At 71.1% G+C, this 53,860-nt stretch carries 58 protein-coding genes and 2 pseudogenes (2 of these 60 cut by a window edge); 22 read left to right on the top strand and 38 right to left on the bottom strand.

Going from position 1 to position 53,860, the window contains the following annotated elements:
* From C8E87_RS40530 to C8E87_RS40520, 3 genes are all read right to left on the bottom strand, one after another.
* Positions 1 to 42: the start of a hypothetical protein gene (locus C8E87_RS40530; RefSeq protein WP_133878636.1), read on the bottom strand. The gene continues 396 nt to the left of window position 1, outside the view; only the first 42 of its 438 coding nucleotides appear in the window; it begins with the start codon at positions 40 to 42; its stop codon lies off the left edge, out of view.
* A 125-nt stretch (positions 43 to 167) separates the two neighbouring features.
* Complete coding sequence (locus C8E87_RS40525) at positions 168 to 2,012, bottom strand: elongation factor G (RefSeq protein WP_133878635.1); 1,845 nt, start codon at positions 2,010 to 2,012, stop codon at positions 168 to 170.
* Between the two features lie 159 nt (positions 2,013 to 2,171).
* Entirely contained in the window at positions 2,172 to 3,296 is a 1,125-nt protein-coding gene (locus C8E87_RS40520; protein ID WP_133878634.1) for a hypothetical protein, read from the bottom strand.
* A gap of 133 nt (positions 3,297 to 3,429) precedes the next feature.
* Here C8E87_RS40520 and C8E87_RS40515 point away from each other — a divergent pair, with 133 nt between their 5' ends.
* Both C8E87_RS40515 and gap read left to right on the top strand, forming a co-directional pair.
* A complete protein-coding gene (locus C8E87_RS40515) occupies positions 3,430 to 4,380 on the top strand; it encodes a GlxA family transcriptional regulator (protein WP_203720983.1) in 951 nt (316 codons plus the stop codon).
* Positions 4,381 to 4,444: 64 nt separating this feature from the next.
* Complete coding sequence (gene gap, locus C8E87_RS40510; RefSeq protein WP_133878633.1) at positions 4,445 to 5,440, top strand: type I glyceraldehyde-3-phosphate dehydrogenase; 996 nt, start codon at positions 4,445 to 4,447, stop codon at positions 5,438 to 5,440.
* A 163-nt stretch (positions 5,441 to 5,603) separates the two neighbouring features.
* On the opposite strand, the gene C8E87_RS40505 is transcribed toward gap, so the two are convergent.
* Entirely contained in the window at positions 5,604 to 6,164 is a 561-nt protein-coding gene (locus C8E87_RS40505) for a pyridoxamine 5'-phosphate oxidase family protein (protein ID WP_133878632.1), read from the bottom strand.
* Between the two features lie 104 nt (positions 6,165 to 6,268).
* Here C8E87_RS40505 and C8E87_RS40500 point away from each other — a divergent pair, with 104 nt between their 5' ends.
* On the top strand, positions 6,269 to 7,504 hold the full coding sequence (locus C8E87_RS40500; RefSeq protein ID WP_133878631.1) for an MFS transporter: 1,236 nt from the start codon (positions 6,269 to 6,271) through the stop codon (positions 7,502 to 7,504).
* A gap of 201 nt (positions 7,505 to 7,705) precedes the next feature.
* Here the strand turns inward: C8E87_RS40500 and C8E87_RS40495 are convergent, their stop codons facing one another.
* A complete protein-coding gene (locus C8E87_RS40495) occupies positions 7,706 to 8,638 on the bottom strand; it encodes an aldo/keto reductase (protein WP_133878630.1) in 933 nt (310 codons plus the stop codon).
* A 372-nt stretch (positions 8,639 to 9,010) separates the two neighbouring features.
* Between C8E87_RS40495 and C8E87_RS40490 the strand changes: the two genes are divergently transcribed.
* A complete protein-coding gene (locus C8E87_RS40490; RefSeq protein WP_133878629.1) occupies positions 9,011 to 9,694 on the top strand; it encodes a response regulator transcription factor in 684 nt (227 codons plus the stop codon).
* Positions 9,691 to 11,028, top strand: a complete 1,338-nt coding sequence (locus C8E87_RS40485; RefSeq protein WP_133878628.1) for a sensor histidine kinase — start codon at positions 9,691 to 9,693, stop codon at positions 11,026 to 11,028. The genes C8E87_RS40490 and C8E87_RS40485 overlap by 4 nt, the downstream gene beginning before the upstream one ends.
* Here the strand turns inward: C8E87_RS40485 and C8E87_RS40480 are convergent.
* A complete protein-coding gene (locus C8E87_RS40480; RefSeq protein WP_133878627.1) occupies positions 10,972 to 11,334 on the bottom strand; it encodes an STAS domain-containing protein in 363 nt (120 codons plus the stop codon). The genes C8E87_RS40485 and C8E87_RS40480 overlap by 57 nt on opposite strands.
* Positions 11,331 to 11,627 carry a GlsB/YeaQ/YmgE family stress response membrane protein gene (locus C8E87_RS40475; protein ID WP_133878626.1) on the bottom strand — a complete coding sequence of 99 codons (297 nt, stop codon included), beginning with the start codon at positions 11,625 to 11,627 and terminating at the stop codon, positions 11,331 to 11,333. The genes C8E87_RS40480 and C8E87_RS40475 overlap by 4 nt, the downstream gene beginning before the upstream one ends.
* Before the next feature lie 135 nt (positions 11,628 to 11,762).
* On the opposite strand from C8E87_RS40475, the gene C8E87_RS40470 reads away from it, so the two are divergent.
* Together C8E87_RS40470 and C8E87_RS40465 are read left to right on the top strand one after the other, a co-directional pair.
* Complete coding sequence (locus tag C8E87_RS40470) at positions 11,763 to 12,320, top strand: GerMN domain-containing protein (protein ID WP_133878625.1); 558 nt, start codon at positions 11,763 to 11,765, stop codon at positions 12,318 to 12,320.
* A gap of 109 nt (positions 12,321 to 12,429) precedes the next feature.
* Entirely contained in the window at positions 12,430 to 14,076 is a 1,647-nt protein-coding gene (locus tag C8E87_RS40465; protein ID WP_133878624.1) for an aminotransferase class V-fold PLP-dependent enzyme, read from the top strand.
* Positions 14,077 to 14,150: 74 nt separating this feature from the next.
* On the opposite strand, the gene C8E87_RS40460 is transcribed toward C8E87_RS40465, so the two are convergent.
* Together C8E87_RS40460 and C8E87_RS40455 are read right to left on the bottom strand one after the other, a co-directional pair.
* The gene (locus C8E87_RS40460) at positions 14,151 to 14,558 is read right to left on the bottom strand and encodes an SHOCT domain-containing protein (protein ID WP_133878623.1); all 408 of its coding nucleotides are present in this window, start codon (positions 14,556 to 14,558) and stop codon (positions 14,151 to 14,153) included.
* Positions 14,559 to 14,679: 121 nt separating this feature from the next.
* Positions 14,680 to 16,521 carry a glycoside hydrolase family 15 protein gene (locus C8E87_RS40455; protein ID WP_133878622.1) on the bottom strand — a complete coding sequence of 614 codons (1,842 nt, stop codon included), beginning with the start codon at positions 16,519 to 16,521 and terminating at the stop codon, positions 14,680 to 14,682.
* Between the two features lie 203 nt (positions 16,522 to 16,724).
* On the opposite strand from C8E87_RS40455, the gene C8E87_RS40450 reads away from it, so the two are divergent.
* Together C8E87_RS40450 and C8E87_RS40445 are read left to right on the top strand one after the other, a co-directional pair.
* A complete protein-coding gene (locus C8E87_RS40450) occupies positions 16,725 to 17,984 on the top strand; it encodes a cation:proton antiporter (RefSeq protein WP_166661438.1) in 1,260 nt (419 codons plus the stop codon).
* 153 nt (positions 17,985 to 18,137) lie between these two features.
* Positions 18,138 to 19,037, top strand: a complete 900-nt coding sequence (locus tag C8E87_RS40445; RefSeq protein WP_133878620.1) for a dioxygenase family protein — start codon at positions 18,138 to 18,140, stop codon at positions 19,035 to 19,037.
* A 3-nt stretch (positions 19,038 to 19,040) separates the two neighbouring features.
* Here the strand turns inward: C8E87_RS40445 and C8E87_RS40440 are convergent, their stop codons facing one another.
* Together C8E87_RS40440 and C8E87_RS40435 are read right to left on the bottom strand one after the other, a co-directional pair.
* Positions 19,041 to 19,604 carry a hemerythrin domain-containing protein gene (locus tag C8E87_RS40440; RefSeq protein WP_133878619.1) on the bottom strand — a complete coding sequence of 188 codons (564 nt, stop codon included), beginning with the start codon at positions 19,602 to 19,604 and terminating at the stop codon, positions 19,041 to 19,043.
* A 59-nt stretch (positions 19,605 to 19,663) separates the two neighbouring features.
* Positions 19,664 to 21,028 carry a glutamine synthetase family protein gene (locus C8E87_RS40435; protein WP_239080667.1) on the bottom strand — a complete coding sequence of 455 codons (1,365 nt, stop codon included), beginning with the start codon at positions 21,026 to 21,028 and terminating at the stop codon, positions 19,664 to 19,666.
* Here C8E87_RS40435 and C8E87_RS40430 point away from each other — a divergent pair.
* The 6 genes and pseudogenes from C8E87_RS40430 to C8E87_RS40405 all read left to right on the top strand — a co-directional run bounded on the left by C8E87_RS40430 (position 21,027) and on the right by C8E87_RS40405 (position 26,756).
* Complete coding sequence (locus tag C8E87_RS40430) at positions 21,027 to 21,533, top strand: MarR family winged helix-turn-helix transcriptional regulator (protein WP_133878618.1); 507 nt, start codon at positions 21,027 to 21,029, stop codon at positions 21,531 to 21,533. The two genes, C8E87_RS40435 and C8E87_RS40430, sit on opposite strands and share 2 nt — an antisense overlap.
* 80 nt (positions 21,534 to 21,613) lie before the next feature.
* Positions 21,614 to 21,853, top strand: a complete 240-nt coding sequence (locus C8E87_RS40425) for a hypothetical protein (protein WP_133878617.1) — start codon at positions 21,614 to 21,616, stop codon at positions 21,851 to 21,853.
* Between the two features lie 110 nt (positions 21,854 to 21,963).
* Complete coding sequence (locus C8E87_RS40420) at positions 21,964 to 22,308, top strand: ankyrin repeat domain-containing protein (protein WP_133879253.1); 345 nt, start codon at positions 21,964 to 21,966, stop codon at positions 22,306 to 22,308.
* A gap of 400 nt (positions 22,309 to 22,708) precedes the next feature.
* On the top strand, positions 22,709 to 24,346 hold the full coding sequence (locus tag C8E87_RS40415) for a flavin-containing monooxygenase (protein WP_133878616.1): 1,638 nt from the start codon (positions 22,709 to 22,711) through the stop codon (positions 24,344 to 24,346).
* A 27-nt stretch (positions 24,347 to 24,373) separates the two neighbouring features.
* Positions 24,374 to 25,324, top strand: coding sequence for an alpha/beta hydrolase (locus C8E87_RS40410; RefSeq protein WP_133878615.1), 951 nt, complete (start codon positions 24,374 to 24,376; stop codon positions 25,322 to 25,324).
* A 240-nt stretch (positions 25,325 to 25,564) separates the two neighbouring features.
* A pseudogene (locus tag C8E87_RS40405) lies at positions 25,565 to 26,756 on the top strand (cysteine desulfurase-like protein).
* Between the two features lie 4 nt (positions 26,757 to 26,760).
* Here C8E87_RS40405 and C8E87_RS40400 read toward each other — a convergent pair.
* Entirely contained in the window at positions 26,761 to 27,540 is a 780-nt protein-coding gene (locus tag C8E87_RS40400) for a maleylpyruvate isomerase family mycothiol-dependent enzyme (RefSeq protein WP_133878614.1), read from the bottom strand.
* Between the two features lie 345 nt (positions 27,541 to 27,885).
* Entirely contained in the window at positions 27,886 to 28,731 is an 846-nt protein-coding gene (locus C8E87_RS40395) for a helix-turn-helix transcriptional regulator (RefSeq protein WP_133878613.1), read from the bottom strand.
* Between the two features lie 88 nt (positions 28,732 to 28,819).
* Between C8E87_RS40395 and C8E87_RS40390 the strand changes: the two genes are divergently transcribed.
* Complete coding sequence (locus C8E87_RS40390) at positions 28,820 to 29,581, top strand: SDR family NAD(P)-dependent oxidoreductase (RefSeq protein WP_133878612.1); 762 nt, start codon at positions 28,820 to 28,822, stop codon at positions 29,579 to 29,581.
* A gap of 278 nt (positions 29,582 to 29,859) precedes the next feature.
* Here C8E87_RS40390 and C8E87_RS40385 read toward each other — a convergent pair whose 3' ends face one another.
* Entirely contained in the window at positions 29,860 to 30,492 is a 633-nt protein-coding gene (locus C8E87_RS40385; RefSeq protein WP_133878611.1) for an FMN-dependent NADH-azoreductase, read from the bottom strand.
* 92 nt (positions 30,493 to 30,584) lie between these two features.
* On the opposite strand from C8E87_RS40385, the gene C8E87_RS40380 reads away from it, so the two are divergent.
* Entirely contained in the window at positions 30,585 to 31,019 is a 435-nt protein-coding gene (locus C8E87_RS40380; RefSeq protein WP_133878610.1) for a MarR family winged helix-turn-helix transcriptional regulator, read from the top strand.
* A gap of 84 nt (positions 31,020 to 31,103) precedes the next feature.
* On the opposite strand, the gene C8E87_RS40375 is transcribed toward C8E87_RS40380, so the two are convergent.
* The 17 genes from C8E87_RS40375 to C8E87_RS40300 form a co-directional block, all read right to left on the bottom strand.
* A complete protein-coding gene (locus C8E87_RS40375) occupies positions 31,104 to 31,571 on the bottom strand; it encodes a flavin reductase family protein (RefSeq protein ID WP_133878609.1) in 468 nt (155 codons plus the stop codon).
* 28 nt (positions 31,572 to 31,599) lie between these two features.
* Complete coding sequence (locus C8E87_RS40370) at positions 31,600 to 32,514, bottom strand: AEC family transporter (RefSeq protein ID WP_133878608.1); 915 nt, start codon at positions 32,512 to 32,514, stop codon at positions 31,600 to 31,602.
* Positions 32,515 to 32,605: 91 nt separating this feature from the next.
* Positions 32,606 to 33,085: a glutathione peroxidase gene (locus C8E87_RS40365; RefSeq protein WP_133878607.1), complete on the bottom strand. Its 480-nt coding sequence runs from the start codon at positions 33,083 to 33,085 to the stop codon at positions 32,606 to 32,608.
* Between the two features lie 117 nt (positions 33,086 to 33,202).
* A complete protein-coding gene (locus C8E87_RS40360; protein WP_133878606.1) occupies positions 33,203 to 33,382 on the bottom strand; it encodes a hypothetical protein in 180 nt (59 codons plus the stop codon).
* Between the two features lie 335 nt (positions 33,383 to 33,717).
* Positions 33,718 to 35,268 (bottom strand): pectate lyase family protein, encoded by a 1,551-nt coding sequence (locus C8E87_RS40355; RefSeq protein ID WP_133878605.1) that lies wholly within the window; start codon positions 35,266 to 35,268, stop codon positions 33,718 to 33,720.
* A gap of 332 nt (positions 35,269 to 35,600) precedes the next feature.
* Positions 35,601 to 35,732 carry a hypothetical protein gene (locus tag C8E87_RS46575; RefSeq protein WP_279536959.1) on the bottom strand — a complete coding sequence of 44 codons (132 nt, stop codon included), beginning with the start codon at positions 35,730 to 35,732 and terminating at the stop codon, positions 35,601 to 35,603.
* Positions 35,733 to 35,941: 209 nt separating this feature from the next.
* Positions 35,942 to 36,394, bottom strand: a complete 453-nt coding sequence (locus C8E87_RS40350) for a BON domain-containing protein (protein ID WP_133878604.1) — start codon at positions 36,392 to 36,394, stop codon at positions 35,942 to 35,944.
* 13 nt (positions 36,395 to 36,407) lie between these two features.
* A complete protein-coding gene (mnhG, locus tag C8E87_RS40345) occupies positions 36,408 to 36,749 on the bottom strand; it encodes a monovalent cation/H(+) antiporter subunit G (RefSeq protein ID WP_133878603.1) in 342 nt (113 codons plus the stop codon).
* Positions 36,746 to 37,120, bottom strand: coding sequence for an MrpF/PhaF family protein (locus C8E87_RS40340; protein WP_133878602.1), 375 nt, complete (start codon positions 37,118 to 37,120; stop codon positions 36,746 to 36,748). The genes mnhG and C8E87_RS40340 overlap by 4 nt, the downstream gene beginning before the upstream one ends.
* Positions 37,117 to 37,653 (bottom strand): Na+/H+ antiporter subunit E, encoded by a 537-nt coding sequence (locus tag C8E87_RS40335; RefSeq protein WP_133878601.1) that lies wholly within the window; start codon positions 37,651 to 37,653, stop codon positions 37,117 to 37,119. Before C8E87_RS40335 ends, C8E87_RS40340 begins: the two co-directional genes overlap by 4 nt.
* Positions 37,650 to 39,152 carry a Na+/H+ antiporter subunit D gene (locus C8E87_RS40330; protein WP_133878600.1) on the bottom strand — a complete coding sequence of 501 codons (1,503 nt, stop codon included), beginning with the start codon at positions 39,150 to 39,152 and terminating at the stop codon, positions 37,650 to 37,652. The genes C8E87_RS40335 and C8E87_RS40330 overlap by 4 nt, the downstream gene beginning before the upstream one ends.
* Complete coding sequence (locus C8E87_RS40325) at positions 39,149 to 39,553, bottom strand: Na(+)/H(+) antiporter subunit C (RefSeq protein WP_133879252.1); 405 nt, start codon at positions 39,551 to 39,553, stop codon at positions 39,149 to 39,151. The genes C8E87_RS40330 and C8E87_RS40325 overlap by 4 nt, the downstream gene beginning before the upstream one ends.
* Positions 39,553 to 42,363, bottom strand: a complete 2,811-nt coding sequence (locus C8E87_RS40320) for a Na+/H+ antiporter subunit A (RefSeq protein WP_133878599.1) — start codon at positions 42,361 to 42,363, stop codon at positions 39,553 to 39,555. The genes C8E87_RS40325 and C8E87_RS40320 overlap by 1 nt, the downstream gene beginning before the upstream one ends.
* Positions 42,363 to 43,007, bottom strand: a complete 645-nt coding sequence (locus C8E87_RS40315) for a response regulator (RefSeq protein ID WP_133878598.1) — start codon at positions 43,005 to 43,007, stop codon at positions 42,363 to 42,365. The genes C8E87_RS40320 and C8E87_RS40315 overlap by 1 nt, the downstream gene beginning before the upstream one ends.
* Positions 43,004 to 43,939, bottom strand: a complete 936-nt coding sequence (locus C8E87_RS40310) for a sensor histidine kinase (RefSeq protein WP_133878597.1) — start codon at positions 43,937 to 43,939, stop codon at positions 43,004 to 43,006. The genes C8E87_RS40315 and C8E87_RS40310 overlap by 4 nt, the downstream gene beginning before the upstream one ends.
* 102 nt (positions 43,940 to 44,041) lie before the next feature.
* Positions 44,042 to 45,019, bottom strand: a complete 978-nt coding sequence (locus tag C8E87_RS40305; protein WP_133878596.1) for an AraC family transcriptional regulator — start codon at positions 45,017 to 45,019, stop codon at positions 44,042 to 44,044.
* Positions 45,020 to 45,090: 71 nt separating this feature from the next.
* Positions 45,091 to 45,474 (bottom strand): SPW repeat domain-containing protein, encoded by a 384-nt coding sequence (locus C8E87_RS40300; protein WP_133878595.1) that lies wholly within the window; start codon positions 45,472 to 45,474, stop codon positions 45,091 to 45,093.
* A gap of 421 nt (positions 45,475 to 45,895) precedes the next feature.
* Here C8E87_RS40300 and C8E87_RS40295 point away from each other — a divergent pair, with 421 nt between their 5' ends.
* Positions 45,896 to 46,573 carry a hypothetical protein gene (locus tag C8E87_RS40295; protein ID WP_133878594.1) on the top strand — a complete coding sequence of 226 codons (678 nt, stop codon included), beginning with the start codon at positions 45,896 to 45,898 and terminating at the stop codon, positions 46,571 to 46,573.
* A 286-nt stretch (positions 46,574 to 46,859) separates the two neighbouring features.
* Here the strand turns inward: C8E87_RS40295 and C8E87_RS40290 are convergent, their stop codons facing one another.
* Positions 46,860 to 47,759, bottom strand: a complete 900-nt coding sequence (locus C8E87_RS40290; RefSeq protein ID WP_133878593.1) for a hypothetical protein — start codon at positions 47,757 to 47,759, stop codon at positions 46,860 to 46,862.
* Positions 47,760 to 47,834: 75 nt separating this feature from the next.
* Positions 47,835 to 48,023, bottom strand: coding sequence for a hypothetical protein (locus C8E87_RS40285; RefSeq protein WP_133878592.1), 189 nt, complete (start codon positions 48,021 to 48,023; stop codon positions 47,835 to 47,837).
* A gap of 189 nt (positions 48,024 to 48,212) precedes the next feature.
* On the opposite strand from C8E87_RS40285, the gene C8E87_RS40280 reads away from it, so the two are divergent.
* The 3 genes from C8E87_RS40280 to C8E87_RS40270 all read left to right on the top strand — a co-directional run bounded on the left by C8E87_RS40280 (position 48,213) and on the right by C8E87_RS40270 (position 50,164).
* On the top strand, positions 48,213 to 48,983 hold the full coding sequence (locus C8E87_RS40280; RefSeq protein ID WP_133878591.1) for an LLM class F420-dependent oxidoreductase: 771 nt from the start codon (positions 48,213 to 48,215) through the stop codon (positions 48,981 to 48,983).
* An 85-nt stretch (positions 48,984 to 49,068) separates the two neighbouring features.
* Positions 49,069 to 49,248, top strand: a complete 180-nt coding sequence (locus tag C8E87_RS40275) for a hypothetical protein (RefSeq protein ID WP_133878590.1) — start codon at positions 49,069 to 49,071, stop codon at positions 49,246 to 49,248.
* Positions 49,249 to 49,423: 175 nt separating this feature from the next.
* Entirely contained in the window at positions 49,424 to 50,164 is a 741-nt protein-coding gene (locus tag C8E87_RS40270) for a hypothetical protein (RefSeq protein WP_133878589.1), read from the top strand.
* A 15-nt stretch (positions 50,165 to 50,179) separates the two neighbouring features.
* On the opposite strand, the gene C8E87_RS40265 is transcribed toward C8E87_RS40270, so the two are convergent.
* Entirely contained in the window at positions 50,180 to 50,542 is a 363-nt protein-coding gene (locus tag C8E87_RS40265) for a helix-turn-helix transcriptional regulator (protein WP_133878588.1), read from the bottom strand.
* Positions 50,543 to 52,265: 1,723 nt separating this feature from the next.
* Positions 52,266 to 52,670, bottom strand: a pseudogene (locus C8E87_RS46740) (ATP-binding protein); the annotation flags it as partial.
* Positions 52,671 to 52,810: 140 nt separating this feature from the next.
* Here C8E87_RS46740 and C8E87_RS40250 point away from each other — a divergent pair.
* Positions 52,811 to 53,005 (top strand): hypothetical protein, encoded by a 195-nt coding sequence (locus C8E87_RS40250; RefSeq protein ID WP_133878586.1) that lies wholly within the window; start codon positions 52,811 to 52,813, stop codon positions 53,003 to 53,005.
* Here the strand turns inward: C8E87_RS40250 and C8E87_RS40245 are convergent.
* The 3 genes in view from C8E87_RS40245 to C8E87_RS40240 are tightly spaced (at most 19 nt apart) and all read right to left on the bottom strand, a layout consistent with a single transcriptional unit that may run on beyond the window.
* A complete protein-coding gene (locus tag C8E87_RS40245) occupies positions 52,998 to 53,594 on the bottom strand; it encodes a hypothetical protein (protein WP_203720981.1) in 597 nt (198 codons plus the stop codon). The two genes, C8E87_RS40250 and C8E87_RS40245, sit on opposite strands and share 8 nt — an antisense overlap.
* Entirely contained in the window at positions 53,510 to 53,824 is a 315-nt protein-coding gene (locus C8E87_RS44815) for a serine hydrolase domain-containing protein (protein ID WP_203720980.1), read from the bottom strand. The genes C8E87_RS40245 and C8E87_RS44815 overlap by 85 nt, the downstream gene beginning before the upstream one ends.
* A 19-nt stretch (positions 53,825 to 53,843) precedes the next feature.
* Positions 53,844 to 53,860 carry the final stretch of a peroxidase family protein gene (locus C8E87_RS40240; protein WP_133878585.1) on the bottom strand. The gene runs 2,767 nt beyond the window's last position, so the window shows 17 of its 2,784 coding nt (coding positions 2,768-2,784); its start codon lies off the right edge, out of view; it ends in the stop codon at positions 53,844 to 53,846.

Here is a 53,860-nt window from a genome sequence, read left to right as displayed (position 1 = left end):
GCCGCCCGGGCGCCCCGCCGATGATCTCGTCCCGTTGGCCACCGAGGCCAGGTTAGCCCCGCCCCGAGGAACCGGGCATGTCGCCCCGCCCACGAGCTCGGGTGTGCCGGCTCGGTCGACGAGGGCGGGGTGTCGCCCCGGGCCGGATGGGCCCGGGGCGACGTCGTTCAGGCGGCGGGCCGGTAACCGGCCGGCCGGGTCGAGAAGGTCGCCCGTCCCCGCGTACGGCTGCGCAGGTCGGTCGCGTAGCCGAAGAGCTCGGCCAGCGGCACCACCGCGGTCACCGACTGCGACGTCGAGCCCGTGACCTGCCCGCGGCGGGCCGCGAGGTCGCCCAGCACGGCCCCCAGCGCGTCGGACGGCGCGCTGACCGTCACGTCGGCCACCGGTTCCAGCCGGGCCATCGTGCACGCGGCCAGCGCCGCCCGCAGCCCCGACCGCCCGGCCGTGCGGAACGCCATTTCCGACGAGTCCTTCACGTGCGTGGACCCGTCGACCAGCGTGACCCGCAGCCCGACGACCGGGTCGCCGCCGAGCGGGCCCTCGGCGAGCGCGTCCCGGCAGCCCGCCTCGACCGCCCGCACGTACTCCGCCGGCACCCGCCCGCCGGTCACCGCCGACGCGAACTCGAAATCGGTGCCCTCCAACGGCGCCACGTCCAGCACCACGTGCGCGAACTGCCCGGCCCCGCCGTCCTGCTTGACGTGCCGGTGCACGAACCCGCGCACCCCGCCGGCCACGGTTTCCCGGTACGCCACCCGGGGCCGCCCGACGTTCACGGCCACCCCGGCCTCGCGCAGCCTGGTCACGGCCACCTCCAGTTGCAGCTCGCCCTGCCCCGAGAGCAGGGTCTGCCCGTCGATGTTGCTGACCCGTACGGAGAACTCCTCGGCCAGCACGGCGAGCGCTCCGGGCAGCCGTTGCGCGTCTGCCCGCGTACGGGCCTCGACCGCCACCGACACCAGGGGAGTGGCCGCCGCCGGGGCCTCCAGCAGCACCGGATGCTCGCGGGTGGACAGCGTCGTCCCCGCCCGCGCGCTCTTCAGGCCGGCCAGCGCGACGATGTCACCGGCCACCGCCCGGTCCACGTCGGTGACCCGGTCGGCCTGCACCCGCAGGATCCGTCCCGCGCGTTCGGTCCGCTGCCGGGCCGCGTCCCACACCGTGTCCCCCTTGGCGAGCACGCCGTCGTAGACCCGTACGAAGGTCAGCCGCCCCTGCTTCGCCGCCTGCACCTTGAAGACCAGCGCCGACAGCGGCGCGGCCGGGTCGCCCGTGGGCGCCGGCAGGTAGTCGACCACGGCGTCGAGCAGCGGTTCCACTCCGACGTCGCGGTAGGCCGCACCGCCCAGCACCACCACCGCCTGACCGCTGAGCGTGAGCTCCCGCATCGCCGTCCGCAGGGTGGTGTCCGACATGTCGCCCAGTTCTTCGAGGGCCGCCGGGTGCAGCTCGGCCACCGCCTCCTCCAGCCGCCGCCGGGCCGCCCGCACGTCCTCACGATCGGGGCGCGGGCCGACCAGGTCGATCACGCCGCCGTCGACGGGTAGCTGCGCCACCAGCGCGGTCACACCGAGCCGCTCCCGCAACGAGCGTACGGAGGCCTCGAAGTCCGCCCCGGGACGGTCCAGCTTGTTGATGAACGCCAGTCGCGGCACGCCGTAACGGTCGGCCTGCCGCCACACGGCCTCGCTCTGCGGCTCGACCCCGGCAACGCCGTCGAATACGACAACCGCGCCGTCGAGCACCCGCAGCGACCTTTCGACCTCGTCGGTGAAGTCGACGTGTCCCGGGGTGTCGATCAGATTGAGTTGCTCGCCGCGCCAGGTACAGCTGACCGCGGCCGCGAAGATGGTGATGCCACGTTCCCGCTCCTGCGGATCGAAATCGGTGACCGTCGTTCCGTGATGCACCTCGCCGCGTTTGTAGGTGGCGCCGGTGAGGAACAGAATGCGTTCGGTCAGGGTGGTCTTGCCCGCGTCGACGTGCGCGAGAATGCCGATGTTACGCATTGTTGAAAGTGTCTTTCCTTGACGTGCTTACGGTGGACAGCGCCGTGTTGCCGCTCTTTCAGGCACGTCCAGCCCCGGTGGCGCAGCCGAGGCTGGGCACACCGGACACGAGGAGGAGAGCGGTGCGGTGACGCATCACTGGCCTCCCCTCGGAAAAGATCAACTGCATTTCACCGTACGGGGACTCGTCTGCGCTGTCGAAGCATTTAGGCGCTGCCGTTTCCAGGTCACGCCCAGCAGGGCCGCCGTCACGAGGGATATGCACACATCGGAGAGCAGCGCCATCGCCGGCGTCGAAGACGCGTAGGTGGGCACCGCATAGGCGGTCGCGGCCGACACGACGAGTCCGGCGAACCATCCGGCCGGCGCGTGCCGCTGCCCCCACCCGTCCCGTCGTGACCACCGTACGATCGATGCCACCACCAGCCCGGTCACTGTGGCCTGGATCGCCGGGCCGGCCCAGCCCGCCACCCATTCACCGCTCAAGTGGGGGAGGGCGGCCGCGCCGAAGACGACCAGCGGGTGGGGCGCCCGCCGGACCGTCCTGCCGCGCCGCCGAATCCGCGGCTGGTCGCCTGCTGTCGCGTGCTGTGGGGCCTGCGCCGGCCGATCGTCTGTGGTGGCGTGCTGTGGGGCCTGCGCCGGCCGATCGCCTGTCGTGGCGTGTTGTGGCGGCCGGTTCTGAGTCGTGCGTGGACGTCGGCGGAACAGGGCTGCCGTGATCAGGGCGAGCGCGACCAGCACGGTGAACAGCACCTGCACGGGCGAGGCGAGGAAGTGCCCGTTGCTGTAGGAGTCGCGGAAGATGAGGAGGCTGCCCAGCACATAGACGACGGCGATCACGGCCGTCCCCCGGCGCCCCAGCCACGGCCCCTGGCGGCGCGAGCAAGCCTCCACGATCGCGATGGGCGCGGCGATGCTGAGGGCGACATGCCCGCCGACGTACGAGAAAGCCTGTTGCGCGCTGAAATCGAGACCCGGCACCCAGGTCGCGCGCGCGGAGGCGGCGTCGGCGGCGAACTCGGTGTTGTCGAGGAAGGCCGGGTTGAACAACGACTGGTCGACCAGCCCGGCCTGCACGAACCCGAACGCCGCCGCCATCAGCGCGATCGACGGCCACCCGCCACCGGTGCGGCGGGCCACCTCGCGGATGAGCACGGCGGCGCCCCCGTACTGGGGTGCCAGGATGACGATGACGAAGGGCCAGTCGACGACCGTGAAGCCGCCCCAGACACACTCGGCGGTCCAGGGCGCGAGCGCCATCAGCGCGAGAACTGCTGCCATGCCTGCGACTCTCGCGACGCCACCCGGACACCCGATACGGCCGTAGGTCTTGCCGCCGCCGACCTGAGTCGCCGTCGCACTACCCTGGTGGCGTGCCCCGCCGGCCTGGTGGCGGCGGCACTACCCTGGTGGCGTGCTGCCCGATCGCCTCAACCGTGTCGCCGTGCTGGTGCTCGAAGGGGCCAAGCCGCTCGATGTGGGGATCCCGGCGCAGGTCTTCACGACCAGGGCGAGCATGCCGTACGAGGTAAGGGTCTGCGGCCCCGCCCCGGGACTGGTCACCGGTGGCGACGGCCTGTCGTACCACGTGGCCGACGGTCTGGACGCGCTGGACTGGGCCGACATCGTGTTCATCCCCGGCTATCGTTTCCCCGACCGCGAGGACCCGCCGCAAGCCGTGGCGGACGCCCTGATCGCGGCCCATACCCGTGGCGCCCGGCTCGCCGCCATCTCGACGGGGGCGTTCGCGCTGGCGGCGACCGGGCTGCTCGACGGCAAACGGGCCACCACGCACTGGCACTACACCCGGCAGCTCGCGCTCAAACACCCGTCCGTGCTCGTCGACGAGAACGTGCTGTTCGTCGACGAGGGCAGCGTCCTGACGTCGGCCGGCGCCGCCTCCGGCATCGACCTGTGCCTGCACATCCTCCGCGGCGACCTGGGGGTGGCGGCTTCCAACCACGCGGCCCGGCGGCTTGTGGCGGCCCCGTACCGCAGCGGCGGTCAGGCCCAGTACGTGCCGCGCAGCGTGCCGGAGCCGCTCGGCGAACGGTTCGCGGCGACCCGGGAATGGGCGCTGCACCGTCTCGGCAAGCCGCTCACCCTGGAGATCCTGGCCCGTCACGCGGCCGTCTCCCCCCGTACGTTCTCCCGCCGTTTCGCCGAGGACACCGGCTACCCGCCCATGCAGTGGGTCATGCGCGCCCGCATCGACCTGGCCCGGGAACTGCTCGAACTGTCGCAGCTCCCGGTCGAGCAGATCGCCGCTCAGGTGGGGCTGGGCACCGGGGCCAACCTGCGCCTGCACTTCCAGCGGATCCTCGGCACCACACCGAGCCAGTACCGCCGTACGTTCGTGGCGTGATCCTTGCGAACGGTGGCGTGGCGGCCACTGTACCCCCGGGTGGCGCCGCGTCGAAGCTGAACGCATGACTCGTATCGCCATCAACGGATTCGGCCGGATCGGGCGCAACGTCCTGCGCGCCCTGCTCGAGCGGGACAGCAAACTCGAAGTGGTGGCCGTCAACGATCTCACCGAGCCGGCCGCGCTGGCCCGGCTGCTCGCCTTCGACACGACCTCCGGGCGGCTGGGGCGGCCCGTCACCGCCTCCGCCGACGGGCTCGTCGTCGACGGGAACCCGATCGCCGTTTTCGCCGAGAAGGACCCGGCCGCCCTGCCCTGGGCCGCGCTGGGCGTCGACATCGTGCTCGAGGCGACCGGACGGTTCACGGCGGCTGCCGCGGCCCGCGCGCACATCGACGCCGGCGCCCGCAAGGTGCTGGTGGGCGCGCCGTCGGCCGGCGCGGACGTGACCCTGGCGTACGGGGTGAACAACGCCGCGTACGACCCGGCAGCCCACACGATCGTGTCGAACGCCTCGTGCACGACCAACGCCCTCGCGCCGCTCGCGAAGGTGCTCGACGACCTGGCCGGCATCGAACACGGCTTCATGACCACGGTGCACGCCTACACGCAGGAGCAGAACCTGCAGGACGGGCCGCACCGCGACCCGCGCCGGGCACGGGCGGCCGCCGTCAACATCGTGCCCACCACCACCGGCGCCGCGAAGGCGATCGGCCTGGTGCTGCCCCAGCTCGACGGCAAACTGTCCGGCGACTCGATCCGCGTGCCCGTGCCGGTGGGTTCCATCGTCGAGCTGAACACGGTGGTCGCCCGCGACGTGACCCGCGACGAGGTGCTGGCGGCCTACCGGACGGCGGCTGAGGGGCCGCTGGCGGGCATCCTGGAATACTCGGAGGACGCCCTCGTCTCGTCCGACATCGTCGGCAACCCGGCGTCGTCCGTCTTCGACTCGGCGCTGACCCGCGTGGACGGCCGCCACATGAAGGTGGTCGCCTGGTACGACAACGAGTGGGGCTTCTCCCACCGTGTGATCGACACCCTCGAACTGCTGGCCGCCTGACGGTCGCTGTTGCCGAGTGGTGCGCGCTCAGGCGAGAAACGCGTGGGCCGGCGTCTGACCGTGGACGCCGGCCCACAAGCCGGCCAGGACGCTGACCAACGCGCCTCCGTTCGTGGCCGGGGTGCACGGGTGGACGCGGGCCGGCCGGACGGGCCGAGCGTGATCAGGGCGCCGGGGTGAAGGCGGGCAGGCCGTCGATGCTCGTCTCGTTCTTCTTGCGGCGATACTCGGCCAGGTCGGCCTCGGAGCGGCGTTCCGTCCAGCGCAGCAGCACATCGCGGTCGCCCTCGTAGGACATCAGCGGCACCGAATAGCCGCAGGAGTCGCTGACCCGCTCGACGGCGATGTCGATCACGGAGCGGACGCCGTGGGTGTCGGGCGGTGTGGGGAACAGGGCCAGCATCGCGGGGAACTCCGGGTCGGTCAGCGGCACCGAACGGCCCCGGCCGTGCAGGCGGACGATGTTGGGCGCGCCCTGGAACGAGCAGAACATCACCGTGATGCGGCCGTTCTCGTGCAGGTGGGCTGTCGTCTCGGCGCCGCTGCCGTGGTAGTCGAGATAGGCCACCCGCAGCTCGTCGAGCACCAGGAACGTGCCCGCCATGCCCTTGGGGGAGACGTTGACGTGTCCGCCCGGCCCGTTGGGCGCGGTGGCCACGAAGAACATCGGCTGCGCCTCGATGAAGCTTCGCAACCGTCCGTCGATCCGTTCGTGCACCTTCATGGGCCCGATCCTGCCCCGTGGGTACGACATTTTCGACCCTGCTTCCCACCCAGCGGTCCGGTACGGTCGGGTCGCCATTCACGCACATCGACGGGGGCTGCAGGGTGAGCGCTGGTTCGTTGGCTCCGCTGCGCTACGGGGCGTTCCGCCTGCTCGCCGCGGGCCGCATGATCTCGATGCTGGGCAACGCGGTCGCCCCGATCGCCTTGGCCTTCGCCGTGCTCGACCTGACCGGCTCGGCCGGTGACCTGGGCCTGGTCGTCGGCGCCCGCTCGCTCACCAACGTCGTGTTCCTGCTGCTCGGCGGGGTCATCGCCGACCGGCTGCCGCGGCACCTGGTGATGGTCGTCTCCAGCGCCGTGGCCGCGATCACCCAGGCCGCCGTCGCCGCCGCGGTGCTCACCGGCGCCGCCACCGTGCCATTGCTGATGGTGTTGTCCGCGATCAACGGCCTGGCCTCCGCGCTCGCCTGGCCGGCTGTCTCGGCGCTGCTCCCGCAGACGGTGCCCGAGGCGATCCGCAAGCAGGCCATCGCCATCAACCGGATCGGCGGCAACGCCGCGATGATCCTGGGCGCCCCGGCCGGCGGCATCCTGGTCGCCACGGTCGGCCCGGGCTGGGGCCTGGCCGCCGACGCCGCCACGTTCGCCCTGAGCGGCGTGTGTTTCGCCCTGATCCGGGTGACCGGCGTGCGCGACCACGCGGTCAAGAAGCCGAGCGTGCTGGCGGGCCTGCGCGACGGGTGGAGTGAGTTCACGTCGCGCACCTGGCTGTGGGTGGTGGTGCTCGGCTTCATGTTCCTCAACGCCGCCTGGGCCGCCAGCATGGGCGTGCTGGGCCCCGTGGTCGCCGACGACACCATCGGCCGCCGCGCCTGGGGTTTCGTGCTGGCCGCCCAGACCGCGGGCATGATCGCCGGGGCGCTGCTGGCCATCCGGATCACCGTCCGCCGGCTGCTCGCGTTCGGCGTGATCGCGGTCGCCGGAATGGCCCTGCTGCCGTCCGGGCTGGCCCTTGCCCCCGTCCTCTGGGTGCTGGTGGTGTGCGCGTTCGTGGGCGGGGTGGCGTTCGACCAGTTCGGCATCGCGTGGGAGACGACGATGCAGGAGTACGTTCCCTCCGACAAGCTGGCCCGCGTCTACTCGTACGACATGCTCGGCTCCCTCGTCGCGATCCCGGTCGGCCAGGTCGCCGCCGGTCCGGCCGCTCACGCCCTGGGCGCCCGGACGACGTTGCTGATCGCCGTCGGCGTGATGCTGGTGGCCGTCGCGGGCATGCTGACCAGCCGGGACGTCCGCACCCTGGAACACCGCCCGGCCACCGAGAAGGCCCCCGCCTGAGAAATCCGCCGTATTGCCGTGCTGACGGGGGAGCCGCCGGAGTGGGCCGGGCCGTGGTCCGTGAGCCGGCCGCGAACGGGCGGGACGGGGCTGTGCCGGCCCGGGGCCGAGCCGGGCTGGACGCGGCCACCGACGACGTTGGCCGCTGCCGGGGACGCGGGCCCGGCCCTGCTGGGCCACCGCAGCCGCCGCTGACCGTTGTCAGGACCAGGCGAGGGCCGCGCGGGTCTTCCAGTACTGATCGGCGGGCTCGGCGAGGGTCGCCAACCGGTCCAGGTGGCCGGGGCTCAGCGTCAGGTCGGCGGCCCGCAGGTTGGAGGCGAGCTGGGCCCGGGTGGCGGCGCCCGACAGGACGATGGGGGACCAGGGCTGCTGCAGGGCCGCGGCTGTCGCGACCACGTCGGGGGTGACGGCCAGTTCGGTGAGCACGCTGCTCAGCGACGGGTCGGCGAGGCGGCCGTTGGCCAGGGCCTCCTTGACGATGACGACGCAGCCGGCCGCGTGGGCCTCGGCCAGGGCGGGGCCGGCGCTGGGTTCCAGCAGGTTCCACGTCGACTGGACGCTGCGGAACAGGCGGGCGCCGTTCACCTCGATCGCCAGGGCGGCGCGGATGGTTTCGGCCTGGCGGGGGCCGCTGGTCGAGAAGCCCACCGGCACGTCCAGGGCGGCCAGGCGGTGGTGCAGCCCGGTGTCGGTCAGGGCGGGGCTGCCGGGGGTGAGCGAGTGGATCTGGTAGAGGCTCAGGTGGTTCCCGAGCAGGGCGCGGGTTTCGAGGATCTGACGGTCGAACGTGGCGACGCTGTGGTCCTTCACCTCGTGCACGTCGGCGGTCACCGACCAACCGGCGGTGTAGGTGTAGCCCCATTTGCTGCCGACGATCGCGCCGGGGTGGCCGGGGAGCCAGGCGGCCAGGAACTCCTCGGCGCGGCCGTACGAGCGGGCCACGTCGAAGTAGCGCACGCCGGCCGCCCACGCGTCGGTGAGCAGGGTGTGGGTGCGTTCACGCAGGGCCTCGACGCTGCGGGTGGCGGGCAGGTCGGCGGCGCGGCCGAGGGTGATGTAGCCGGGGCGGCCCACGGCGGCCAGGCCCAGCCCGATGCGGCCGGCGCCGGTCAGGGTGTCGAGGAGCTCCATGAGCCCATCCAAGCAGGGATGCGAGCGGGGCCGCACGAGCCGGGCGGCGAGTGGCGCCGAACGAGCAGGGAAGCGAGCGGGGCCGGACGAGCCGGGCCGGAGAGGTCTTCGGTGGCGGCCGACGATCTCTCCGGCGTTCCGCTGCCCGGGGCGGCGGCCTGTCGGACAGGCAAGCGGCGAAAACCAGGGAGTCCGCGTCCCGCGCGCCGAACCGGCGGCCGGACGCGGACCCTGCGGGGGGTTCGTTTCCCTGCCACCATGCTCGTGGCGGTCGATGGCGAACGCCCCCCGGGGATATGACGGTTGCGTGACGAAACCGTGGTTTGCCTGCACAACTGTGTCGTTCGGGGTCCGGCGCGGCATCATGCGGTTATGAGTGCCGTGCTGTTGATCGAGGATGACGACCGGATCCGGCTGTCGCTGGCCATGGCCCTGGAGGACGAGGGTTACGTCACCCACGCCGTGGCCACCGCCGAGGAGGGCCTCGAGCTGCAGCGTAAACAGCCGGCCGACGCCGTGCTGGTCGACCTGATGCTGCCGGGCATGGACGGCTTCGAGTGCATCCGGCAGCTGCGCCGCACCGACGACGTGCCGGTGATCGTGGTCAGCGCCCGCGACGACACGCACGACATCGTGGCGGGGCTCGAGGCGGGCGCCGACGACTACGTGGTCAAGCCGGTCGCCGTGAAGGAGCTGGCGGCACGCTTGCGGGCGCTGCGCCGGCGGGGCCGGGCCGCGCAGGCCGCCACCCCGGCGATGACCGTGCTGACCTTCGGCGACCTGGAAATTCTGCCCGAGGCGGGCGAGGTGCGCCTGCACGGCGAGCCGGTCGCGGTCACCCGTACGGAGTTCCGGCTGCTGTGCGAGCTGGCCGAGCACCCGGGCCAGGTGCTGTCGCGGCAGCAGCTGCTCAGCCGGGTCTGGGAGTACGACATCGGCGACGAGCGCCTGGTCGACGTGCACGTGGGCCGGCTCCGGCACAAGATCGAGGACAACACCGGCCGGCCCCGGCACCTGGTGACCGTCCGCGGTCTGGGCTACAAGCTCCAGCCGTGAGGCGGGCGGGCCTGCGGACCCGGGTCAGCGCGGCGTTCGCGATCGGCGCGCTGGCGCTGTCGGCCGGTGTCACGTTCGTGTCGTACGAGCTGATCAGCAACACCCTGTTCCGGGAGCGGGAACGCGCGGCCGTACGCGTCACCTACTTCGACGCCACGGTGATCAACTCGGGTCTGGGCGGCAGCGATCCCGAGGTGGGCGACCTGCTGCAGTCGCTCGACGTCGGCGCCGACCGGTACGTGCTGCTCCACCGGCAGGGCCAGTGGTATTCGCGCAGCGCGGACTCCTCGGCAGGCGGGGCGGTGCCCGAGAAGCTGCAGAAGCTCGCCGCAACCGGGCAGGCCGGCGCCCAGCGCATCCGTCGCGACAACGAGGCGGCCCTGGTCGTGGCCGTGCCGGTGCAGGGCGGTTCGGTCTTCTACGAGATCGTTTCGCTGGGCGAGCTGGAACGCACGTTGCAGCTGCTCGCGCTGGTGCTGACGGCGGTGGCGATCATGGTGTCGGCCGGGGGAGCGGCGGTCGGCTGGTACGTCACCCGGCACGCCCTTCGCCCCCTGGCGGCGGTGGCCGAGGCGGCCAGCGGCATCGCCGACGGCGACCTCGACACCCGCCTCGACCCGGACGCCGAGCCCGAGCTGGGCCGGCTCACCGCCTCGTTCAACCACATGGCCGACGAGCTTTCGCGCCGTTTGCAGCGTGACCGCCGGTTCGCCGCCGACGTCAGCCACGAGCTGCGTTCGCCCCTGCAGACGCTGGCGGCCGCGGTCAGCGTGCTCAACCGGCGGCGCGACGGCCTGGACGAGCGTTCGGCGGCCGCGGTCGGGCTGATCGCCGACGAGGTCGCCCGCTTCCAGGCGCTCGTCGACGACCTGCTCGAACTGGCCCGCAGCGACCAGCCGGCGCACCGCGAGCCCGCCGACATCGGCCTGCTGGCCGGGCGGGTGCTGCGCGACCGGGGACTGCCGGCCGGCCTGATCGAGGTCGAGCCGGGCACACCGGTGGACTGGCACGTCGACCGCCGCCGGGTCGAGCAGGCGCTGGGCAACCTGATCGACAACGCCGTGCGGTACGGGGGCGGGCCGGTGGCCGTACGGATCGGGAAGGGTTTTCTCGAGGTCGACGACGCCGGTCCCGGGGTGCCGGCCGAGTCGCGGGCGGCGATCTTCGACCGGTTCGTGCGGGGGCCGGCGGCGAACTCGCGGGGCGGGGGCGACGGCACCGGGCTCGGGCTGGCGATCGTGGCCGAGCACGCCGCCGCCCACGACGGCCGGATCCTGCTACTGGATCGGCCCGGCGGAGGCGCTCGTTTCCGTCTCGAGCTGCCGGACGAGTAGCGCCGCGTCGACGTCCGGATAGACGGCGAAGATCTGGTGCAGCTTCATCGTGTGCAACACCGTCACCACGTACCGGGAGGGCGCGGCCAGGCTCAGGGTGCCGCCGCGGGCCTTGGCGTCGTTGTACGCCCGTACGAGCAGGCTGAGCCCCGCCGAGTCGATCGTCGGCGCCGCGTGCATGTCGACGATCACGTGCCGGTGATCGCGGACCGCGTCGGCCAGTGCCTCGCGCAGCAGCTCGCTCGCGGCGGCGTCGAGATCGTGGGACGGGGTGACGACCGCGACGTCGTTACGGACGCCAATCATCGCAGGCCTCCCTTGGGCGCGGGGGAGCGGTGGTCGGAATGGGAACGGTGCTCGGCCGTGGCCACGACGGCGGCGACCGCGGCCGCGGCCAGCAGCACCTGCAACCCGAGTTCGGTGAGGCTGAAACCGGACGGCAGGTCGGCGGCGATCCGGACGACCGTCGTGGCGAAGACGGCCGCGCCGACCCCGGCCGCCAGGGGCAGCCAGAACGGAACGCCACGCCGCACGAGGGAGCCGGCGACGCCCAGGGCGACGCCGACGGCGACGGCGGTGACCAGACTGGTGACCGTCATACGGTATGTCCTCACACGGGTGGCTCGATCGGAACGTCTCCACCCTGCTCCCGCGAGTTGAAGGAACGTCCCCGGCGATGTGACAGTTCGATGACGGACGCCGGGGCGTGCCCGCGGCCGGGGCATCATTCAAAAATGCGCAGGGCCTGTGGTATCGCGACGACGACCGTTTTCCTGCTGGGCGGCTGCGGCGTCGGCGCCCAGGACGAGCCGCACGTCGTCGACCTGCCGCGGCAGGCGCTGACCAGTCCCGGACAGGGCACGTCGGAGCCGGTCGGCGACGTGGCCCAGGTGATCTGCCTGGTCCGCGACGAGAACCTGGTGCAGCAGGTACGCCGTACGCGGTCCTATCCCACGCCGCAGGCCCAGCTCGACAGCCTGGTCACCGGGCCCACCGCCGAGGAGCGCAACGCGGGGCTCACCACCGTGCTGTCCGGGGTGAAGCTGACCGCCCGGGGCATCACCGGCGCGCAGGCCGCGGTGGAGTTCCCCGACGCCGGCGAGGGTCGCGCCCGCAACGACAAGATCCTGGCGTACGCGCAGGTCGTCTGCACCCTGACCGCCCGCCCGGACGTGGCCGAGGTGCGGTTCACCCGGGACGGGCAGCGGCTCGAGGTGCCCCGTTCCGACGGCACGCTGACCAGCGCACCCTTGCGCAGCAGCGACTACGCCGACATGTTGCAGCCGGGCTGACCCGGCGACGGCGAGGCGGGGGTGTGCGCCCAGGCTACTCTCGCCCGTGGCGCCCCACCGGGCGCCGAAGAAGGCCTTCCGGGACGCCACGAGTGCTGCGAGGGAAGACATGGAAACACCGATGCTGCGGCGGCTGCGCGAGGGCTCGATCGGCTCGGGCGCGGTGCTCGACGGGCCGTACGGGCCGCGCCGGGTGACGTACGCCGACCAGACCGCCTCGGGGCAGGCGCTCGACTTCGTCGAGGAGTACATCCGCCGGACGGTCCTGACCGGTTACGCCAACACGCACACCGAGGCGTCCTCGACCGGGGCCCGCACGGGTGCGCTGCGGGAGGAGGCCCGCGCGATCATCCACCGGGCGGTCGGGGGCGGGCCCGGCGACGTGGTGCTGTTCTGCGGCTCCGGCTCGACGACGGCGGTCAACAAGCTGGTCGCGCTGCTCGGCCTGCGCATCCCGGAGAGCCTGGACGAGCGGTACGCGTTCTCCCAGCGCATCCCCGCCGGCGAGCGCCCGGTCGTGTTCGTCGGCCCGTACGAGCACCACTCCAACGTTCTGCCGTGGCGCGAGAGCATCGCCGACGTCGTCGAGATCGGCGGTGACGAGCGCGGCCACCCCGACCTGGAGGACCTGCGACGGGCCCTGGAGGCGTACGGGGACCGGCCGTTGCTGATCGGGAGCTTCAGCGCCGCCTCCAACGTGACCGGCCTGCTGACCGACGTCGAGGCGATCTCGGCGCTGCTGCGGGAGCACGGCGCCCTGTCCGTCTGGGACTACGCGGCCGCGGGCCCGTACCTGCCGATCAGCATGGCCGGCAAGGACGCGATCTTCCTGTCGCCGCACAAGTTCCCCGGCGGCCCGCAGACCCCCGGCGTGCTCGTGGCGGGCAAGCACCTGCTGGCCAACCGGGTGCCCACGGTGCCGGGCGGCGGCACGGTGGCGTTCGTCGACCCCGACAGCCACCGTTACCTCGACGACCCGGTCGCCCGGGAGGAGGGCGGCACCCCGGCCATCGTCGAGTCGATCCGCGCCGGGCTGGTCTTCCAGGTCAAGCAGACGGTCGGGGCCGACGTGATCGCCGCGCAGGAGCACCGGCTGTGGCAGCGGGCCCGCGAGCGCTGGGCCGGCGAGCGGCGCATCGAGATCCTCGGCGACCTGGAGTCCGACCGGCTGCCGATCGTGTCGTTCCGGATCCGCGCGGGCGAGCACTACCTGCACCACAACTACGTGGTCGCGCTGCTCAACGACCTGTTCGGCATCCAGGCGCGCGGCGGGTGCTCGTGCGCCGGCCCGTACGGGCATCGCCTGCTCGGTATCGGCCCGGAACTGTCGCGCCGGATGCAGAACGAGATCGAGGCGGGCTGGGAGGGCGTCAAGCCGGGCTGGGCGCGGCTCAACTTCGCCTACTTCCTGTCCGACGCGGTCGCCGGCTACCTGGCCGAGGCGGTCGCGCTGATCGCCGAGCAGGGCGCCCGCCTGCTCACCGACTACCGATTCAACCCCTTCACCGGGCAGTGGCGGCACGTCGCCGCCAAGCCGGACAGGCCCAGCCTGGCCGACCTGCAGCTGCTCGCCGACGGCACGGTGCTGCAGCCGGGCGGCCCCGAGACGGTGGGTGAGGACGCCCTGCCCGGCTATCTGGAGTTCGCCCGCGAGCTGATGGCGAGCCGTCCCGACCCGGTCGACGGCGGTGGGGTGCAGCTTCCCGCCCCCTTCGAGAAGCTGCGCTGGTTCCTGCTGCCCGCCAACTGCCTGTGACCGCATCTCAGGAGGGGTTGCTGAGTTCCAGCGTCCTGCATTGCACGGGGCCCGGTGGCCCGGCCCGGATGCCGTCAGGCCACCGGGGACTTCACCCACGCCTCGGCTTTGAGCCGCTCGAACTCGTCGGCGGTGATCGCGCCGGAATCGAGCAGCGCCTTCGCTTCGGTGATCTGCCGGGTGGCGGTGCCCGCACCGGCATCCGATGCCACTGAGCGGATGTAGGTCTCCTGCCGGCGCTGCGCTTCCGCATGCGCGCTCAGCGCCCGGTCGGTCATGCCGCCGCCCCGTGCGATCAGGTAGACCAGCATGCCGAGCAGCGGGAGGATGATCAGGAAGAGCGTCCAGAACGTCTTGGCCACGCCGCCGAGGTCCCGGCTGCGAAACAGGTCCCCGAAGATCCAGAACAAGCCCATGAACCAGGCGAAGAAGATGAAGAACTCGAGCGTGGCCAGCAGAAACGACCCGTTGTCATCGAACACGGAACTGCCCTCCCGGAACCTGGTGAATGGTGACCTCCAGTGCACCGCGGGGGAGGACGGCGAACCTCATCCCGAGCGGACGAAGTCTTGCCCCGGTCGCTGACCAGGGTTGCGATGCCGGTCAGCGGCGCCGGTCGAGTTCGCTGTCGAGCGCGATGCCGGCGTCGATGAGTGCCAGGTGGGTGAACGCCTGCGGGAAGTTACCCAGTTGTTCGCCGGTGAGTCCGATCTCCTCGGAGTAGAGGCCGAGGTGGTTGGCGTAGGTCAGCATCTTCTCGAACGTCACCCGTGCCTTGTTCACCTGGCCTGCTCGGGCCAGCGCGGACACGTACGCGAAGGTGCACAGCGAGAACGTGCCCTCGCTGCCGCGCAGGCCGTCGGGCGAGGCGGCCGGGTCGTAGCGGTAGACCAGGCTGTCGATCACCAGTTCTTCGTCCATGGCGGCCAGGGTGGAGATCCACATCGGGTCCTTGGGCGCGATGAAACCCACGGTCGGCATGCGCAACAGCGCAGCGTCGAGCACATCGGTGCCGTAATGCTGGCGGAAAGCACGGCGCTGCGGGCTCCAGCCGCGAGTCATGATCTGGCGGTAGACGGCGTCGCGCTCGATCCTCCACCGTTCCACACCGGCGGGGCGGCCGTGTTCGGCAGCCATGCGGATGCCCCGGTCCAGGGCCAGCCAGCTCATCAGCCGGCCGTAGGTGAAGTCCTGCCGGCCACCGCGGGTCTCCCAGATGCCTTCCTCCGGCTGATCCCAGTTGACGGTCACCCAGTCGAGCAGGTCGCAGATGCGCTCCCAGCCCTGGTGGCCGACGGCCGCCCCGTGCCGGTCGGCGAAGTAGATGCTGTCCATCGCCTCGCCGTAGATGTCCAGCTGGAGCTGGCCGGCGGCGCCGTTGCCGATGCGCACCGGAGCCGATCCGCGGTAGCCGGACCAGGACGGCAGCGTCTCCTCGCTCAGGTCGCTGCTGCCGTCGACCCGGTACATGATGTTCAGCGGCCCGCTGCCGTTCTTGCCCCTGCCCTCGTCGACGCGGTCGCGCAGCCATCGACCCAGCGCGGCGGCCTCATCGGTGAAGCCCATTCCGAGAAGCGAGTACACGGAGAACGACGCGTCCCGCACCCATGTGTAGCGGTAATCCCAGTTGCGCTCACCACCGATCTGTTCCGGCAGTGCGGCGGTCGGCGCGGCGACCATCGCGCCGGTCGGGGCGTAGGTCATGAGCTTGAGCGTGATGGCCGAGCGATGCAGCGTCTCGCGCCAACGCCCGGTGTAGGTCGATCGGCTCACCCACGTCGTCCAGAACCGGACCGTGTCGTGGAACAACTGCCACACCTCGTCCACCGGGATCCTGCGGATCGGACCGGGCGGGCCGGTCTGCAGGGAGAGGCCGCGCATCTGCCCGGCGGTCAGCCGCAGCTCGGCGTGCACGTCGCCCGCTTCGTCGGCCCACGTGCGGGCCAGCCGCTCGTCGTCGGGCTCGCTGACGAGGCAGACCGAGACGGCCGTGCGGGGACCCTCGAACACGACGCCGTCCTGGCTGATATGGGTGCGGGACGACTCGCGCCCGTAGTCGAAGCGGGGCGCGATGTCCACGGCGAAACTCATCTCGCCGCGGACGCAGCGCACCATCCGGATCAGCCGGTGGTCCTCGGTGGCCGTCGTGCTGTCGACGACCCGCATGAAATCGATGACCTCGCCGACACCCGAGTCGGTCAGGAAACGCGTGATCAGTACGGCAGTGTCGGGCAGGTAGAGCTGCTTGCTGGTCACCACGGGAGCGGTGGGGCGGATCCGGAAGTGCCCGCCGCGCCGGGCGTCCAGCAGGGCGCCGAAAATGCTGGGTGAGTCGAACCGTGGACTGCAGAACCAGTCGATGCATCCGTCGGTGCTCACCAGGGCGGATGTTTGCATGTCGCCGATCAGCCCGTGATCGGCGATGAGCGGGTAATCGTTCGCCATGCCGCCAGCCTCGGGCCGGTGCGGTCGACGCGCGTCATGCCTGGGGGATGAGGCTCCCGGCCCGATCGGGGCATCTCACTCGTGCGGGACAAGGCGTCGCCGTTCCGGTGGTGGCGGAAACGAGAGGGCAGGCGACGGGCGGGGGCGGTGCTGTCATCCGCGCCGGATGAACCGCTCGACGGCGCAGCACGATGACATCAGGTATGGCCGCTGGCGCACTCGCCGTGATGACGGCCGTCGTGTTCGTCTGGGGGACCTTCTCGGCGCGGTTGACGCGCTCCGACGTCACCGGCCCCATCGTGTTCGTCGGTGTCGGGATGCTGATTGCCGCCACGACGCCACTCGACGCCCACACCGGGACGGAGTCCGTCACGGTGCTCACCGAGGCGACGCTGGTATGGGTGCTCTTCTCCGACGCCTCCCGGATCGGGCTCCGCGAGCTGCGGACCGATGCCGGACTGTACGGGCGGCTCCTCGGGGTGGGACTGCCGCTCACGGTCGCCGCGGGGGCTGTCTGCGCGTGGTGGTTGCTGGACGCTCCGGTGTGGTCGGCGCTGCTGATCGGCGCGGCGCTGGCGCCGACCGACGCGGCGCTCGGTGCGATCGTGATCACCCACCCGGCCGTGCCGGCGCGGATTCGCCGGTTGCTCAACGTGGAAAGCGGACTCAATGACGGCATCGTGACGCCGATCGTGCTGGTCGCACTGGCCGGTGTCGCCACCGCGGGCGGGCACGGCGGCTCGGGCATGCTTGACGCGGTTGTTCAGCTGGCTGTCGGAGTGGCGGTCGGCGCCGCGGTGGGCACAGCCGGCGGCTGGCTCATGCGTACTGCCGGTGCTCGTGGCTGGGTCCAGGAAGGCTTCGCCGGCCCGGCTGTGCTGGCCCTGGCCCTGTCGTCCTACGCGGCGGCCGGGGCCTCCCACGGCAACGGTTTCGTGGCCGCGTTCGCCGGTGGGATCGCGTTCGGCCACATGGCCGGAGACCGTGGTCCCCGCGGAGCCTTCTATGTGGAGCAGACTGCGGGGCTGGCCTCACTGCTGGTGTGGACGCTGGTAGGGGCTGTCGCGGTACCGCTGTTGTACGGCCGGTTGGACTGGTCCGTTGCCGGCTACGCGGTCCTGAGCCTGACGGTCGTCCGGATCATTCCCGTGGCGCTGAGCCTCGCCGGCTCCGGTCTGGGCCGGCGCACCGTGCTGTTCGTCGCCTGGTTCGGGCCGCGTGGGCTGGCGTCGGTGGTCTTTTCCCTGCTTGCCGTCGAGGAACTCGGCGCCGCGGGCACCCCCGTGGTGGTGGTCATCGTCAGCACCATCCTCATGAGTGTTCTGGCTCACGGGGTGACCGCCGGCCCACTCGCCGCGCGCTACGGCGCCGGCGCCCCGCCCGACCGGCCGCCTCTGCGCGAGCCGGCACACACCGCCCGTCTGTCGTGGCGGGTGCGGGATTCAGCGAGACCGCCGGCCTGACGTGCACAAGGTGGCGCTCGTCAGATCCCGAGCTCATCGCCGGCCTACCGGCCGTATGGGAGCGATCACACCGTGGCGGATTAGTTGACGGTACAAGTTTCTGACGTATGGTAGGAGGAGCTTCAGGCTTCAACCATTTGACGAGGAGCCCTCATGACCAGCACCACCTCGGCCGCCGACGCCCGCATCCCTGCCTCGCACCCGTTCGCGGCGCACGTGCGCCGGGCCGCGGCCGCCGAGGCCTCCGACCCGCACCGCGAGTGGACCCCGGCCGACGGGGCGATGCCCAGCCTGTACGTCAGCCACGGCGGCGGCCCGATGCCGTTCGAGAGCCCGCAATGGCTCGACCCGCTGCGCACCTGGGCCCGTTCGCTGCCCAAGCCCAAGGCGATCCTGGTGGTCAGCGCGCACTGGGAGTCGGCGCCGCTGTCGGTCAGCGCGGCCCGCCCGGCCGAGCTGGTCTACGACTTCGGCGGCTTCAACCCGATGTACTACACCTTCCGGTACGACACCCCGGACGCCGGCGAGCTGGCCCGGCAGGTCACCGCGATGATGCCCGACCGTGAGCAGGTGCACGGCCACCACAGCCGCGGCCTCGACCACGGCGCCTGGGTGCCGCTGAAGATCATGTACCCGCTCGCCGACGTCCCGGTGCTGCAGCTCAGCCTGCCCACCGAGGACCCCGACGAGCTGCTGGCCCTCGGCGCCCGGCTGCGCCCGCTGCGCGAGCAGGGCGTGCTGGTGATCGGTTCCGGGCACATGACCCACGGCCTGCCGTTCCTGACCCGCGAGATGTTCACCGAGAACAAGGTGCCCGGCTGGTCGGCCGACTTCGACGCCTGGGCCGCCGACGCGCTCGACCGCGGGGACGTGGCCGAGCTGGCCCGCTTCCGCAGCGCCGCCCCGGGCATGCCGTTCTCGCACCCCACGGTCGAGCACTTCACGCCGCTGTTCGTCACGCTGGGAGCGGCCACCGAGCCCACCGCCCCGGTGATCACCAAGTTGGAGGGGTACTCGGTGGGCCTCTCCCGGCGTTCGTTCCAGGCCGCCTGACCGTTACTTGGTGGCGCGGCCGGTCAGCTTGTCGCGCAGCCGGTCGACCAGGCCCACGCCCGGGCCGGCCAGCTTGTGGAAGAGCTCGCTGTTCGGCGCGCTCGGGTGCGGGCGGGTCGGCGCCAGCCGCTTGGCCGTCTCGACCTTGCCGGCCAGCTCGACCAGTTCCTCGCGCGGGATGTGCCGGCGCAGCTCGGGGAACTGGCCGGACTCCTCGTCCTGCACGTGGTCGGCGAGGACGGCCTCCAGCTTGCGCAGCGCCTCGTCGAACTCCGGGCTCGACACGTCGACGTCCTCGAGGCGCTTCATCAGCTCCTCCAGCTCCTTGTGCTCCTCGACGTCGTGCTCCACCGACTTCTCACCGTCCGGCAGGTGCTTGCGCATGGCGGGGTAGACGTGCATCTCCTCGGCCACCGCGTGCCGCACCAGCTCGCTGATCGCGGTGTCGGTCAGGTCGCGCCGCATCATCGGGTCGGTGATCGTCCAGATCTCGCCGATCAGGGCGGTGACGTCGCGGTGGTCCGCGGTCAGGATGTCGACGACGTCCGGGTCGATGGTGTTGGTCATGGTGGTCTCCTCGCATGCTTCGTTGCCGGCGGCGAGGCGGATACCCGTGGCCGGGCGATTCATGCGTACTCGCGGAACTCCCAGTCGGTCACCGTCCGGGCGAAGCGCTCCAGCTCGTTGCGCTTGTAGGCGACGTACGCGGCGACGAACCGCGGCCCCAGCACGTCGGCCAGCTCGGCGTCGGCCTCCAGGGCGGACAGCGCGGACGCGAGGCCGGAGGGCAGCCGGGGCGCCCGCGCGGCGTCGTAGCCGTAACCCTCCAGCGGGGGCGGCGGCTCCAGCCCGTCCCGCATGCCCAGATGCGCGGCGGCCAGCACGGCGGCAATTCCCACGTACGGGTTCACGGAGGCGTCCCCGAGCCGCACCTCGAGCCGCGTCGCCCCGCCCCGCTCGGGCGGCACCCGGATCAGGGCGCTGCGGTTGTCCAGCCCCCAGTCGGCCAGCCACGGCGCCATCGTGCCGGGTCCGAGACGCTTGTACGAGGTGACGGTCGGGTTCAGCAGCGCGGCGAGCGCGGGCGCGTGGGCCAGGATCCCGGCCACCGCCGACCGGGCGGCCCGGGACAGCCCGTCCTGCCCGGTCGGATCGTCGAACAGCGCGCCACCGTCCGGCGCGCGGCACGAGAAGTGCACGTGGAAACCGGAGCCGGCGTCGTCGTCGAACGGCTTCGCCATGAACGTGGCCAGCTTGCCCTGCCGGCGGGCCAGCTCCTGGACGGCCGTCCTGAACCGGAACGTGCGGTCGGCGGCGTCGAGCGCGTCCGAGTGCCACAGGTTGATCTCGAACTGTCCCGATCCGAACTCGTGGTTCGCCGCGACCACCTCCAGCCCGTACGCGTCGAGCCGGCGCAACCACGCAAGCTGCGTGTTCTCGGGGTCGCCCACGGAACCGGCGGTGTAGACGCGGCCCGTGCCCTCGCCATAACGCCTCCAGCCGCGCGGCGCCCCGGAGTCCGGCTCCAGCAGGAAGAACTCCAGCTCCGGCCCGACCACCGGGATCACGCCGTCGTAGCGGTCGAGCACCCGGCGCAGAACGGTGCGGGGGCTCTCCTGCGACGGGGTGCCGTCCGGGTCGAACACGTCGGCGATCATGTGCGCGACGCCGGGCTCCCACGGGATGTCCCGTACGGTGCCGACATCGGGAACGGCGAGCACATCCGGCAGACCGGCCGACAGTCCACCCTCGATGTCGATGACGTCCCCCCGCGGGGAGGTGGCGAAGACCGAGCGGCAGAACGCCACACCATCGGCGGCCGTGCGTGCGAACCGGCGTACGAGAAGGTCCCGGCCCCGCTCGGCGCCCAGGAGGTCGCTGTAACCGAGGCGCACCACGTCGATCCCGCGTTCCCGCAGCCTGTCCTGCGCCTGCTGCAGGGCCTTCGCATCGACGACGAGCATGACCCCGGAACGTACCATCGTCGCCATGAAGGACCACCCGAACCTCGCCGAGACCGAGCGCGCCATGCGCCAGTACGTGGAGTCGCTCGGCCTGGACTTCGCGGCGGCCATGGCGGTGTCCAGCATCTACCGTGCCGCCAACGCCGTCCGCGCGTACGCGTCGAACGAGGTGCTGCGGCCGTACGATCTGACGTGGACCGGGTTCGTCGTGATGTGGGTGGTCTGGATCTTCGACGGCATGGAGACGCGGCACGCGGCCGAGGCGGCGGCGATCTCCAAGGCCACGTTGACCGGTGTGGTGAAGACACTCGAGGGCAAGGGCCTGATCCGCAAGCAGGGCCGCGAGGACGACCGCCGCCTCGTCGAGATCCACCTGACCGACGACGGCAAACGGCTCATGGAGGAGCTGTACCCGCGGTTCAACGAGCTCGAGGCCAAGGTGGTGGCCGGGTTGTCGCGCGAGGGCCAGCACGAGATGACCGAGAACCTGCGCGGCATCGTCCAGACCATCGAGCAGATCGAGCGCCGCTGACGCCTATGCCCTCGGGTATAGACCCATTTCCGCCGATCGCCAGATCCGCCGGCCATGGGCCGCCCGGCACACTTTCCGGCATGCGAAACATCTGGATCCGCCGCATCCTCATCGGCCTGTCCTGCCTGCCGGTGGCCGTCGTCACCATCCTGCACAAGATGGGCCTGAGCGGCGACTACGGCGTGCTGGGGGAGTGGTACGTGATGCTCCCGCTGACCGCGCTCGGCGTCCTCGCCCTGATCCTGGTCGAGAAGACCGTGAAGTCCCAGATCCCGTCCGCCCCGCCGGCGCCCCCGGAGGGCCAGGCACCCCACTGTTGAGAGCCGTTGTGAGCAGCGCATCGTTCGGTGGACGGTTTCCGGGGCGGTCCCCCGGGTAGAGTGCAGCCGTGGCCGACCTCGATGAAGAGACGATCGCTTACGCGCATCGCATGTTCGACCTGGCGCGCTCCGGGGGCACCGAGGAACTGCTCGGGAACGTGGTGGCGGGGCTGACGGCCAACCTCACCAACGACAAGGGTGACACGCTGCTGATCCTCGCGGCGTACCACAACCACCCGGACACGGTGGCCGCGCTGCTGGAGCAGGGGGCCGACCCGAACCGGGTCAACGATCGGGGGCAGTCGGCGCTGTCGGCCGCGGTGTTCCGGCAGAACGCGGTGACGGTGCGGACGTTGCTGGCCGCGGGCGCGGACCCGGACGGCGGGACTCCGTCGGCTCGGGCCACCGCGGAGTTCTTCAAGCTGCCCGAGATGGCGGCTCTGCTCAACGGCTGAGCGCCGGAATCCTGCCTGACCCACCACCACGGCCGTAGCGTGCGCTACGGCCCTTTCGTTGCACTCTGCTGTGCAGCGGCAGCCGCCGAAGGCGGGGTTCTGCCCCGGTGCGGTTGGGGCAGCCGACGAGGCGTACGTCTGCGGTTCGGTCTTTTGCCCTGGTCAAGTGATCTTTCGTCGGGGGAAAGAAACACCGCTGAAACATTGACCCGATGCAGAATGCATTCTATGTTGTGTGCTACGTCACTCGGACATCACGGCGGGTGACGGGAAGCTCGAGCGCGTTTCACACCCCTCGGTCGTCACCGCAGCCCCGAACAGATCCCACCGCGCCCCCGACGTGCGGCGACGGAACCTGCCCGGAGCCGATGACCGGCCCCGATTCGCCAGGAGTCCGCACATGTCCCAGACGATCCAGGAGACCGCCACTCAGAGCCGCAACGTTCCGCCGAGCGTGGACGCCGTCATCGTCGGCGCCGGGTTCTCCGGCATGTACCTGCTGCACAAGATGCGCCAACAGGGCCGCACCGCCGTCGTGTTCGAGGCCGGCGCCGGCGTCGGCGGCACGTGGTACTGGAACCGGTACCCGGGCGCCCGCGTCGACGTCGAAAGCCTCGCCTACTCGTACTCCTTCTCCGAAGATCTGGAGCAGGAATACCCGTGGGAGGAGCGCTACCCCACCCAGCCCGAGATCCTCAAGTACGCCAACCACGTCGCCGACCGTTTCGACCTGCGCAAAGACATTGTTTTCCGTACGCGGGTCACGGGCGCGACGTGGGACGACGAGCGGAAGGTGTGGCTCGTGCGCACCGAGCACGAGGACGCCGTCACCGCCCGCTTCCTGGTCATGGCGACCGGCTGCCTGTCCTCGCCGAAGCTGCCCGAGATCCCCGGCATCGAGACGTTCAAGGGCACCTCGTACCAGACCTCGCGCTGGCCCCACGAGCAGGTCGACTTCACCGGCAAGCGGGTCGGCATCATCGGTACGGGATCCTCCGGCGTCCAGTCCATCCCGGTGATCGCCGAGACGGCCGACGAACTGACCGTCTTCCAGCGCACGCCGTCGTACTCGCTGCCCGCCCGCAACCGGCGCCTGCGCGACGACGAGATCGCCGAGATGCGCGCCGGCTACCGGGCGTACCGCCAGGCCCAGCGCGAGTCGGGCGCCGGCGTGCCCGTTGTGGTACCCACCAAATCGGCCCTGGAGGTGTCGGCCGAGGAACGTAACGCGGCCTTCGAGCAGGCCTGGGAGAGCGGCAGCCTGGTCAACCTCCTGTCCACTTTCACCGACTTCGCCACCAGCCAGGAGGCCAACGACACGGCCAAGGCCTGGATCCACGACAAGATCCGCGACATCGTCAAGGACCCGCAGGTCGCCGACGATCTCTGCCCGGACTACCCGGTCGGCACCAAGCGGCCCTGCCTCGACACCAACTACTACGAGACGTACAACCTGCCGCACGTGAACCTGGTCAACCTGCGGCGTACCCCGCTGGTCGAGGTCACCGAGAAGGGCATCCGCACCTCCGAGCAGGAGTACGAGTTCGACGTCATCGTCTACGCGACCGGGTTCGACGCGATGACCGGGGCGCTGACCAACGTCGACATCCGCGGCCGCGACGGGCTCTCGCTCAAGGAGACCTGGAGCGCCGGACCCCGCACGTACCTGGGCATCGGCTCGGCCGGCTTCCCCAACCTGTTCATGATCACGGGGCCGGGCAGCCCGTCGGTGCTGTCCAACATGATCGTGTCGATCGAGCAGCACGTCGACTGGGTCGCCGACGCCATCGAACACCTCGACCGCGAGGGGCTGCGCACGATCGAGCCGACCCCCGGCGCGCAGGAGGCGTGGGTCGACCACGTCAACGAGCTGGCGAGCTACACGCTCTATCCCCGGGCCAACTCCTGGTACATGGGCGCGAACGTGCCCGGCAAGACCCGCGTCTTCATGCCGTACTGCGGCGGCGTGGGGGAGTACCGCAAGAAGTGCGACGACGTGGCCGCCAAGGGCTACGAGGGTTTTTCCCTGGCCGCTTAGCTTTTCCGACCGTCGAAGGAGTCAACCGTGTCCCGTCGTGAACTGATCGATCCGGAAGTGGCCGTCCCGCTCAACCAGTTGCTCGAGGCCATGCCCGGCGGCTTCAACTCGGTGCCCGACATCGTGCAGCGCCGCGCCACCGTGCAGGCGATGCTGTCCGGCATCGAGATCCCCGAGAACCCGAACGTCGTCAAGGAGGACCGGACGGTTCCGGGCCCCGAGGGCGAACCCGACATCACCGTACGCATCTACAAGCCCGTCAACGCCACCGGTTCGCTGCCCGGCATCTACTACATCCACGGCGGCGGCATGATCCTCGGCAGCGTCGACGGCGAGGACCCCAACGCCACCATGATCTGCGACCAGGTCGGCGCGGTCGTCGTCTCGGTCGAGTACCGGCTCTCGCCCGAACACCCGCACCCGGCGCCGGTCGAGGACTGCTACGCCGGCCTGGTGTGGATGGCCAAGAACGCGGCCGAGCTCGGCTTCGACGCCGACCGGCTGGCCATCTACGGCGCGTCGGCGGGCGGCGGCCTGACCCTCGCGACGGCGCTGCTCGCCCGCGACCGGGGCGGCCCGCAGCTGAAGTTCATGATGCCGATCTACCCGATGATCGACGACACCAACACGACGGAGTCGAGCCACGAGATCACCGACATCGGCATCTGGGACCGGGCCGGCAACATCGAGGCGTGGGCGTGGTATTTGGGCGGAAAACCGGCCGACCAGTACGCCGCCCCGACGCGCGCCGAGGACCTGAGCGGGCTGCCGCCGGCATTCATCGACGTCGGCACAGTGGACCTGTTCCGCGACGAGGACCTCGCGTTCGCTCAACGTCTGATGGCCGCGGGGGTTCCGACCGAACTGCACATCCACCCGGGCGCCTATCACGCGGCGGAGACCTTCGCCGCTGAGGCCGCTCTGGCGCAGCGCATCTGGGCCCTGAGACTGGACGCCCTGCGGCGGGCCCTGGCCTGATCCTGGTGTCGCGGTGCCCCGGGGACAACGGCGTCCCCGGGGCACCCATACGTCCGCCGCCCGAGCGGGCCCGCGCTCCGTTCTGACCCATGATGTCCATGATCGCGTGGCCGCCGGCCCAACCCGGCCGGCCCGCCAGAACCCGCAGCCGGGTGGTGCCGCAGTACCGGCCCTGATGTCCCGGGCCCTGGCCGGAGGCGCGGTCGTGCTGGTCCCGGGCGCGGTCGTAGGCTGGCGATCATGAGCCTTGACGTCGCCCGCATCCGGTCCGATTACCCCGCTCTGGCCGAAGGGTTCGTGCACTTCGACGGGGCCGGGGGCACCCAGCCGGCCACGCCGGTGATCGAGGCGATCGGCGCTGCCATGCGGACGGCCGTGTCCAACCGTGGGACCGCGCACGAGCCGGCCCGCCGGTCGGGGGAGATCGTGGCCGCCGCCCGTGCCGCCGTGGCCGACCTGGTCGGCGGCGATCCGGCGGGGGGTGGTGTTCGGGCCCAGCGCCACGGCGCTCACCTACCTGGTGGCGCGGACCCTCGCGCGGGGCTGGGGCCCCGGCGACGAGGTGCTGGTGTCCCGGCTCGACCACGACGCCAACGTACGCCCGTGGGTTCAGGCCGCCGAGTCCGCCGGAGCCACCGTACGGTGGGCCGATGTCGATCTGACGACCGGTGAGTTGCCGGTGGGGCAGTACTCGCAGCTGGTCGGCCCGCGCACCCGGCTCGTCGCGGTGACCGCGGCCAGCAACGCCGTCGGAACGGTGCCCGCCGTCCGCGAGATCGCCGACCTCGCGCACGCGGCCGGCGCGCTGGTTCACGTCGACGGGGTGCACGCCACCGCGCACCGGCCGATCGACGTGGCAGCGCTCGGCGCCGACTTCTACGTCACGAGCGCGTACAAGTGGTCCGGCCCGCACTACGCCGCGGTGATCGCCGACCCGGCCGTCTGGGAGCCGTTGCACCCGGTGAAGCTGATCCCGTCACCGTCGGTGGCGCCCGACCGGTTCGAGTACGGAACGTTGAGCTTCGAACTGCTGGCGGGGGTGACGGCGGCCGTCGACCACCTGGCGAGCCTGTCCCCGTCCGAGGGCAGCCGCCGTGAACGTGTGCTGGCGAGCATGGCGGCGGCCGAGGCGTACGAGACCGCGTTGGCCGCGCGTCTTCTGGCCGGTCTGCGCGCGCTCGACAAGGTGACACTCTGCCCGGCCGGACGCGACCACTGCCCGACGATCTCGTTCCGGGTCGAGGGCGAAACGCCCGCCGAGACCGCCCGGCGCCTCGGTGAGCAGGGCATTTGCGTGTCCCACGGCGACTACTACGCGGTCGAGTACTTCGAGGCGGCCGGGTTGCGGGCAACCGGGGGAGCGGTGCGCGCGAGCCTTTACCACTACAACACCGAGGCCGAGGTCGACCGCCTGCTGCAGGCCCTCGCGTAGGGACTCAATCGGCCACATGCGCGGTGTTGTCGAGCCAATGCCGGGCCAGGGTGGCGTCACCGTCGACCTTGACCTCGGTGAGGGGGAGCCGGCGGGTCATGGTCAGCAGCAGCGTCTGAGCCGGGCCCGTCACGGTCACATCGGCCGGCCGGGCTCCGTGCTGCCAGGTCGCACCCTCCGGGCGCCGTTCGGCTGACCAGGCGTCGCCCGTGTCGGTGGCTCGCCACTGCAGGATCTGACCGGTGCCGCGCAGGGCGTTCGCGGACTCCGAGCGCAGCATCGCCCACGTCGGCGAGGTGAGCATCGCGAGGTGGTTGCCGACCAGCGCGGCAGCCAGGCCGGCGTCGACATCGACCGTACGGTGGACGGCGTTGGCCGCGTCGAAACCGTGCACGATCGTCTCGTTGAGCACGCTCGCCAGCCAGAACTGTCCCCCGGTCCGCTCGTCGCCGGCGGCGTTGAAAATCGGTGCTTCCAGGGCCTCGTCGGTGAACGCGTCCGTCACCCGCCGGGCCGACTCCGACAGCCACGCGGGCCACTCGCCGGGGTCGGCGGGCAGGGGCGCCATCTCGGTGGGAAGCTGCAGGGGGTCGGTGATGCGCCGCCCGACGATCTCGGCCACCCAGTTCTGGGTCTGGCCGAGGTGCTCGACCAACTGGGCGATGTTCCACTCCGGCGTGGTCGGCACGGCCGTGTCAGGCCCGGCAGCGGCGGCCGATTCAGCCAGGCGCCGCGTCTGCTCGACGATCGTTCGCCGGGCCGGTTCTGCTTTCAGTTCGGTCATCGGTCTGCCTTTCACGGGTTCCTCGTACGGAGGTCAGACCCGGCGGCCCGGCGGAACTCATCGGTGACACGGCAGTCGTGCGGCACCCTGCATTGTCGAACGAGAGCCACGCTGCGAGCTCCGGCCGACGCGGCGAGGCGCGCGACGCCGAACCTGGACCCAGCGCGGCCGGTCGAAGGCGTGCGTAGGCCGACTACAATCAGCTGTCTCAAGAACTACGTGCAGTAGCGGAGGAGTCCAGCGGCGCACGTTGCCGTTTCGGCGTGACCGCACACATCGGCAAGAGCCCCCGCGTCGCGCCACCTGCGGACTCGCCTTCGCCCGGAAGAGGCCGGGAGCCAAGGATCACTGGGATGCGGCGTCGGCCTCGACGCCCCAGGCCGCGAGCAGCGGCAGGAGGCCGGCGGTCTCGGAGTCCGGCTGGACCGTGTAGACGACCATGCGCTGGTGCGGGTCGTGCGGTGCGATCAGCAACTCGACCTGGAAGCTCAGCCGACCTGCCCGGGGATGGTCGATCTGTTTACGGGCCGGCACGAAGTCCCGGATCCGGTGGTCGCGCCACCACGCGTCCACCTGCGGGTCCCGGCGCAGCTCGGTGACCAGCGCTTCCAGAGCGCGATCGCCGGGCAGCCGGGAGGTCTCGCGCCGCAGCGCGGCGACTGCCCACTCCGCGAAGTCCACCCAGTTGACGATGCGGGCACGCGCCACCGGGTCCTGCAGCAGAAACCGGGTGAACGACGTTCCCGGCGACAGCGCCCGGCCCAGGACGGCGGTCAACAGCGCGTTGCCGGCCAGCACCTCGCCGCGCCGGCCCAGCAGCAGGACGGGCACATGCTCCAGGGCCGTCATCACCCGCAGCAGGCTCGGATCGGGTCGCTGCTCCGGTGTGCCCCGGCGGCGTACGCCCGGCACCGGGTTCGCCAGGTCCGCAAGGTGGGCGCGTTCGACATCGTCCAGGCACAACGCCCGGGCCAGGGCGTCGAGCACCGAGTCCGAAACGTTGGCTTGGCGGCCCTGTTCCAGACGGCTGTAGTAGTCGGGGCTCACCCCAGCCAGCAACGCCAGCTCCTCCTTGCGCAGACCCGGCACCCGGCGTGCGCCGGGGAACGGCTCGATCCCGGCCTGGGCAGGGGTCAGGCTGTCCCGCCGGGAGCGGAGGAAAGCCCCCAGGGCGGAGCGGTCGTGCGGCATGGGCAAACCCTAACCGCAGCACGGGCACGGCTACCTGGTCATGACATGCCCTGGTTCGGTCCGCTGGGCAGCCCGTAGACCTGATGCCATGACACAGCACCTGACCGGGCGTACCGCCCTCGTGACCGGGGCGACAAGCGGCATCGGGGCCGCCATCGCCCGCACCCTCGGCGCCGCCGGCGCCCACGTCCTCGTCACCGGCCGCGACGCGGGCCGCGGCGCCCTCGTCGTCGATGACATCCGCAAGGCCGGCGGCAGCGCCGGCTTCGAAGCGGTGGACCTGGCCGCCGGCGCCGACGACCTGCGCGCCTTCGCCGGTCGCGCGCTGTCCGCCGCCGGCGGCAACCTGGACATCCTGGTCAACAACGCCGCCGTCTACCCGGTGGGGCCGACCGCCACGATGAACGACGCCGACACCGCCGGCCTCCTCGCCGTCAACGTGCTCGCCCCGCACATCCTGGTCGGGGCCCTCGTGCCGGCGATGGCTGAACGCGGCCACGGCACCGTCGTCACCGTCGGCTCATGGATGGCCTCCGTGGGCACCGCGTACACGGCGCTGTACTCGGCGACCAAGGCTGCGGTCGAGCACCTGACCCGATGCTGGGCGGCGGAGTACGGTCCGCGTGGCGTACGCATCAACACCGTGTCGCCCGGGGTGACCCTCACGCCGGGCAATGAGGCGCACCGCCCTCTTCTGGACCAGATGACGGCCGCCACCCCCGCGGGACGCGTCGCTCAGCCCGAGGACATCGCCCGTGCGGTGGCCTTCCTTGTCGGCGACGACGCCCGGATGATCCACGGCGCCACCCTCGCCGTCGACGGCGGTATCACCGCCACTCGCCCATCCTGATCCGCCGGCAGCCCGCCGTCAGCCCCGACGGCGGGCTGCCGGCGGAGCCCAGCAGCAGGGTGAATGAGTGCGACCTCGTGTTGTGGCTACAGAGCCTGATCGAGTGCCCACATCTTCTGCGACAACTGGCCCGCGGGCTCTCTGCGAACGTCCACATCTGCGACCGGAAGGCCGGGCTCGGAAGCCAAGGAAGGACCCGCGTCAGGGGCGGCGCCGAAACTCGCGAACAAAGCCGGCCGAGTGACCCCCGTACGCGGGTAAGGCCCACAACCCGGGTTTCATGACATGAACTTCTTGGCCATCTCGCGGGCCTGGGTGTGGGCCTGGTGGCGGCCCGCGTCGGCGTCGGCGGTGGCCAGGTTGGGGCGGAAGTGGATGCTGTGGATGTCGTCGACGCCGGCCCAGCGCAGCCAGTCCTCCAGGTACGGGGCTTGGAAGTCGGCGCCGAAGGCCGGGCCGCGGCCGGGTCCGTACACGGCGCTGGTGTAGATGACAGCGGCGCGCTTGCCCCGTAGCAGACCCTGATAACCCTGCACGGGGTCGAAGCCGAAGACCAGGCCGGGCTGGCTGATGACGTCGATGAACTGCTTGAGGATGTACGGGACCCCGGCGTTCCACATGGGCACGCTGAACACGTACCGGTCGGCGGCGTCGAAGCGGCGGAACGTGGCGACGGCGGCGTTCCACGCGTCGGCCGCCGCGCCCTGGGGCTGTTCGCCGGCGAACACGGTCATTTTGGCGGACGCGGCGTCGGGGCCGAACGGCGGCAGGGTGCCGTCCCACAGGTCGTAGGTCTCGATCGGGGTTGACGGGGAGAGGTCACGGAGCGTGTCGAGGAACGTGGTCGCGATCGCGAGGGACTCGGAGCGCGGGCCGCGCGGGGAAGCGGAGAGGTGCAGAACCTTGGTCACTGCCTGGCCTTTCGTTCGTGTGAAGAATGCGTGCGCACGCACATTCGTACTCTGATGCGTGCGCACGCACAAGAACTGGGTAGCATGGAGTGATGGGCGACACCGATACGGCCGCTTGGGCGGCGCTGCTCCGGGTGCACGCGGCGCTGGTGCCACGCATGGACCGCGAACTTCAGCAACAGTGCGGACTACCGCTGACCTGGTACGACGTACTCCTCGAACTCAACTCGGCCCCGGATCGGCGGCTCAGCATGGGGAGGCTGGGCGAGGTGGTGGTGGTCTCCCGCACACGGGTCAGCCGCGTCGTCGATCAGTTGGTGACGGCCGGTCTGGTGCGCCGCGAGACCAATCCCGAGGACAAGCGTTCCGCGTACGCGGTGATCACCGACGACGGGCGCAAGACCCTGCGTGCCGCTGCGCCCGTCTATCTGGCCGCGATCGAGCGTTACTACACGTCCCGCATGACAGCCGCGGAAACACGCACCGTGGCCGCCGCCTTGGAGAAGGTGCTCGCGGCTGAGCTTTGAGGTCGCGGTTGCGCTGACAAGGCGGCGACGCTTGAGCGCCTGCCCGTGGCTGACTGGTGGGGGCGGCGGACCTCGGGGACGTGTTCAGTGCTGGGCTATGAAGTCGCGGTCGTGGTAGACGAGGCGGCCGCCCGGTGGGCCGAGGAACACGTCGTGGATCTCGGCGATGATGACCGTGGAGGTTCCCACCGGCACGAGCCGCAGCGGGGTGCCGCGTAGCGAGGCCAGGGCGGAGGTCAGCACGGGTTCGCCGGCCGGCAGGAACTCCCAGCCCTGGTCGGGGGTGAAGCGGGGGCCGTGCGGGCCGGCGAAGGTGCGGGCCAGCGCGGCCGATGACGGGCCCAGCAGGTTGACCACGAAGCTCGGCGCCTGCAGCAGCGCCTGGGCCGACGGGGAGTCCATGACCGAGAACGACAGCGCGGGCGGGTCCACCGACACCGACGCCACGCTGGAGGCGGTCAGCCCGACCGGGCCGGCCGCTGTGATGATCGCTACGCCGGTGGGGTAGCGGCGGAAGGCGGCCTTGAACCCGGTGGAGACACTGGTGAGCACGCTTGAACGTTAAAACTTCAACCTTGGTTCACGTCAAGGTGTGCAAGATCGCAATTGTCACGAGCGCGGGCATGCAGGCGAGCGTGGACAGGAAGACGGTGTCGCGGGCGAGCACGACGCCACGGTCGAACGCCTGCGCGTACAGGAAAATGTTCTGTGCGGCCGGCAGGGCGGCCAGCACCGTGACGGCGTACGTCTCGGTCGGTGTGAGCCGCAGGGCCGACGCGAGCAGGAAGGCGACGGCGGGCATGACCACGGCCTTGAGGATGACCGCGGCCAGCACAGGTATGCGGTCGGGCCCGGGTTCGAGCAGGCGGCGGCCCGAGAGCGACAGGCCGAACGCGACGAGGACAACCGGCGCGGCGGCGTTGCCCATGGCGGCGACCGGTTCCGTGAACACGTCCGGCAGTCGCACGTCGGTGACAGAAACGACGATCCCGAGGACGACGGCCACGGTGAGTGGGCTGCGCAGTGGCACGGTCAGCGACGTACGCCAGGAGGTGTGCCCCGTCGTGGCGATCTCGAGCAGGGTCACCGTGATCGGCATGAAGACGAGCAGCTGCAGCATGAAGATCGGCACCACGAGCGCGGTGTCGTGCAGCACGTACATCGCGACCGGGATGCCGATGAAGGCCGCGTTGACGTAGCCGGCGCCGAGCGACCCGACGATCCTGGCCCCCAGGTCGCGGCCGCGGGTGGTGAGCGGGTGCAGCGCGAAGCAGATGATCGCGGCGGCGGCCGAGACCAGCAGAGGCTCGGTGAACAGCGCGCCCGGGTCGGCGGCCGCGGCGCTGGTGAACAGCAGGCAGGGGGAGAGGACGGTGTACGCGAGCTTGCCGGCCACCGTCTCGGTCTCGGCGGGCAGCCGGCCCCACCGCCCGGCCACCCATCCGGCCGCCATGATCACGCCGATGACGGCGAAACCGGACAGGGCCGAGATCATCGCCCCGTCACGGGCATGGCGGGCTCGTGGTTGATCTCGGCCGTCAATGTCATGGGCGCGGCCGGCTTGCGGTTGAGCTCGGCCGTCAACGTCACGGGCGCGGGGCGGCGAGCTCGCGGTCGATCGCGGCGCTCAGCTCGGCGTCGTCAGGCGCGATCTGGGTCGGGAAGCGGCCAACGACCTCACCCGTACGGGAAATGAGGAATTTCTCGAAGTTCCAGTTGACGTCCTCGTCGCCGGAGAGCTCGCGGTAGAGAGGGTGACGGTCGGGGCCCAGCACCTTGATCTTCGAGAACATCGGGAACTGGATGGAGTACGTGCTGCGGCAGAACTCGGCGATCTCCTCGTCGGTTCCGGGCTCCTGGCCGGCGAAGTCGTTGGCCGGGAAGCCGAGCACGGCGAAACCCCGCCCGCTCAGCCGCTCGTGCAGCTGTTCGAGACCCTCGTACTGCGGGGTGAAGCCGCACTTCGAGGCCACGTTGACCACCAGCAGCACCTGTCCCACGTAGTCGCCGAGCGTGGCGTCCCCGCCCGTGATCGTCTTCAGCGGGATGTCCTGAATCGCCGTCATCGCAGTGCCGCTCCTGTGGGATCAAGTTCCGGATGCGGCAAACGGTACATCCGGCAGCCCTCAACGGGGCGGCAGGGCTCCCGCCCCGCCGCGTCCTCTGCCGGAGCTGAGCCCCGGTCATTCCCGTGGCGGCGAATCCGGGCCGCTCGGTCCTGGCACGTCGCCCGGCAGTCCCGAGTCGTCCGGATGGTGCTCGGGAACCCGGGCCGGCCTCGGCCGCTCGGCTCTGTCGGGCAGATCGGTCAGATCGATCGGACGCTCGAAGTCGGGCTGGGCGTTCGGTTCACGAACAGACATGTCAGCCTCCTCAGCTCTCAACTCCGGCATACCCACCGGAGACCACGGATACTCGGCGCCACGGCCCGGACCTGCGAACCGCTGACCGAACCGTAGCCACCCCCGCAGAAGATCGCGGAGTTATCCACAATGCCGGGTTGTCCACAGCCCCCGACCCCAAGATCGGCCGAATCCGGGAGAATGGGGGTCAGGGTGGAGGTCCCCCGGTCGGGGTGGGTCCTGTTGGCACGGCCCTGTTGGCACGGCCCTGTTGCGCGGTCTTGTTGGGGTGGGTCCTGTTGGCGTTGAGCTGCGAAGAGGGGCCTCCCGGAGCGAAGCGGGAGGCCCCTCGGCATTCAGCTCGCGTACGTCTCGAACTCGGCCACCCGCGGCGTCGAGCTCGCGCCGGTGATCTCGAAGGTGACCTTCTTGAGCGAGGCCGGCGTGAAGCTGATGACCCCCGCGCCCGAGCCGGTCTTGAGCACCGCGCCGGTGTCGGCGTTGAGCACCCGGTACGAGGTGACCGCGCTCGACACCTCACGGATGTTGATCCGGCCCACCGTCGTGGCCGTGCCCCACTTGATCGAGATGCTGCCCGTGGTGCCGCTCGGCGACCAGTACGTGCTCAGGTTCCCGTCCTTGACGTTGCCGTAGCTTGTCCCGCCCGCCTTGCTCGAACCGTCGGCGCCGCCGCCGAGGCTCAGGTTCGTGCCGCTCGGCTGGCTCGGCGTGGGCGTCGGGGTGGCCGGGCCGGGCGTCGACGGCGTGGTCGGGGCCGGCGTGGTCGGTGACGGGTTCGTGGGGGTGCAGCTGCCGCTCGACGTACGGATGCCGGTGTTGGCGCCCGCGGTCGAGCGCACCACCTCCGGCGTGCATGAGGCGCCGTCGAGCCGGTACGAGTACGGGACGCTCACCGTGGTCGTCGACGCCATGCCCGGACCGGCCGGCTTGTTCTCGCCGCTGGTGCTCGACCAGGTCACGTTGTCGAGGATGTTGCCGGCGGTCTGCCAGTACCCGGCGGCGTCGGTGTAGAACGTGCCGAGGACGTCCTTCGAGTTCTGGAAGTAGTTGTTCTCGACCTTGGCCCGCGCGCCGGCGCGCGAGTTGATGCCCGACTCGTTCAGGCTGTAGTAGTAGTTGTTGTAGATGTGGGCGATGCCGCCCCGCAGCAACGGCGTACGGGAATCGATGTTCTGGTAGTGGTTGTGGTGGAACGTCACGAAGCCGTTGGACGTGTCGCTCTCGCTCGACCCGATCAGCCCGCCGCGGCCCGAGTTCCGCAGGATGCTGTACGACAGGGTCACGTACTGCGTGTTGTCCTTCATGTCGAACAGGCCGTCGTAACCCTCCGACTCGCCCCCTGACGCCTCCAGCGTGACGTGGTCGACCCAGACGTTACGGACAGTGCTCTCCATGCCGATCGCGTCGCCGCCGTTCGAGGTGGGCGAGCCCGACTTCTTGACGTTCCGCACCGTCACGTTCTGAATGATGATGTTGCTGGAGTCCCGGAGGTGAATGCCCAGCTGGTCGAAGACCGCACCGCCGCCCACCCCGATGATCGTGACGTTGCTGATCTCCTTGAGCTCGATCCTGTCGGCGGCCGTGTTGCAGCTGTTGCCGGAGACCTTGGTCGTGTTGCCGTGGTTGATCGTGCCGGAGACCTCGATCGTGATCGGGGTGCTGCTGCTGGCCCGGCTGCACAGCGCTTGGTGGATCTGCGTGCCGGTGGTGGCCCGTACGGTCGCGCCGCCGTTGCCGCCGGTGGTGCCGCCGTTGCTCGAGGCGTAACCGGTCGCGGAGCCCACCGCGGCCGCGCTCGCCTGGGGCAGGGGGAGGGCCGCGACGATCGCAGCGCCTACCGCGCCGGTGGTCAGCGCCACCAGGGCGCGTCTGGCTGAACGTTTCATGGCTGTTCTCGCTCCTCTTCGCATTGCCGGGCGCTGCCACCACGAACCGTTGTCTCGAACCCGCAGCCCTGTTTCAGGCCGCGGATCAGCCACCCACGCCGACCCGGCGATCCGTCTAGGAAAGCGCTTGCCTCAGCGAGAATAGAAACAAGTCAATAGCCAGGGCAAGCGTTTGCAGTGGTTTGCATACATCGGCCGCCTGACCTGGGGAGCGCTCCCATGCCCGTACGCGGGAAACGTCGCCGTTCGTCGTGAGGTCGCCGGCACGCTGCGCCGCGCCCACCGGTGCGCCGTGCTCCTACCGCCGGCCGCATCGTCGGCGTGCGCCGTCGTCAAACCGGGCGCGCCTCACGGCGCACCGCCTGACCCGTCCGGCCGCACTCGAGATCGTCCTCGACGAGCACGAGCACGAGCACGAGCACGAGCACGAGCACGAGCACGAGGACGAGCACGAGCACGAGCACGAGATGAGCACGAGCACGAGGACGAGCACGAGGACGAGCACGAGACGAGCACGAGACGAGCACGAGACGAGCACGAGACGAGCACGAGACGAGCACGAGACGAGCACGAGACGAGCACGAGACGAGCACGAGACGAGCACGAGACGAGCACGACAGGCCGATCGGTCGCCGCGCCGCCACCCAATCGCCGCCCGTCGGAACGCGAGGCGTCAGCGCCTGCGGCGTCGGCAGAGCAGGATGTCGGCCGCCCAGGCCAGCAGGCCCACGCCGAACAGCGCGGCCAGCCACCCCGCCACCTCGATCAGCACGATGACGGCGGTGACCAGGACCATGACGACCCGGGCCGCGACCGCCGCCGGGGAACCTCGGCGCGGCGGGGAGGGGAGCGTGGCCAGGTCGGCGGCGACCGCACCGAACTGGCGGGCCTCGCGCAGCAGGGTCTCGCCGTCGGCTATCAGGAGGCCGTCGCAGACGTCGCGGACCCCGGGCAACTCGCGGACCTGCGCCAGCAGGGTGTCGTAGACCTCCGGGCTGTCCACCCGGCCGGTCAGGATGGCCACGCCGTTCTGCACCTGCACGGCCACCGGCTGGCGGCGGAAACGTTCGTCCGCCGCCAGGGTCTCGGCGATCAGCCGGCCCAGGTCGGCGTCGGATGGTGACATGGCGGAGACCTCCTCACCGTTTGTCGTCGGCGGTGCTCAGTTCGTCGAGGACCAGCAGATCCTTGCGGGCCAGCCCGGCGCGGTACCCCGCTCGCCCGATCATGTGGGCCGCCACCGGGGCCGTGGCCATGCTGAAGACGGCGACCAGCAGCAGCGTCGTGACGTCCACGGCCTCGCGCAGCCGCAGCGCGCAGCCGATCAGCACCAGCAGCAGACCCAGCACCTGCGGCTTGGTGGCGGCGTGCATGCGGGAGAGCAGGTCGGGAAAGCGCATCAGGGCCAGCCCGGCCGACAGGCCCAGCAGGGCGCCGACGACCAGGCAGACGGCCGCGACCAGGTCGAGCACGGCGTTCATCGGAAACCCCCGGGAGCAGAGCCTTCAAAGGCCGAGCCTTCAGAAGCCGAGCCTTCAAAAGCGGAGCCTTCAGAAGCGGAGCCTTCAGAAGCGGAGCCTTCAGAAGCAGAGCCCTCCGTACGCCGGATGGCGAAGCGGGCAACGCTGACAGCGCCCGTGAAGCCCAGGATGGACAGGACCGCCAGCACCGGCAGCACGGTGGCGTCCCGGGAGAACGCGGCCTCCATGGCCAGGGCCATCACGATCAGCGCCAGCAGCACGTCGGTGGCGACGATGCGGTCGAGCACCGACGGGCCGCGCACGACGCGGATCAGGGCGAGCCCGGCCCCGACGGCGAGCAGGGTGGTGACCAGCACGGCGACGACGGTCATGCGGAGATCTCCTCGATGACACGGCGCTCGGCGCGCGAGCCGAACGCCTCGATGATCCGGCCTTCCAGGTCGAGCACGCCGTCGCGGAACCGGTCGGCCTCCTCGGGTGACGAGACGCCCAGCACGTGGACGTAGAGGATGCCGCGTCTGCGGTCCACGTCGACGATCAGGCTGCCGGGCACCAGCGACAGCGCCTCGGCGGTCAGCGTCAGGTTCATGTCGGACGGGCAGCGCAGCGACACGGCGATGATCGCGCTGCGCGGCACGTGCCCGACGCGGAACGCCAGCAGAGCGACCTGCGCGCTGGCCACCACGAGGTCGCGCAGGAATCGGACGGCGAACTTCAGGAGCCCGTACGGGCGGACCCGGCCGGCGTAGGTGACCGGCGGCAACGGGAACACGATGAGCACGATCACCGCCACGATCAGGCCACCGGTGAAGGTCAGCGGGGTGAACGAGCCCCACAGGAACATCCAGATCACGGTGAGGCCGGCCGCGGCCACGCACCTGTCCCGCCATCGTCCGCCGGTCACGGCGCACCTCCTTCTCCGTAGACCGCTTCGACGTAGCCGGAGCGCTGCATCAGCGTCGACGCGGCCTGGTCGCCCACGTCGAACAGCGGCCCGGCGGCGAACGTCAGGCCCACGCCCAGCGTGACCAGGGCCAGCGTCGGCGCGACCATCAGCGCGGGCAGCCGGACCGACGGCATCGACTTGGGCGGTGTACGCCAGAACGCCAGGTTCCAGACACGAGCCACCGCGTACAGGGTGAGCAGGCTGGTCAGGATGCCGCCGCCGACCAGCATCCAGGCCAGCACGCCGCCGTCGGCCACGCCCGCCTGCACCAGGCCGAGCTTGCCGATGAACCCGGAGAACGGCGGGATGCCGGCCAGGTTGAGGGCGGGCACGAGGAACAGCACGGCCAGCACCGGTGACAGTTTGGCCAGGCCGCCCAGCCTGTCGAGGGCTGTGCTGCCGCCGCGTTGCTCGATCAGCCCGGCCGCCAGGAACAGCGTGGTCTGAATGGTGATGTGGTGGACCACGTAGAAGATCGCGCTGGAGAGCCCGAGCTGCGTGGTCAGGCCCACCCCGAACAGCAGGTAGCCGATGTGGCTGATCAGCGTGAACGACAGCAACCGTTTGATGTCGGACTGCGCGACCGCCCCCAGGATGCCGATCACCATCGTGAGCAGTCCGGTGACGAGCAGGACCACCGCCGCTCGTCCGCCGGGGAACAACAGCGTTTCCGTACGGATGATGGCGTACACACCGACCTTGGTGAGCAGCCCCGCGAACACCGCCGTGACGGGGGCCGGTGCGGTGGGATAGCTGTCCGGCAGCCACGACGACAGCGGGAACACGGCCGCCTTGATGCCGAACGCCAGCAGCAGCATGCCCTGCAGGATCAGCCGCAGGCCGTCGGGCAGCTCGTCCAGCCGCTCGACCAGCTGGGCCAGGTTGAGCGTGCCGGTGGCGGCGTAGATGAGCCCGATCGCCGTCAGGAAGATCACCGACGACAGGAGACTGACCACCACGTACGTGCTTCCGGCGCGGATCCTGTTCTCGGTGCCCCCGATCGTCAGCAGCACGTAGCTGGCCACGAGCAGGATCTCGAACCCGACGTACAGGTTGAACAGGTCGCCGGCCAGGAACGCGTTGGTCACACCGGCCGTGAGCACCAGGTAGGTCGGGTGGTAGACCGACAGCGGCGTCTCCTCGTGCCCGTCGGCCATGCCCTGCCCGATCGAGTAGACGAGCACGCACAGCGTCACCGCCGACGACACCACCAGCATCAGCGCGGCCAGCTGGTCGGCGATGAGCACGATGCCCAGCGGCGCCTCCCACCCGCCCACGGCCACGACCAGCGAGCCGTCGGTGGTCGAGAAGTAGAGCAGCGCGCACGAGACGAGCAGCGTGGCGGTGAGCACGGTGAGGCTGACCGTCCGCTGCGCCCGTGGCCGGCGCGCCATCATCAGCGTGAGCGCCGCGCCGAGCAGCGGCATCACGACGGGCAGGGGTACGAGAAACGTCATGGCGTGGCCTCGTGATCGGTGTCGTCGGTTCCCGAACCCTGATCACGTTCGGCGAGTCGCATGATCCGCTGGTCCTCGACGTCGTCCTGCACCTCGTCGTGCCCGCTCATGGCCCAGCTGCGATAGGCCAGGGCCAGCAGGAAGGCGGTCATCCCCAGCGTGATCACGATCGCGGTCAGGATCATGATCTGCGGCAGCGGGTCGGCCATCTGTTCACCGGGGCCGAGCCCCACGATCGGCGGCGTGCCGGCCTCGCCGCCCAGCAGGATCAGCAGGTTCACGCCGTTGCCGAGCAGGATCATCCCCATCAGCACCCGGGTGAGGCTGCGTTCGAGCACCATCGAGACACCCGCCGCGAACAGCACCCCGATCACGACGACGTAGACCAGGTTCGGAGTCATCACACCGGCTCCTTCTGTCGTTCGAGGGCCCGACGTTCCTCGCGGGCCGCGACGTCGTGCTGGCGGTCCAGCTCGGCGCCGAGGCTGCGCAGGATCTCGAGCACCAGCGCGACCACGATCAGATAGACGCCGACGTCGAAGAAGGCCGACGTGGCGAAGTGGAGGTGGCCGAGCACAGGCACGCGCAGGTCGATCAGGGCGCTCTGCAGCACCTGGCCGCCCACGAGCATGGCCGTAGCCCCGGCACCGACCGAGATCAGCAGGCCGGCGCCGAGCACCAGACCCGCGTCGACCGGGGCCGCCGCGTTCAGCTCGCGCCGCCCGCCGGCCAGGTAGCGCGTGGTCAGCGCCAGCCCGGCGACCAGGCCCCCGGCGAACCCGCCGCCGGGCGCGTTGTGCCCCGAGAACAGCAGGTACACCGAGAACAGCACGATCGTGTGGAACAGCAGCCGGGCCACCACCTGCAGGATGATCGACTGGCGGCGGGCCTCGGGGTTGTCGGCGGCCAGCATCCACGACCCGTGCTGCGAGGTGGTCGTGCCCTGCTCGGCGCGCCGGCGTAGCAGCGCCCCGGTCCGGCGGAAGATCAGGCTGGCCACGCCGGTCGCGGCCACCACCAGCACCGAGATCTCACCCATGGTGTCCCAGGCCCGGATGTCGACCAGCGCCACGTTGACGATGTTGTGCCCACCCCCGTACGACACCGCGGGCTCGGCGTAGCCGCCCGAGATCGGCTCGGCGACCCGGCCGCCGGCCGCCACGTAGGCCATGCCCGCGGCTACCACACCGGTCGAGACCGCGATCACCGCCCGCAGCACCCGGGTCACCCGCAGCGGACGCGCCGAGAAGCGCACCGGCAGCCGGCGCAGCACCAGCACGAACATGACGATCGTGACGGTCTCGACCAGGAACTGGGTGAGCGCCAGGTCGGGCGCGCCGTGCAGCACGAACATCACGGCGATGCCGTAGCCGCTGACCCCGACCAGGATCATCGCGGTGAGGCGGCGGCGCGACCGGGCGGCGACCATCGCCGACCCCACCACGACAGCCCCCGCGACCAGTTGCAGCGGGGTGTCCCAGAGCCGCAGCCCGTCGGGCCACGGAGCGCCGCCCAGCAGCAGCGTGCTGCCGCCCACGAACACCAGCACGAGCAGGATGACGCCGAGCGAGAACGGCAGCGACCCGCGCTGGGTGGCGCCGGTGAGCTCGACGGCTGTCCGGTCGACCGCGCTCATCAGCCGCTTGTAGACGTCCTGGGCCTGCGGCAGCCTCTGCTCGGGCCACGGGCGCCCGTGCAGGTGGATCACGAAGATCACCCCGCCGGCGGCCGGCGCCACCGCCGACAGCATCAGCGGCAGCCCGACGCCGTGCCACAGCGCGAGATGCTCCACCGGGCCGTCGAACAGATCCGCGTACGGGGTGAGGACCCCGTCCAGCCACGACGCGCCGATCCCGGCCGCCAGACCGGTGAGCGACAGCAGAGCGGCCGGCGCCACGAACGTCCAGCGCGGCGCCGGGAACTCGACCGGCGCGACCCCCGGCTTACCGGCGAAGGCGCCCCACAGGAACCTCAGCCCGTACGCCACGGTCAACGCGGACCCGGCGACCAGCGCGAGCAGCACCAGCCGGTCGGTCGTGCCGCCGTGCTCGAACGCCGCGAACAGCGACTCCTTGCCGACGAACCCGGCCAGCGGCGGCACCCCGGCCATCGACGCCACGGCCAGCCCGGCGATCGCGGCCAGCACGGGTGACCGGCGGGCCAGCCCGCTGAGGTCCCGCAGGTCCCGGGTGCCGGTCTGGTGGTCGATGATCCCGACGACCAGGAACAGGGCCGCCTTGAACAGGGCATGCGCGAGCAGCAGGGCCGCCCCGGCCAGCGCCGCCGTACGCCCGGCCGCTCCGAACGCGACCGTCAGCAGGCCGAGCTGGCTGACCGTGCCGTACGCGAGCAGCAGTTTCAGGTCGTGCTGGCGCATCGCGGCCCATCCGCCGAGCAACAGCGTCAGCACCCCGGCGGCCATCGCGACCGGCCGCCACGGCTCGGCCTGCGCCAGCAGCGGGCCCAGCAGCCCGAGCAGGAACACGCCGGCCTTCACCATCGACGCCGCGTGCAGGTAGGCCGACGCGGGCGTGGGCGCGGCCATCGCGGCCGGCAGCCAGAAACTGAACGGGAAGATGGCCGACTTGCTCAGCGCCCCGGCCAGGATCAGGATCGCCGCCACCGTGCTGCCCTCGGGCAACGGCCCCGCGGCGATCTCCGACCACCGGTACGTGCCCGCGCCGTGCCCCAGCATCACGAAGCCGACCAGCATCGCCAGCCCGCCCGCGGTCGTCACCACGAGGGCCTGCATCGCCGCGCGCCGACCGGCCGCCCGCTCACCGGTGTGCCCGATCAGCAGGTACGAGAAGACGGTCGTGAGCTCCCAGAAGACGTACAGGAGCACAAGGTCGTCGGACACCACGAGACCGGTCATGGCGGTGGCGAAACCGAGGAAGACGCCCGCGAAACGGCCGACGGACGGGTCGCCCTCGTCGAAGTAGCGGGCGCAGTAGGCCAGGACCACGGCGCCGATCCCGCTGACGATCAGCAGCATCAGCCACGACAGCGTGCCGGTGCGCAGCGCCAGGTCCATGCCCAGGTGCGGCACCCACGGGTAGGTCTCGGTCAGCGGCGGACGGGCGGACAGGGCCCAGCCGAACGTCGCGGCCGGGATCAGGGCCAGCAGATAAAGGGCGCGGTTGCCGAAGGCACGCACGAGCTTGGGCGCCAGCAGCGCGGCCGCCGTGTGCACGATCAGGACAGTGAGCATCACGGCTCGATCAACCCGGCTCGGATGGCGTACCGGGTCAGCTCCTGGCGGTCCTTCAGACCCAGCTTGGTGAGGATGTTCGACCGGTGCCGCTCGACCGTCTTGACGCTGATGTAGAGCATCTCGGCGATCTCGCGCGTCGAGTGACCCTCGGCGACGAGCTTGAGCACCTCCTCCTCGCGCTCGGTGACCACCCGCGCGGGGATCTCGGCGCCGTTGCCGGCCCGCTCCAGATAGTCGCGCACCAGGGCGGTCTCGGCCCCCGGATAGAGGAACGGCTCGTCGCGCATCGCCGCGTGGCAGGCCTCGACCAGGTCGCGGTCGGCAACCGACTTCAGCACGTAGCCCGCGGCGCCGACCCGCAGCGCCTCGAAGAAGAACTGCTCGTTGTCGTACATGGTGAGGATCAGGATGCGCACGTCCGGGTGGCTGCGGGTGAGCTCCCGGGCGGCCTGCAGGCCGGTCATCCGGGGCATGGCGATGTCGAGCACAGCGAGATCGGGCGGGTCGGCGGCGGCCAGGGCCAGGGCCTCGGCCCCGTCGGCTGCCTCACCGATCACTTCGAGATCCGGTTCGCCGTCCAGGATCAGGCGCACGCCCCGGCGTACGAGGGCGTGGTCGTCGGCCAGCAGGATACGGATCATGTGGGCACCCGCAGCTGAACCGAGGTGCCGCCGGTGGTTCCGGACTCGACAGTCAAGCCTGCCCCGATCAGAAGCGCCCGTTCTCGCATGCCGCGAATCCCTGCCCCTTCTGCCGCGCCTCTCAGGCCACGGCCGTCATCCCGTACGCACAACTGCAGTTGGTCTTTTTCGTGGGAGAGCACCAGATCGACGTGCTGGGCCGCCGAGTGGCGCGCGGCGTTGGTCAGGCTCTCCTGAGCGACCCGGTAGACCACCAGCTCGACCTCCTTGCTCAGCACCGGCAGTTCGGCGCCGACCTGACGCCGCACCGACATGCCGGCCGTGGTGAACTCGCCCGCCAGCGCGCGCAGGGCACTGGCCAGCCCCAGCTCGTCGAGCACGCCCGGCCGCAACCGGCGAGCGATCCGGCGGATCTCGTCGAGGCTGTTGCGGATGCTCTCCCGCACCTGTAACAGCTGGTCACGCGTCTGTTCCGGGGCCGCCTGGGTCACCCGTCCGAGGTCGAGCAGCACCGCCGTCAGCGTCTGGCCGATCTCGTCGTGCAGCTCCTGCGCGATCCGGTGCCGCTCGGCCTCCTGAGCCGACAGCGCGCGCCCGGCGCTGGCCGCCCGTTCGCTCTCGAGCCGTTCCAGCATCGAGTTGAACGCGGCGATCAGCGCGGCGATCTCACCGTGACCCCGTACGGCCAGGCGGGTGCCCGGCTTGAGCAGGTCGACGGTGGTCATCACCCGGGACAGCCGGGCCAGCGGCGCCAGGCCGACCCGCAGCATCGCCGCGTTCGCGATCAGGGTGACCGCCGTGCCGGCCAGGACGATCAACGCCTCGGCCATGCGGGCGGTCGCCGAGACGGTCACCGGGGCGAAGAGCAGCACGAGGGCCGCGACGGTCAGCACCGCCGCGTTCAACGAGAAGATCCGCCAGAACAGCGACACGCGGGATCACCCGGCTTTCAAGGAGAAGAACCTGTTCCCCTTGAATCTGCCCGGCCACGGGTGGGTCTGCCATCGGGTCTGACACCCACATCGCGTTCCGGCCTACGTGAGCCGCACCACGCGGGGCAGGGGAGACGGGTGCGGCGCGTGTGCCGGCCGGCGGCGGTACTCCTGCGGGCTGACCCCGCGTTCCCGCTTGAACGCGGTGCTCAGGGCGAACGCGCTGCCGTAACCGACCCGGCGGGCCACCGACTCCAGTGTGGCATCGCCCTGCCGCAGCAGATCGGCCGCCAGGGTGATCCGCCAGCCCGTCAGATAGGCCATCGGGGACTCGCCCACCACCTCGGTGAACCGCCGGGCCAGCGAGGCACGCGACACTCCCGTGCGCGCCGCCAGAGAAGCCACCGTCCACCCGTACGCCGGATCGTCGTGGATCAACCGCAGGGCCGGCCCCACCACGGGATCGGTGCGGGCCCGCTGCCAGGCCGGGGCGTCGTCGCCCGCCGCGGCCAGCCAGGACCGCAGCACCGAGACCAGCACCAGGTCGAGCAGGCGGTCCAGCACCAGATCCTGGGCGGGCTCGGTGCCGGTCATCTCCCGCACGAGCAGGTCGATCAGCGTCCGGTCGCCCGCCTCGGCCGGCCGGATCAGCAGTCCCGGCAACGCGACGAGCAGACGCCTGCTGACCTCGCTGTGCATCTGATACGTCCCGCTGATCATCACGGCCGGCGCGTCGGGCCGGGTGCCCCACGTACGCACACCCTGCCCGGTCAGCGTCACCTCGGAACCGTCGGCCATCTCGCAGCGCTGCCCCGGGTGGATGATCACCTGCGGGGCGGTGCCCGGGTCGTCGGCCACCACGTACGGATCCACGCCGTTGACCACGGCCACATCCCCGGCGCCGACTCGGGCCGGAGGGAAGCCGTCTTTGAGGACGAAGGCGTCGCCGCGCACCATCGTGATCAGCGACAGCGGCGAGCCGTCACGGATCCCCAGCGACCACGGCGGATCCAGGACCGACCGGAGCAGGAACGCGCCCCGGGCCCGGGGCCCGTCGAGCAAACCGGTGAGCGCGTCCATGCCGACAAACTACAGAGCCTTCCGGGCGTACGCGGAAATGACTCAAAGCCGCTGACGCACAGGCGGGACGCTCACGGCTTGACGAGGCGGGGCAGGGCGTTGACCACGGCCAGCAGGATCACCAGGGTGCCCACCAGCTTGTCGTTCCAGGCCACGCCCAGCTGGTCGGCGAAATCGAGCGCGTACGGCGCGGCGATCAGCCACGCGCCCACCACAACCGCGGCGGCGCTCAGCGCCGGCGATCGACGGGGCAGCACAATCTGCGCGGCGGCCAGCGCGAACAGCACGACGCCGGCGAGCACATCGTTGATCCACGGGTAGACGCCATGATCGATGACGACGGGCGTGACCACCAGCCAGACCCCGGCGACCCCGATGAACGCGCTCGGCGTGAGCACGAGGTCCCGGCCGAGCCGGCGGGCCACCCGCGTCCGGACAGCTTCGTCGGTACTCATACACCGACTCTCACCCACACCGGTGGCGGGCGCTGCGCGTCTTCATGACGGTTACGTGACGATCAGCCCCGTCCGCGGCCCCAGGGGCGGGAGTGTGGTGCGGGACAACCGCCGAGCCTGGGGCACGCGCCGGATCGTCGTGCGGGGGTGCGGCTGGGTCGTGTGTCGGGCGTGCGGGGGTGGGTTGGGCGGTGTGTCGGGCGTGCGCTGGATGGTCGTGCGGGGGTACGGCTGGGTCGTGTGTCGGGCGTGCGGGGGTGGGTCGGGCCGTGGTGTCGGGCGTGCGCCGGATGGTCGTGCAGGGGTGGGTTGGGCCGTGTCCCGGGCGTCCGCCGGATCGTCCGCCGGATCGTCGTCCGGGTTGGGCCGGACCCGTTACCGGGCATGCGTCGGGCTGTCGCCGCGGGGGTAATGAGGGGCGATGGACGAACTTCTGGCCGCTGTCCGGCGTGCGTTCGGCGCCGGCCGGCTGCCGGGCCTGGAACCGGGACTGATCGTCCACGACGAGTCCGGGTGGATCCCGGCCACGGCTCTGACCGGCGGCGACGTGACCCTGCTGCAGGCGGCGGCCCGGCGCCGGTGGGACGCGCGCCCGCATGTGGCCGCCGCGCTCATGTGGAAGGCGTACTCGTACTGGCTTTCCCTGCCCGCCGCCTTCGGCTGGGTGGCCGGCCGTCGCGTCCTGCACGTCACGGCGTCGCAGGTGCTCGTGCGTCTGGACGCGCCCGACGCCCCCGTACGGATCGGAGTGCGACCCGGCACACCGTTCACCGAGGGTGACCCGCTGGCGTTACGCAGTGTGCTGCTCGACCATCACGTGACGCCCCTGCTGGACGCCTTCCAGCGCGAGATCCGGATCAACCGCCGCCCCCTGCTCGGCTCCCTGGCGGCCGGCCTCGCGCACGCGACCCGCCACGCCGTGCGCGCAGTCCCCGGGGCCACCACCGCGGACATCGACATCCTGCTCAAAGCCCTGGACCTGCACGACCTGATCTCGTGGGAGGACGGCCACCTACGCCGGCGGACGTGCTGCCTGGCGTTCACCCTGCCCGAGCCCAAAATCTGCACGGACTGCTGCTACCGCCCCCAGCCCTCCTGAGCCGCTGACGGCCTTCCGTCATGGCCACCGCCCGTCCTCAACCTGCCGTGGCTTTCCTCGGGAGGCGGGACGCGTAGTCCGGTCCCCCGAGAGTTCGGCAGTCCCGCCGCTGGAAGGCCGCGACCCCCTCTCGAAGGTTGTGGGCGCTCACTTACATCGCTGGTCGCGCGGCGGTGTCAAGTTGTGGGGACGGCCATCGGGAGGTCGGCAGTCCCGCTGCTGACAGGCCGCGACCCCTGTCGAAAGGTTGTGGGCAGTCATTCACATCGCTGGTCGCGCGGCGGTGTCATGCGGGGACAACCATCGGGCGGCGGCCGGGCGCCGGCGTCGCGGGGGAGGGGACGGTCGTGAACGGGGCGGCCAGCGCCTCGCGGGCAAGGCTGCCGGCGGCGCGATGGGCCAGGTCGGCGTCGTGGCGGGCGGTCAGCTCGGCGGCGGCCGCGGTGTCGTAACAGTGGCGGCGGTAGGTGACAGTGGCTTTGGTGATGACCAGTTCCTGGTCGACGGGGTGCAGGCGGGCGTCCCAGCCGTTGCGGCCGGCCAGGGCGTCGGCCAGGGCCGCGGCGGGCAGGTCGCCCCGGTCGCACGCGACGGCCACGGCGCGGTGCAGGAAGCGCTCGCGGGCGGCGTACTCCTCGCAGGTGGGCGCCGACCACGGGGTGCCCCAGCGGGCCGCGACCATGGCTTTGCGAAGGCGGGCGTCGGCGTCGAGCCAGGACTCGTACGCCGCGTTCACCGTGGCCTCGGCCTGCTCCCACAGTTCCTGCCAGCGCTGCGCCGCAACGGCGGCCCGCTCGGCGGCCACGCGCACCTCGGAAACGTACTGCGAGGACGCGTACTGCGAGGACGCGTGCTGCGAGGACGCGTGCTGCGAGGACGCGTGCTGGGAGGACGCGTGCTGGGAGGACACGTCCCCGGCGGAGGAGGACCGCGTGGGGAGGTGCCGCGTCGAGCCGTTGTGCGCGGAGGGGACGGGCGTGGAGGCGTACGGGGAAGGAAGGGTTTTGCCGGCGAACAGTCGCGCGCTGCGGAGAGCGGTGAGCAGGTCGCGCAGGGTGCGGCCGGGGTGGCGCATGGCCTCGGGGCTGCCGAGCATCAGCAGCGCGGGGAAGGTGAGCAGGATCAGCGTCGCCCAGATGGCCGCCGGGGCCGGGTCGGTCAGGAGCATTTCCGCAACCACGTTCATGGCAGGTTTCCGTCCGCGAGGTCGTCGATGTCGGACTGCGGCCGTCGGCGGGCGCGGCGAGGCGCCGGCGGACGGTCAGGCGAGCGCGACGGGAGGCGCGCGCGAGCCGCGGACGCCCGCGGAGAACTGCGGGAGAAGCGCCAGAACGCGGTCGGCGGGGACCGGCTCGGCTGCCACCCGGCGCTCCACAGTGGGCTCCGGCTGCGAGAAGAGGCCGACGAGGGCACGCATCAGCATCGCGCTGAGCAGCATCATCGTCACCACGCGTCCAATCTAGCCGCCGTGGCGCGGATCGCCCAGTCGCCACGCGGACGACCGGCGCAGCGCCCACTCCAGCAATCCGGGTGCGAGGCATCAGGCAACTGACCCATCCCGGCGCGGGTTCGAGGGCGGGTCCAGCACCGATAGCGGTATCGCGGGACGGCGGGACCCGGCGCGCCTAGGCTGGCTCTCATGACTTCCAGGCCTGTCCGCGTCGGACTGCAGCTTCAGCCCCAGCACGCCGGTTACCAGAGCATCCGCCGTACGGCCGCCGAGGCCGAGGAGCTCGGCGCCGACATCCTGTTCAACTGGGACCACTTCTTCCCGCTCAACGGGGAGCCGGACGGCTTGCACTTCGAGTGCTGGACGATGCTGGCGGCGTGGGCCGAGTCCACGTCCCGGGTCGAGATCGGGGCCCTGGTGGCCTGCAACAGCTACCGCAACCCGGATCTGCTGGCCGACATGGCCCGCACTGTCGACCACATCTCCGACGGCCGCCTGATCCTGGGCATCGGCTCGGGCTGGTTCGAACGTGACTATGCCGAGTACGGCTTCGAGTTCGGCACGGCGGGCGGCCGCCTCGACGACCTGGCGACCGCCCTGCCCCGCATCGAGTCGCGGTGGGGCAAGCTGAACCCGCCGCCCACCCGCAAGATCCCGGTCCTGATCGGCGGCGGGGGCGAGAAGAAGACGCTGCGCCTGGTCGCCAAGCACGCCGACATCTGGCACAGCTTCTCCGACCCGGAAACCCTCGAGCACAAGCTGGGCGTCCTGGCGCGGCACTGCGCCGACATCGGCCGCGACCCCGCCGAGATCGAGGTCTCGGTGGTGGGCAACCCCGACACCCGGGACAGGATGTACGAGCTGGGCGCCCGCCTCTTCACGGTCCACACCAGCGGCCCCGAACACGACCTGTCCGACCTGCGCGACCTCCTCGCCTGGCGGGACAAGCTGAACGCCTGACCGGCGGGCCGGCCGCGGCGCCGCGCTCGTCACCCGGTACGGGGGAGCGGTGTTTGACAGATGATCACAGGGGTAGGAGGCCCGCATGAGTATTCCGTCTGATCCGGACAAATACCCGCCGCTCGACCCGGGTGCGCCGATCCCGGACGATCCCGGCGAGCTGGAACCGGACAGCCCCGACCCGCTGCCCCCGCCGCCGGCCGAGCCGTCGCCCGTGCCGAGCGAACCGGCCCCCGAACCGGGTGGTGTGCCCGAACCGGCGTGACCGGTTTTGTCGGGAACCGGTCTGTGTCGCGGCCGCCGGCGAGCAGGTGACCTGCCCTCCTTGGCCTGAACGGCCGAAGGGCGGTCGCCTGTGAGTACGCTGTGCGACCCCTGTACTTTGGTCGCGCCACCGTCCGGCACAGGCCGGCCGGGGCGACTGAAACGGGGGCACGACCATGAAGAGCAGATTCGCCGGCGCGATCGCCGGCCTGACCGCGGCCGCGCTGCTGGCCACCGGCTGCGCCGGGCAGAACGACGACGCCAAGAGCCCCGACGCGGCCAAGCCCGCCGCTCCCGCGGGCAACGGCGTGGAGGCCCTTGAGGCCGCGCAGATCCTCGAGAAGGCCAAAGCCGCCCTCACCCAGGCCAAGTCGTTCCACTTCAAGGGCTCGATGAAGGCCGACGAGGGCAAGATCGGCCTCGACTTCAAGATTGCCGGCGAGGACGTTTTCGGCACGATGTCGCTCGACGGGCCGAAGGTTCAGCTGCTGGCCGTCGACGGCAAGAAGTACATCAAGCCGGACGCCGCGTTCTGGAAGATGAGCGGCGGCGCCGAGCAGGGTCCCGTCGTCGCGCAGCTGGTCGGGGACCGGTGGGTGCTGGTCAAGGCCGGCGACAAGAGCTTCGAGGGCATGTTCAGCACCACCGACGTCAGCGAGCTGCTGGAGCCCGAGGGCACGGTCACCAAGGGCGCGGTCAAGGACGTCGACGGCAAGCCCGCCATCACCCTGACCGACGGCGGCGCGGACGGCGGCACGCTCTACATCGCCACGACCGGCGAGCCCTACCCGCTGAAGCTGGAGGGCCCGACCCCCGCCGACGGCGCGCTCACCTTCACCGAGTTCGGCGAGACGTTCGCCGACATCAAGGCCCCCGCCACGGCCGACGTGGTCGACCTGGAGAAGCTGAAGAAGTAGCCGATTCCGGCGCGGTCACCGCGAGCGGGCCCACCGGGCCAGTTCGATCCGGTTGGCCGCGCCGGTCTTGCGCAGCATGTTGGAGATGTGCACGCTGATCGTCTTCTCGCTCAGCACCAGTTCGGCGGCGATCTCCGCATTTGTCCGCCCGGTCACGACATAGCCCAGCACTTCGCTCTCCCGTGAGGTCAACCCCGTTTCCCCGTACGCGGGAACAGGCGCGGCAGCCGCATCGAGCGAGACCCTGGCACTTCGGGCAAGCGCGGTGATCACGAGTGTCGACGACCTCGCGTTCGAAGGACTCCGCGGACCCCGGCACCCGGGGGAATTCGTGCAGCAGATCCTCGAGCTCGCGCAGCGCCGGTGCCGGGTCCACATGACAGTCGCGCACCTGGTCGGCGATCGCCCGCGCCGCCAACGGCAGTGTCCACTGCGAGTCAAGGTCGATCGGGTCGTGGCCCAGCGCGTGCCGGACCAGCACGAGCGCGCGGTCCTTGTCGCCGGCCGCGACCGCCAGGCGGGTGCGGACCTTGTCGAACGGAAAGAACATGTACCCCGACGTCTCGGCGAATACCTCTTCCGCGCGGGCCAGGTGTGCCTCGGCCTCGGCCTGCCGGCCTCGCAGACAGGCCAGCTCGGCGCCGACCAGACGGGCCAGGACGTCTCCCATGGGGCCAGGCCGGGACCCCAGGGCCGTACGCAGCCGGTCGGTACATTCGTCCCACCGGCCCGCTGGCAGCAGCACGTACGCGGCCCACGCGCACATCAGCGACACGTGGTTGTGTGCGGCGCCCGCCGCCTGGAGATCGTCCCGGCAACGATCGTACAGTGACACGACCTTGTCGCTCCCGGCCAGGGGAGCGGAGCGTGAGCACGCGAACGTCGCCTCGGTCATGAGATGAGGGAGCCGGAGGCCGGCGGCGCCGGCATAGGCCTGCTCCGCGATTGCGAACGCCGTCGCATCCGTGCGACGCATCGCGTCGACGATGAGCGCGTAAACTCGCAGCTCTGCGCTGCCCTCAGCGAGAGCGGCCTCGATCGCTGCGGTGGCGACCCGCTCGCCCTCCGGATCCTGGCCGTACAGAAACGTGATGGCCGTCGTGGCCAGAGCGAGGGCGTGCTCCCGGGACGCCGGATGCCTGGCCGTGACGCGGAGGGCCGCTTGCAGGGCGTCGAAGTCGTAGAAGGACCGGCCGGTCGCCAGCTTCAGCTCGGACAGGCGAAGCAGCAGCATCGCGTGTCCGAGCGACTCGGGATCGAGCAGCGGCAGAAGCTCCAGCGTGGCTTCCAGCTCCTCCGTGTCCCGGCCGTCGCGGGCAGCGGCCTGACAGATCCGGACCAGCAGATCGGCTTGCGACTTCGCCGCATCGGGAGGCCGCAGCGCCAGGGCCGTGCGCAGCAGGCGCAGTGACTCGGGTCCGCTCGTGGTAAGTGTGGCGGCTCGCAGGGCCCACGTGTATGCCGCCGCGTGCAGCCCTGCCTGCTCGTAGTGCCGGGCCAGCGAAGCCGCACGGCTGGGGTCTGCCGCGTGATCGTCCAGGGCGGACGCGTAGGCCGAATGCCAGGCCCGTCGCTCCTCCGGCAACAGCTCACCGATCAGGACCTCGGCCAGAAGCGGATGGGCGAACCAGTACCGCCCGTCCGGCTCGACTCGTAGAACCCCGCCGTCGACGCCTTCCCGCAACAGAGGCAGTACGTCGTTCAGCAGTGCCGCCAGTGCTGTGACACGCTGGGGCCGGCCACCCACCGCTATCACCACAGCCGCTTCACGCGCGGCGGGAGACAGACCGTGCCAGGCCCGGGAGAGCGCGTCCCGCAGAGCGCCCGGGAGACCGGCGGGCAGGTTCGTGGCGTCCGGCGACAACCCGTTGACCAGAAGGCTCGTCAGATACGGGTTGCCGGCTGACCGCGTGTACACGTCGTCCAGGAGACCCTGGTGCGGTGGCCGTCCGAGAAGGTCACCGATCTGCTCGCCGGTGGCCACGCGGTCGAGGCGGGACATTGTCAGTGAGGCGAGCCGCGGGAAGCGTCGCACGTCGGCGAGCCAGGGCCTCAACCGTCCGGCGTCCTCGCCCTCCCGCAGGGTCATGATCACGGCGAGCCGGCGGTCGGCCCGTCCGGCCAGGACGTACATGAGCACGTCGAGCGAGCTCTGATCGGCCCACTGCACGTCGTCGATGACGAGAACGACGAGTCGCTCGGAAGCGGCCCGGTCGAGCCAGGCGTCGACTTCGAGCACCGGGTACGTGGCATCCCAGTCCGGTGGGCGCCCCGGAAAGGCCGGCGCCGTGGCCGATCGTAGGGGCAGCAACGGCACGACGAGCGTGCTCAGCGGCAGGCAGGTGGCCCAGATCATGTCGTGCTGGGAGCACACCGACCGGACCAGAGCCGTCTTGCCCGCGCCGGCCTCGCCCGTGACCAGCAGAGCCGACGCGCGTCCGGCGGCCGCCTCACGGAGCACCGCGCTCACGGTCGCCGCCTCCACAGCCCGACCGGCGAGCGCCACGCCTTGAGTCTGCGCCGCCCTCTGAGGGGTGTCGAGCGAAATCTGAGGTCCGTACGGGTGGTTCTGAGGTCTGGCTCCCGATGTCCGCGCGTCGCCCGCCGAGAAGGCTCAGAACCAGATACCGAACCCTGGAGGACATCATGTTCGATCTGATGGTCGCCGTTGCTGTCGCGGTCGCCGTGCTCGCCTCACCCATGCCGGAACCCGGACCCGAGCCCGAGCCGGAGCCGGACAGGACGATGGTCTGCTCGGTCGGCCACGACGAGAAAGGACTGGTCCTCATCTGCCGGTCGGACGGTGTGACCTGTGCGGACGAGTCAATGTGGATCAACTGACATCGGGGCGGGTCATCAGGGGCGCGCGCAGGTGCAGGTCGAGGCGGGGGCCGGTGAGCGGGACGATGTTCCAGGTCGCGGTGGCGGCTCCCGCCTCGACGACCAGGCGGACGCGGTGCGGGGTGGTGATGACGCAGAGCTCGGCGACGAAACGGCCGCCCTGCCAGCCGCCGCACCCGACGAGGGGGCGGCCGAGGGGTGCGCCCTCGCGCCACTGGCCATGTCCCACCTCGATGGCGAACAGTAAGCCGAGGCGCAGCGTCCAGCCACCCTCGACCGGTTCGACGACGATCGGGGTTCCCTCGGGCACAGCGTCGCCGCCGGTGATCCGAGCGGTCAAGGGCCGGTCGGGGCCGCTCGACCCCGCCATGATGGGCAGGGTCAGCCCGCGCAGCCGGGCCGCGAGCCGGGCGTCGTCGGCGGGGCTGTCCGGACGGTCCAGGCCCGGCCACAGGCAGTCCCGGAGCGCGTCCAGGAACTGCTGCGCCTCGGTCATGGCGCCGGTCACGACGACGACCAGGTCGCGCGACGGGACGACGAGGCACATCTGCCCGAAGGCGCCGTCACCCCGGTAGCCGTGCCGCGACATCCAGAACTGGTAGCGACCGCCGTCGAGGTGAACGACTTGGTCAGCGAGTAGAGCAGGTGTGGCCGGGTCGCCGAGTACGGCGCCCACCAGCCCTCGGCGAGGACGTGACCACCCCGTACGAACATGAGCGAGTGACACTCGACGGAGGTGGCCTCGAGCCTGTCCAGCAACGCTTCCAGCGCGCGGGAGGAGACTCCCCGGCTCGCGGGGGCCGAGCGGGGCAGCAGCATGCGGGCAACCTACAAGGGTTCAGCTCCAAGGCGCGA

It is taken from the genome of Paractinoplanes brasiliensis (genome assembly GCF_004362215.1).
In the GTDB taxonomy this organism is placed as follows: Bacteria; Actinomycetota; Actinomycetes; order Mycobacteriales; family Micromonosporaceae; genus Actinoplanes; species Actinoplanes brasiliensis.
This window is presented reverse-complemented; position numbering and strand designations above follow the sequence as displayed.

What these genes read in the sequence shown, in the direction of transcription:
- C8E87_RS40420 (WP_133879253.1), top strand. Translation starts at nt 21,964, where the DNA reads ATGTTCGACCTGGCGCGCTCCGGGGGCACCGAGGAACTGCTCGGGAAC.
- C8E87_RS40295 (WP_133878594.1), top strand. Translation starts at nt 45,896, where the DNA reads ATGGACGAACTTCTGGCCGCTGTCCGGCGTGCGTTCGGCGCCGGCCGG.
- C8E87_RS40370 (WP_133878608.1), bottom strand. Translation starts at nt 32,514, where the DNA reads ATGATCTCGGCCCTGTCCGGTTTCGCCGTCATCGGCGTGATCATGGCG.
- C8E87_RS40360 (WP_133878606.1), bottom strand. Translation starts at nt 33,382, where the DNA reads ATGTCTGTTCGTGAACCGAACGCCCAGCCCGACTTCGAGCGTCCGATC.
- C8E87_RS40520 (WP_133878634.1), bottom strand. Translation starts at nt 3,296, where the DNA reads ATGGCAGCAGTTCTCGCGCTGATGGCGCTCGCGCCCTGGACCGCCGAG.
- C8E87_RS40390 (WP_133878612.1), top strand. Translation starts at nt 28,820, where the DNA reads ATGACACAGCACCTGACCGGGCGTACCGCCCTCGTGACCGGGGCGACA.
- C8E87_RS40490 (WP_133878629.1), top strand. Translation starts at nt 9,011, where the DNA reads ATGAGTGCCGTGCTGTTGATCGAGGATGACGACCGGATCCGGCTGTCG.
- C8E87_RS40245 (WP_203720981.1), bottom strand. Translation starts at nt 53,594, where the DNA reads ATGTCGCGGCACGGCTACCGGGGTGACGGCGCCTTCGGGCAGATGTGC.
- C8E87_RS40355 (WP_133878605.1), bottom strand. Translation starts at nt 35,268, where the DNA reads ATGAAACGTTCAGCCAGACGCGCCCTGGTGGCGCTGACCACCGGCGCG.
- C8E87_RS40430 (WP_133878618.1), top strand. Translation starts at nt 21,027, where the DNA reads ATGAAGGACCACCCGAACCTCGCCGAGACCGAGCGCGCCATGCGCCAG.
- C8E87_RS40250 (WP_133878586.1), top strand. Translation starts at nt 52,811, where the DNA reads ATGTTCGATCTGATGGTCGCCGTTGCTGTCGCGGTCGCCGTGCTCGCC.
- C8E87_RS40435 (WP_239080667.1), bottom strand. Translation starts at nt 21,028, where the DNA reads ATGGCGACGATGGTACGTTCCGGGGTCATGCTCGTCGTCGATGCGAAG.
- C8E87_RS40465 (WP_133878624.1), top strand. Translation starts at nt 12,430, where the DNA reads ATGGAAACACCGATGCTGCGGCGGCTGCGCGAGGGCTCGATCGGCTCG.
- C8E87_RS40415 (WP_133878616.1), top strand. Translation starts at nt 22,709, where the DNA reads ATGTCCCAGACGATCCAGGAGACCGCCACTCAGAGCCGCAACGTTCCG.
- C8E87_RS40270 (WP_133878589.1), top strand. Translation starts at nt 49,424, where the DNA reads ATGAAGAGCAGATTCGCCGGCGCGATCGCCGGCCTGACCGCGGCCGCG.
- C8E87_RS40445 (WP_133878620.1), top strand. Translation starts at nt 18,138, where the DNA reads ATGACCAGCACCACCTCGGCCGCCGACGCCCGCATCCCTGCCTCGCAC.
- C8E87_RS40425 (WP_133878617.1), top strand. Translation starts at nt 21,614, where the DNA reads ATGCGAAACATCTGGATCCGCCGCATCCTCATCGGCCTGTCCTGCCTG.
- C8E87_RS44815 (WP_203720980.1), bottom strand. Translation starts at nt 53,824, where the DNA reads ATGCTGCTGCCCCGCTCGGCCCCCGCGAGCCGGGGAGTCTCCTCCCGC.
- C8E87_RS40450 (WP_166661438.1), top strand. Translation starts at nt 16,725, where the DNA reads ATGGCCGCTGGCGCACTCGCCGTGATGACGGCCGTCGTGTTCGTCTGG.
- C8E87_RS40340 (WP_133878602.1), bottom strand. Translation starts at nt 37,120, where the DNA reads ATGACCGTCGTCGCCGTGCTGGTCACCACCCTGCTCGCCGTCGGGGCC.
- C8E87_RS40365 (WP_133878607.1), bottom strand. Translation starts at nt 33,085, where the DNA reads ATGACGGCGATTCAGGACATCCCGCTGAAGACGATCACGGGCGGGGAC.
- C8E87_RS40505 (WP_133878632.1), bottom strand. Translation starts at nt 6,164, where the DNA reads ATGAAGGTGCACGAACGGATCGACGGACGGTTGCGAAGCTTCATCGAG.
- C8E87_RS40280 (WP_133878591.1), top strand. Translation starts at nt 48,213, where the DNA reads ATGACTTCCAGGCCTGTCCGCGTCGGACTGCAGCTTCAGCCCCAGCAC.
- C8E87_RS40470 (WP_133878625.1), top strand. Translation starts at nt 11,763, where the DNA reads ATGCGCAGGGCCTGTGGTATCGCGACGACGACCGTTTTCCTGCTGGGC.
- C8E87_RS40350 (WP_133878604.1), bottom strand. Translation starts at nt 36,394, where the DNA reads ATGTCACCATCCGACGCCGACCTGGGCCGGCTGATCGCCGAGACCCTG.
- C8E87_RS40265 (WP_133878588.1), bottom strand. Translation starts at nt 50,542, where the DNA reads ATGTGGACCCGGCACCGGCGCTGCGCGAGCTCGAGGATCTGCTGCACG.
- C8E87_RS40320 (WP_133878599.1), bottom strand. Translation starts at nt 42,363, where the DNA reads ATGCTCACTGTCCTGATCGTGCACACGGCGGCCGCGCTGCTGGCGCCC.
- C8E87_RS40305 (WP_133878596.1), bottom strand. Translation starts at nt 45,019, where the DNA reads ATGGACGCGCTCACCGGTTTGCTCGACGGGCCCCGGGCCCGGGGCGCG.
- C8E87_RS40315 (WP_133878598.1), bottom strand. Translation starts at nt 43,007, where the DNA reads ATGATCCGTATCCTGCTGGCCGACGACCACGCCCTCGTACGCCGGGGC.
- C8E87_RS40290 (WP_133878593.1), bottom strand. Translation starts at nt 47,759, where the DNA reads ATGAACGTGGTTGCGGAAATGCTCCTGACCGACCCGGCCCCGGCGGCC.
- C8E87_RS40395 (WP_133878613.1), bottom strand. Translation starts at nt 28,731, where the DNA reads ATGCCGCACGACCGCTCCGCCCTGGGGGCTTTCCTCCGCTCCCGGCGG.
- gap (WP_133878633.1), top strand. Translation starts at nt 4,445, where the DNA reads ATGACTCGTATCGCCATCAACGGATTCGGCCGGATCGGGCGCAACGTC.
- C8E87_RS40275 (WP_133878590.1), top strand. Translation starts at nt 49,069, where the DNA reads ATGAGTATTCCGTCTGATCCGGACAAATACCCGCCGCTCGACCCGGGT.
- mnhG (WP_133878603.1), bottom strand. Translation starts at nt 36,749, where the DNA reads ATGAACGCCGTGCTCGACCTGGTCGCGGCCGTCTGCCTGGTCGTCGGC.
- C8E87_RS40325 (WP_133879252.1), bottom strand. Translation starts at nt 39,553, where the DNA reads ATGACTCCGAACCTGGTCTACGTCGTCGTGATCGGGGTGCTGTTCGCG.
- C8E87_RS40495 (WP_133878630.1), bottom strand. Translation starts at nt 8,638, where the DNA reads ATGGAGCTCCTCGACACCCTGACCGGCGCCGGCCGCATCGGGCTGGGC.
- C8E87_RS40400 (WP_133878614.1), bottom strand. Translation starts at nt 27,540, where the DNA reads ATGACCGAACTGAAAGCAGAACCGGCCCGGCGAACGATCGTCGAGCAG.
- C8E87_RS40525 (WP_133878635.1), bottom strand. Translation starts at nt 2,012, where the DNA reads ATGCGTAACATCGGCATTCTCGCGCACGTCGACGCGGGCAAGACCACC.
- C8E87_RS40330 (WP_133878600.1), bottom strand. Translation starts at nt 39,152, where the DNA reads ATGACGTTTCTCGTACCCCTGCCCGTCGTGATGCCGCTGCTCGGCGCG.
- C8E87_RS40455 (WP_133878622.1), bottom strand. Translation starts at nt 16,521, where the DNA reads ATGGCGAACGATTACCCGCTCATCGCCGATCACGGGCTGATCGGCGAC.
- C8E87_RS40480 (WP_133878627.1), bottom strand. Translation starts at nt 11,334, where the DNA reads ATGATTGGCGTCCGTAACGACGTCGCGGTCGTCACCCCGTCCCACGAT.
- C8E87_RS40475 (WP_133878626.1), bottom strand. Translation starts at nt 11,627, where the DNA reads ATGACGGTCACCAGTCTGGTCACCGCCGTCGCCGTCGGCGTCGCCCTG.
- C8E87_RS40440 (WP_133878619.1), bottom strand. Translation starts at nt 19,604, where the DNA reads ATGACCAACACCATCGACCCGGACGTCGTCGACATCCTGACCGCGGAC.
- C8E87_RS40300 (WP_133878595.1), bottom strand. Translation starts at nt 45,474, where the DNA reads ATGAGTACCGACGAAGCTGTCCGGACGCGGGTGGCCCGCCGGCTCGGC.
- C8E87_RS40380 (WP_133878610.1), top strand. Translation starts at nt 30,585, where the DNA reads ATGGGCGACACCGATACGGCCGCTTGGGCGGCGCTGCTCCGGGTGCAC.